The organism is Kitasatospora sp. NPDC053308, from assembly GCF_055585785.1.
The window spans coordinates 1-43,527 of record NZ_JBVJJY010000036.1; the positions used below are offsets into that span (position 1 = coordinate 1).

Annotated in this window: 38 protein-coding genes; 24 read left to right on the top strand and 14 right to left on the bottom strand. The window is 74.2% G+C overall.

Going from position 1 to position 43,527, the window contains the following annotated elements:
- The 4 genes from ACZ6Y7_RS36735 to ACZ6Y7_RS36750 all read left to right on the top strand — a co-directional run.
- On the top strand, nucleotides 1-93 hold a 93-nt coding region (locus tag ACZ6Y7_RS36735), incomplete at its 5' end, for an acyl-CoA dehydrogenase family protein (protein ID WP_132919430.1).
- A 258-nt stretch (nucleotides 94-351) separates the two neighbouring features.
- Nucleotides 352-1,218: an oxidoreductase gene (locus ACZ6Y7_RS36740; RefSeq protein WP_465762318.1), complete on the top strand. Its 867-nt coding sequence runs from the start codon at nucleotides 352-354 to the stop codon at nucleotides 1,216-1,218.
- Between the two features lie 148 nt (nucleotides 1,219-1,366).
- Nucleotides 1,367-1,855, top strand: coding sequence for a GNAT family N-acetyltransferase (locus ACZ6Y7_RS36745; protein ID WP_465762319.1), 489 nt, complete (start codon nucleotides 1,367-1,369; stop codon nucleotides 1,853-1,855).
- Between the two features lie 239 nt (nucleotides 1,856-2,094).
- A complete protein-coding gene (locus tag ACZ6Y7_RS36750) occupies nucleotides 2,095-2,748 on the top strand; it encodes a class I SAM-dependent DNA methyltransferase (protein ID WP_465762320.1) in 654 nt (217 codons plus the stop codon).
- Nucleotides 2,749-2,838: 90 nt separating this feature from the next.
- Here ACZ6Y7_RS36750 and ACZ6Y7_RS36755 read toward each other — a convergent pair whose 3' ends face one another.
- Nucleotides 2,839-3,216: a MerR family transcriptional regulator gene (locus ACZ6Y7_RS36755; protein ID WP_465762321.1), complete on the bottom strand. Its 378-nt coding sequence runs from the start codon at nucleotides 3,214-3,216 to the stop codon at nucleotides 2,839-2,841.
- Nucleotides 3,217-3,364: 148 nt separating this feature from the next.
- Between ACZ6Y7_RS36755 and ACZ6Y7_RS36760 the strand changes: the two genes are divergently transcribed.
- Nucleotides 3,365-3,859 carry a peptidylprolyl isomerase gene (locus ACZ6Y7_RS36760; RefSeq protein ID WP_465762322.1) on the top strand — a complete coding sequence of 165 codons (495 nt, stop codon included), beginning with the start codon at nucleotides 3,365-3,367 and terminating at the stop codon, nucleotides 3,857-3,859.
- 232 nt (nucleotides 3,860-4,091) lie between these two features.
- On the top strand, nucleotides 4,092-4,901 hold the full coding sequence (locus tag ACZ6Y7_RS36765) for an arylamine N-acetyltransferase family protein (RefSeq protein ID WP_465762323.1): 810 nt from the start codon (nucleotides 4,092-4,094) through the stop codon (nucleotides 4,899-4,901).
- Nucleotides 4,902-5,282: 381 nt separating this feature from the next.
- Here the strand turns inward: ACZ6Y7_RS36765 and ACZ6Y7_RS36770 are convergent, their stop codons facing one another.
- Nucleotides 5,283-6,596, bottom strand: a complete 1,314-nt coding sequence (locus tag ACZ6Y7_RS36770; protein WP_465762324.1) for an LCP family protein — start codon at nucleotides 6,594-6,596, stop codon at nucleotides 5,283-5,285.
- A 414-nt stretch (nucleotides 6,597-7,010) separates the two neighbouring features.
- Between ACZ6Y7_RS36770 and ssuE the strand changes: the two genes are divergently transcribed.
- The 5 genes from ssuE to ACZ6Y7_RS36795 all read left to right on the top strand — a co-directional run bounded on the left by ssuE (nucleotide 7,011) and on the right by ACZ6Y7_RS36795 (nucleotide 14,639).
- Nucleotides 7,011-7,568 carry an NADPH-dependent FMN reductase gene (gene ssuE / locus ACZ6Y7_RS36775; protein ID WP_465762325.1) on the top strand — a complete coding sequence of 186 codons (558 nt, stop codon included), beginning with the start codon at nucleotides 7,011-7,013 and terminating at the stop codon, nucleotides 7,566-7,568.
- A gap of 388 nt (nucleotides 7,569-7,956) precedes the next feature.
- On the top strand, nucleotides 7,957-8,745 hold the full coding sequence (locus ACZ6Y7_RS36780) for an ABC transporter ATP-binding protein (RefSeq protein WP_402226255.1): 789 nt from the start codon (nucleotides 7,957-7,959) through the stop codon (nucleotides 8,743-8,745).
- A gap of 18 nt (nucleotides 8,746-8,763) precedes the next feature.
- On the top strand, nucleotides 8,764-11,331 hold the full coding sequence (locus tag ACZ6Y7_RS36785; protein WP_465762326.1) for an ABC transporter permease: 2,568 nt from the start codon (nucleotides 8,764-8,766) through the stop codon (nucleotides 11,329-11,331).
- 110 nt (nucleotides 11,332-11,441) lie between these two features.
- Nucleotides 11,442-13,439 carry a hypothetical protein gene (locus ACZ6Y7_RS36790; RefSeq protein WP_465762327.1) on the top strand — a complete coding sequence of 666 codons (1,998 nt, stop codon included), beginning with the start codon at nucleotides 11,442-11,444 and terminating at the stop codon, nucleotides 13,437-13,439.
- Between the two features lie 159 nt (nucleotides 13,440-13,598).
- Nucleotides 13,599-14,639 (top strand): glycosyltransferase family 2 protein, encoded by a 1,041-nt coding sequence (locus tag ACZ6Y7_RS36795; RefSeq protein WP_465762328.1) that lies wholly within the window; start codon nucleotides 13,599-13,601, stop codon nucleotides 14,637-14,639.
- A 39-nt stretch (nucleotides 14,640-14,678) separates the two neighbouring features.
- Here ACZ6Y7_RS36795 and ACZ6Y7_RS36800 read toward each other — a convergent pair whose 3' ends face one another.
- The 3 genes from ACZ6Y7_RS36800 to ACZ6Y7_RS36810 all read right to left on the bottom strand — a co-directional run bounded on the left by ACZ6Y7_RS36800 (nucleotide 14,679) and on the right by ACZ6Y7_RS36810 (nucleotide 18,614).
- Complete coding sequence (locus ACZ6Y7_RS36800) at nucleotides 14,679-16,262, bottom strand: LCP family protein (protein ID WP_465762329.1); 1,584 nt, start codon at nucleotides 16,260-16,262, stop codon at nucleotides 14,679-14,681.
- Nucleotides 16,263-16,468: 206 nt separating this feature from the next.
- A complete protein-coding gene (locus ACZ6Y7_RS36805; protein WP_465762330.1) occupies nucleotides 16,469-17,785 on the bottom strand; it encodes an LCP family protein in 1,317 nt (438 codons plus the stop codon).
- Between the two features lie 37 nt (nucleotides 17,786-17,822).
- Complete coding sequence (locus ACZ6Y7_RS36810; RefSeq protein WP_465762331.1) at nucleotides 17,823-18,614, bottom strand: TIGR03089 family protein; 792 nt, start codon at nucleotides 18,612-18,614, stop codon at nucleotides 17,823-17,825.
- Between the two features lie 115 nt (nucleotides 18,615-18,729).
- Between ACZ6Y7_RS36810 and ACZ6Y7_RS36815 the strand changes: the two genes are divergently transcribed.
- Nucleotides 18,730-19,881 (top strand): peptidoglycan recognition protein family protein, encoded by a 1,152-nt coding sequence (locus ACZ6Y7_RS36815; protein WP_465762332.1) that lies wholly within the window; start codon nucleotides 18,730-18,732, stop codon nucleotides 19,879-19,881.
- 9 nt (nucleotides 19,882-19,890) lie between these two features.
- On the opposite strand, the gene ACZ6Y7_RS36820 is transcribed toward ACZ6Y7_RS36815, so the two are convergent.
- Nucleotides 19,891-20,415, bottom strand: a complete 525-nt coding sequence (locus ACZ6Y7_RS36820) for an SgcJ/EcaC family oxidoreductase (protein WP_465762333.1) — start codon at nucleotides 20,413-20,415, stop codon at nucleotides 19,891-19,893.
- Nucleotides 20,416-20,455: 40 nt separating this feature from the next.
- Here ACZ6Y7_RS36820 and ACZ6Y7_RS36825 point away from each other — a divergent pair, with 40 nt between their 5' ends.
- Complete coding sequence (locus ACZ6Y7_RS36825; protein WP_465762334.1) at nucleotides 20,456-21,394, top strand: DNA-3-methyladenine glycosylase family protein; 939 nt, start codon at nucleotides 20,456-20,458, stop codon at nucleotides 21,392-21,394.
- 45 nt (nucleotides 21,395-21,439) lie between these two features.
- Here ACZ6Y7_RS36825 and ACZ6Y7_RS36830 read toward each other — a convergent pair whose 3' ends face one another.
- Genes ACZ6Y7_RS36830 through ACZ6Y7_RS36840 form a run of 3 tightly spaced genes read right to left on the bottom strand, consistent with a single transcriptional unit; the run spans nucleotide 21,440 to nucleotide 24,367 of the window.
- A complete protein-coding gene (locus ACZ6Y7_RS36830) occupies nucleotides 21,440-22,732 on the bottom strand; it encodes a coenzyme F420-0:L-glutamate ligase (protein WP_465762335.1) in 1,293 nt (430 codons plus the stop codon).
- Nucleotides 22,729-23,688, bottom strand: a complete 960-nt coding sequence (cofD, locus tag ACZ6Y7_RS36835; RefSeq protein WP_465762336.1) for a 2-phospho-L-lactate transferase — start codon at nucleotides 23,686-23,688, stop codon at nucleotides 22,729-22,731. Before cofD ends, ACZ6Y7_RS36830 begins: the two co-directional genes overlap by 4 nt.
- 31 nt (nucleotides 23,689-23,719) lie before the next feature.
- Nucleotides 23,720-24,367, bottom strand: a complete 648-nt coding sequence (locus tag ACZ6Y7_RS36840; RefSeq protein WP_465762337.1) for a cysteine dioxygenase — start codon at nucleotides 24,365-24,367, stop codon at nucleotides 23,720-23,722.
- A gap of 623 nt (nucleotides 24,368-24,990) precedes the next feature.
- Between ACZ6Y7_RS36840 and ACZ6Y7_RS36845 the strand changes: the two genes are divergently transcribed.
- The 3 genes from ACZ6Y7_RS36845 to ACZ6Y7_RS36855 all read left to right on the top strand — a co-directional run bounded on the left by ACZ6Y7_RS36845 (nucleotide 24,991) and on the right by ACZ6Y7_RS36855 (nucleotide 31,147).
- The gene (locus ACZ6Y7_RS36845; protein WP_030062195.1) at nucleotides 24,991-25,263 is read left to right on the top strand and encodes a WhiB family transcriptional regulator; all 273 of its coding nucleotides are present in this window, start codon (nucleotides 24,991-24,993) and stop codon (nucleotides 25,261-25,263) included.
- Between the two features lie 271 nt (nucleotides 25,264-25,534).
- On the top strand, nucleotides 25,535-29,407 hold the full coding sequence (locus ACZ6Y7_RS36850) for a glycosyltransferase family 2 protein (RefSeq protein WP_465762338.1): 3,873 nt from the start codon (nucleotides 25,535-25,537) through the stop codon (nucleotides 29,405-29,407).
- A 6-nt stretch (nucleotides 29,408-29,413) separates the two neighbouring features.
- Nucleotides 29,414-31,147 carry a DUF5719 family protein gene (locus ACZ6Y7_RS36855; protein ID WP_465762339.1) on the top strand — a complete coding sequence of 578 codons (1,734 nt, stop codon included), beginning with the start codon at nucleotides 29,414-29,416 and terminating at the stop codon, nucleotides 31,145-31,147.
- A 60-nt stretch (nucleotides 31,148-31,207) separates the two neighbouring features.
- Here the strand turns inward: ACZ6Y7_RS36855 and ACZ6Y7_RS36860 are convergent, their stop codons facing one another.
- Nucleotides 31,208-31,660 carry a metallopeptidase family protein gene (locus ACZ6Y7_RS36860; RefSeq protein ID WP_465762340.1) on the bottom strand — a complete coding sequence of 151 codons (453 nt, stop codon included), beginning with the start codon at nucleotides 31,658-31,660 and terminating at the stop codon, nucleotides 31,208-31,210.
- 164 nt (nucleotides 31,661-31,824) lie between these two features.
- On the opposite strand from ACZ6Y7_RS36860, the gene ACZ6Y7_RS36865 reads away from it, so the two are divergent.
- The 6 genes from ACZ6Y7_RS36865 (at nucleotide 31,825) to ahcY (ending at nucleotide 38,250) form a co-directional block, all read left to right on the top strand.
- On the top strand, nucleotides 31,825-32,190 hold the full coding sequence (locus tag ACZ6Y7_RS36865; protein WP_030245497.1) for a DUF3499 domain-containing protein: 366 nt from the start codon (nucleotides 31,825-31,827) through the stop codon (nucleotides 32,188-32,190).
- A gap of 196 nt (nucleotides 32,191-32,386) precedes the next feature.
- Nucleotides 32,387-33,772 carry a phosphomannomutase/phosphoglucomutase gene (locus tag ACZ6Y7_RS36870; RefSeq protein WP_465762341.1) on the top strand — a complete coding sequence of 462 codons (1,386 nt, stop codon included), beginning with the start codon at nucleotides 32,387-32,389 and terminating at the stop codon, nucleotides 33,770-33,772.
- 109 nt (nucleotides 33,773-33,881) lie between these two features.
- On the top strand, nucleotides 33,882-34,064 hold the full coding sequence (locus ACZ6Y7_RS36875; RefSeq protein WP_402226209.1) for a Trm112 family protein: 183 nt from the start codon (nucleotides 33,882-33,884) through the stop codon (nucleotides 34,062-34,064).
- A 72-nt stretch (nucleotides 34,065-34,136) separates the two neighbouring features.
- Complete coding sequence (locus tag ACZ6Y7_RS36880) at nucleotides 34,137-35,381, top strand: SIS domain-containing protein (protein ID WP_465762342.1); 1,245 nt, start codon at nucleotides 34,137-34,139, stop codon at nucleotides 35,379-35,381.
- An 83-nt stretch (nucleotides 35,382-35,464) separates the two neighbouring features.
- On the top strand, nucleotides 35,465-36,442 hold the full coding sequence (locus ACZ6Y7_RS36885; protein WP_465762343.1) for a cation diffusion facilitator family transporter: 978 nt from the start codon (nucleotides 35,465-35,467) through the stop codon (nucleotides 36,440-36,442).
- Between the two features lie 359 nt (nucleotides 36,443-36,801).
- Nucleotides 36,802-38,250 carry an adenosylhomocysteinase gene (gene ahcY, locus ACZ6Y7_RS36890; protein WP_465762344.1) on the top strand — a complete coding sequence of 483 codons (1,449 nt, stop codon included), beginning with the start codon at nucleotides 36,802-36,804 and terminating at the stop codon, nucleotides 38,248-38,250.
- Between the two features lie 70 nt (nucleotides 38,251-38,320).
- Here ahcY and ACZ6Y7_RS36895 read toward each other — a convergent pair whose 3' ends face one another.
- Both ACZ6Y7_RS36895 and ACZ6Y7_RS36900 read right to left on the bottom strand, forming a co-directional pair.
- Nucleotides 38,321-39,391, bottom strand: a complete 1,071-nt coding sequence (locus ACZ6Y7_RS36895) for a hypothetical protein (protein ID WP_465762345.1) — start codon at nucleotides 39,389-39,391, stop codon at nucleotides 38,321-38,323.
- Nucleotides 39,388-39,927, bottom strand: a complete 540-nt coding sequence (locus tag ACZ6Y7_RS36900; RefSeq protein WP_465762346.1) for a SigE family RNA polymerase sigma factor — start codon at nucleotides 39,925-39,927, stop codon at nucleotides 39,388-39,390. Before ACZ6Y7_RS36900 ends, ACZ6Y7_RS36895 begins: the two co-directional genes overlap by 4 nt.
- A 119-nt stretch (nucleotides 39,928-40,046) precedes the next feature.
- On the opposite strand from ACZ6Y7_RS36900, the gene ACZ6Y7_RS36905 reads away from it, so the two are divergent.
- Entirely contained in the window at nucleotides 40,047-40,682 is a 636-nt protein-coding gene (locus tag ACZ6Y7_RS36905) for a hypothetical protein (protein ID WP_465762347.1), read from the top strand.
- Nucleotides 40,683-40,725: 43 nt separating this feature from the next.
- Here the strand turns inward: ACZ6Y7_RS36905 and ACZ6Y7_RS36910 are convergent, their stop codons facing one another.
- The gene (locus tag ACZ6Y7_RS36910) at nucleotides 40,726-41,772 is read right to left on the bottom strand and encodes an RDD family protein (protein WP_465762348.1); all 1,047 of its coding nucleotides are present in this window, start codon (nucleotides 41,770-41,772) and stop codon (nucleotides 40,726-40,728) included.
- Between the two features lie 304 nt (nucleotides 41,773-42,076).
- On the opposite strand from ACZ6Y7_RS36910, the gene ACZ6Y7_RS36915 reads away from it, so the two are divergent.
- The gene (locus tag ACZ6Y7_RS36915) at nucleotides 42,077-43,081 is read left to right on the top strand and encodes a stage II sporulation protein M (RefSeq protein WP_465762349.1); all 1,005 of its coding nucleotides are present in this window, start codon (nucleotides 42,077-42,079) and stop codon (nucleotides 43,079-43,081) included.
- 166 nt (nucleotides 43,082-43,247) lie between these two features.
- Here the strand turns inward: ACZ6Y7_RS36915 and ACZ6Y7_RS36920 are convergent.
- On the bottom strand, nucleotides 43,248-43,527 hold a 280-nt coding region (locus tag ACZ6Y7_RS36920), incomplete at its 5' end, for a hypothetical protein (RefSeq protein ID WP_465762350.1).

A 43,527-nucleotide genomic window follows, 5' to 3' on the forward strand; every position in this document is an offset into this window, starting at 1 on the left:
GTGGAGCGGATGATGCGGGACGCGAAGATCACGCAGATCTACGAGGGCACCAACCAGGTCCAGCGCATCGTGATGGCCCGCAACCTCCCGTAGCCTCCCTCCAACTCCCGTAGCCTCGCCCAACTCCCGTCATCGGCCCGGCCGCAGTACGCGGGCCGGTGCCCACCGCCCCGGTGCCCACCGCCCCGGTGTCCACGGCACCGGCGCCCCCACGGCCCCCGACCGCCCGTCCGCGGTCGGGGGCCGCCTGTCGTCCGGCGTCGAACCATCCTGGACGGATCCGTGCCTCCGATGTCATAAATGATCGTCAACTCACCGGCAGAGCACGACGATCGCGGGAGATCACGGATCATGGGCGACACCTCCGAGCAGCACCCCGCCGGCAAGGTCTGGCTGGTCACCGGCGCCAACTCCGGCTTCGGCCAGGCGATCGCCGAGGCCGCACTGGCGGCGGGCGACACCGTCGTGGCGGCCGCCCGGCGCCCCGAGACGCTGGCCGAGTCGGCCGCCGCGCACCCGGACCGGCTGGTCCCGGTCCGGCTGGACGTGACCGACCAGGAGCGGATCCCCGTCGTGGTCGAGGAGGTCGTGCAGCGGTACGGGCGCGTCGACGTCCTGGTCAACAACGCCGGGCGCGGCCTGATCGGCGCCGTCGAGGAGTACACCGACCGCGAGCTGCGGGACCTGATGGAGCTGCACTTCTTCGGCCCGGCCGCGCTCACCCGCGCGGTGCTGCCGCACATGCGGGCCCAGGGCTCGGGCGCGGTGGTCCAGATGAGCAGCATGGGCGGCCGCTTCTCCTTCCCCGGTGTCGGCGCCTACTCGGCCACCAAGTTCGCGCTGGAGGGGCTGTCCGAGGCGCTGGCCCAGGAGGTCGCCGGGTTCGGGATCAAGGTGCTGGTCGTCGAGCCCGGCTCGTTCCGGACCGGCTTCGCGGGCGGCGGCGCGCTCGCCCACACCACCCCGATCGCCGCGTACGAACCGGTGGTCGGCCCGGTCCGCACCGGACTGCCGGACTCCGACGGCAAGCAGCCCGGTGACCCGGAGAAGGCCGCCGCGGCGATCCTCGCCGCCCTGGCCGCCGAGCGGACCCCGCTGCGGCTCGCGCTCGGCAGCGACGCGGTGGACGGCGTGCTCGGCCACCTGGAGGGCGCGCGGCAGGAGGCCGAGGCCTGGGCCGAGGTCGGCCGCGGCACCGACTACCCGGCCGGCGCCTGACCGGCGGCGCCTGACCGGTGGCGCGTGACGACCGGCGCGTGACGGCCGGCGCGTGAGGGGCGTGTGACGGGGCGACTGCCCCGGGAGCCGGCCGGGGGGGCCGGAAAACCGCGCGACGGCGGGCAGCCCGTTCCCTAGGCTGCCCGCCATGACCTCCGCACCCACCGCGCTCAGCCTGGCCGCCGTCACCCCCGCCAACATCGACGCCGCCCTGGCCCTGCGGGTGCGCCCCGACCAGGAGGGCCTGGTCGCGCCGGTGGTGAAGTCGCTGGCCGAGGCGTACGCGTACGGGGAGACCGCCTGGCCCCGGCTGATCCTGGACGGCGAGCGGCCGGTGGGCTTCGTGATGGCCTTCTTCGACATCCGCTTCAACCCGGAGCGGCCCGACGACCGCCCCCGCTCCGGGCTCTGGCGCCTGCTCGTCGACGCCGAGGCGCAGCGCGGCGGCTACGGCCGCTTCGCCGTGGAGCAGGTCTGCGCCGAGATCCGCCGCCGCGGCGGCACCCGCGCCACCGTCTCGTACGTGCCCGGCCCGGACGGCCCGGCGGGGTTCTACGCCCGACTCGGCTTCCGCCCGACCGGCGAGCTCAGCGGCGACCAGGCCGTGGCGGAGCTGGACCTCCAGCCCGCGTCCTAGGCTCCGGGGGTCCGTGGTCCGTGGTCCGCGGTCCGAAGCCGTCCGCGGGGAGGTCGTCGGCCCGCACCTCGCGGCCGTGCGCCCGGGGTTCGTCCGGTACGGCCCCGTCCGGCGCGTGGTCGAAGCGGTCCGGCCGCGGATGCGCCGGACAGGGCCCGATGGTGCTCATCGTCCGTTCCCCCTCGGCTCGTCGGCGAAGGCGATGCCACGTCCGGTGCCGCCGGGTAGGGTGCCGGGCCATGACCGAGCCGGACTTCCTCGCCACGACCAGGGCGTTCTACGACGCCATCGCCACCGATTACGCCGACCGCTTCCGCGGCGCGCTGGACACCATGCCGACGGAGCGGGCCGTGCTGGGGCTGTTCGCGGAACTGGTCCGGGCGGAGCGCCCCGGGGCGAGGGTGGCGGAACTCGGCTGCGGCCCGGGCTGGGTGGCGGGCCACCTGCACGGGCTCGGCCTGGACGCGTGCGGGATCGACCTCTCGCCGCGGATGGTCGAGCTGGCCCGGGCGGAGCGTCCCGAGGTGCCGTTCAGCGTCGGCTCGCTGCTGGACCTGCCGTTCCGGGACGGCGAGTTGACCGGCGCGGTGGCCTGGTACTCGATCATCCACACCCCGGCCGAGCGCCTCCCGGAGGTGTTCGCCGAGTTCGCCCGGGTGCTCGCCCCCGGCGGCCGGCTGCTGCTCGCCTTCCAGGTCGGGGACGAGCCGCTGCGCCTGGAGGAGCCGTTCGGGCGCCCGGTGTCGCTGGACTTCCGGCGCCTGCGGCCGGAGCGCGTCGAGGAGTTGGCCCGGGCGGCGGGCCTGCCGGTCACCTCCCGTACGGTCCGTGAGCCGGAGGGGGAGGAGAAGGCCCCGCAGGCGTACCTGCTGGCCCGCAAGCCGGAGGCCTGAGCGGGCTGGCGGAGGCCTGAGCGGGCGGGCGGCCTGAGCGGGCGGAGGCCTGACGGGCAGGCCCGGCCCCGGTCCGGTCGCGCTGCCCCGTCAGGCCGCCCCGGGCGACGGCGCCCCGGAGGCGGTCTGGATCACCTCGTCCAGCACCTCGCGCGAGCGCAGCAGGTCGTTGATCATCCGGTCGATCCGCTCGCGCTCGGCGGTGAGCTCCTCCACCAGCAGCGGGGTGGCGGTCTCGTTCGGGCCGCCGTCGGAGTCCCGCATGCAGGGGAGGATCTTGTAGATGGTCCGGCTGTGCAGTCCGGCCGCGAACAGTTCCTGGATGTGCACCACCCGGTCGACCGCCGTCTCCGGGTACTCGCGGTGGCCGCCTCCGGTGCGGCGGGCGACCAGCAGGCCCTGCTGCTCGTAGTAGCGCAGTGAGCGCTCGCTCACACCCGTCCGCCGGGCCAGTTCACCGATCCGCACGCCGTCCACCCCCGTCGTCCGTCCGATCGTCGAAGGTCCTCGTCCCGCGGGGGGCTCGAACCTGACATCGATGTTAGCTTCGGCCGTCCCGGTCCGGCCCTCCCGGGTGCACCACGCGGGAGCCGAACGTTCATGCCATGATCCCTGTATGAGTTCCAACGTTTTCTTCGACATCACCATCAACGACGAGCCGGCCGGCCGCATCGTCTTCAAGCTGTTCGACGAGGTCGTTCCGAAGACCGCCCAGAACTTCCGCGAGCTGGCCACCGGCCAGCACGGCTTCGGCTACGAGGGCTCCGGCTTCCACCGCGTGATCCCCGCCTTCATGCTGCAGGGTGGTGACTTCACCAACCACAACGGCACCGGCGGCAAGAGCATCTACGGCGAGAAGTTCGCGGACGAGAACTTCCAGCTCAAGCACGACCGCCCGGGCCTGCTGTCGATGGCCAACGCCGGCCGCAACACCAACGGCTCGCAGTTCTTCATCACCACCATCGTCACCGACTGGCTGGACGGCAAGCACGTCGTCTTCGGCGAGGTCGTCGAGGGCATGGACGTCGTGAAGAAGATCGAGTCGCTCGGCTCGCAGAGCGGCCGCACCTCGGCCGCCATCAAGATCGCCAAGTCCGGCGTGGTCGAGTAGTCACCGCCGTCCCCGGGGCACCGCCGTCCCCGGTGTGCCTGCCGCCCCGGAGCGGGAAGTCGGATCCGCCGACTTCCCGCTCCGGGGCGGCGGCCTTTCCGCGCCGGAACGCCCGGGGAGAGGCCCGGGGCCGGGCCGGAGAAGGCCCGGCGAAGGCCCGGAGAAGCCCGGAGCGGGGTCCTAGGCCCAAGGACCGATGGCCCGCCCGCCCCGGCCGGGCTGGAATGGCGGGATGGATCACGACACGGCGTACGAGGGCCTGACACCCGCCGCGCGGGCGGCGTACCTGGCGCGCATCGGCGTACCGGAGCCCGGGGAGCCGTCGGCGCAGGCCCTGGCGCGGCTGCAGCGGGCCCACCTACGGTCCGTCCCCTTCGAGAACCTCGGCATCCACCTCGGCGAGCCCGTCGTCCTGGACCCGGCGGCCCTGGTGGCCAAGGTGGTGGACCGGCGCCGCGGCGGGTTCTGCTACGAACTGAACGGCGCCTTCGCCGAGCTGCTGCGCTCCCTGGGCTACCGGGTGGGCCTGCTGGCCGGCCGGGTCTTCGACGGGCAGCGCCCCGGCCCGCCGTTCGACCACCTGGCGCTGCGGGTCGACCTGGACGAGCCCTGGCTGGTCGACGTCGGCTTCGGCCGGTTCAGCCTGCTCCCGCTGCGCCTCGACGAGCGCGGCCCGCAAACCGACCCGCAGGGCACCTTCACCGTCGTCCCGTACGGCGCACACGGCCAGCTGGACGTGCTGATGAACGGCGAGCCGCAGTACCGTCTCGACCCGCTTCCGTACCCGCTCGCCGACTTCGGGCCGACGTGCTGGTGGCAGAGCACCTCGCCGGACTCGCACTTCACCCGCTCGACCACCTGCTCGCTGCCGGCCGAGGACGGTGGCCGGATCACCCTGAGCGGCACCCGGCTCATCCGCACCGCCCCCGACGGCACCCGCACCGAGCGGCGGCTCACCGACGCCGAGGCGCTCACCGCGTACCGCGATCACTTCGGCATCACGCTCGACCGGCTGCCCGGAGGCGGCGGCGGGGCAGGGTAGCCGGACGCGCGACCGTCCGGGCCGGAACCGGGCAATCCCTCAGCCCGGTTCCGCCACCGCCCTGCACTCCCCTCGGGCCTGGGCCGATCCGCGGCCGGACTCGACTCCCCGGCACGGCGGTTCACCGATGAGCGAGCAGAGCGCCGACAACGGGCGAGGTGACGTACGAGCAGGTGACGGTGGTCTCGCCGGCCGCCTGTGAACCGGTCTCCGGCGGTCCGGTGCCCGGAGGCCCGGTCCCGCGGGCGGCCGGCACTTCACCCCGTGGAGCGCGAGCGCCTCCCGGACCAGGCGGCCCGGGAGGCGGTGGCGAGGGTGGCGGGCCGGCGCGGCGACCCGCGGCGCACCCCTGGTGGTGGCTCGACTGCCGTAAGCCGCCGACTACTTGACGTCCGGCACCGGCGTGTCGTTCTTGAAGGCGTCGAAGACCTGCTTGGACTTGGTGGCGTCCCACAGCACCGCCGACTCGCCGGTCTTGGTCCGGAAGTCCGCGTTGCCGATCGGTACGGTCATCGACTTGCCGCTGCCGCCGTTGACGTCCTTCATGGCGAGGAACATCGAGCCGAGGTCGGTCAGCCCGCAGTCCTCGTCGACGATCAGGGTGCCGAGCGCGGAGTCGACCAGCGGGTAGAAGGTGAACGGGTTGAGCAGGTTGCCCGGGGAGGAGGCCTGGTGCGCGAGGGCGCCGAGGAACTTCTGCTGGTTGCGCATCCGGCCGAGGTCCTGGTCGGCCATCTGGTGGCGCTGGCGGACGAAGGCCAGGGCCTGCTTGCCGTTGAGGGTCTGGTCGCCGGCCTGGAGGTCGAGGCCGGAGTCCTTGTCCTTGATGGGCTGGTCGATCTTCATCTCGACGCCGCCGATGGAGTCGACGATGCCCACGAAGCCGGCGAAGCCGATCTCGGCGTAGTGGTCGATCCGGATGCCGGTGTTCGTCTCGACGGTCTGGACGAGCAGGCGGCCGCCGCCCGCGCCGAAGGCCGAGTTGATCTTCGCGGTGGTGCCCTTGACCGGCTTGCCGTTGCTGCCCGCGTGCTCCGGGATCGGCACCCAGGAGTCGCGCGGGATGCTCATCAGGGTGTTCCCGTTGTCCCCGATGTGCAGGATCATCATCGAGTCGCTGCGCTTGCCCTCGTCGTGGCCGGTGTGCAGGTCGTCCTGCTCGCCCTCGGTGAGGCCCTGGCGGCTGTCGGAACCGACGATCAGCCAGTTGGTGCCCTTGCCCGCGGCGGGGCGGCCGGGGTAGTCGGCGAGCACGTTCTCGTGGTTGAGCTTGGAGTCCGCCCAGAACCAGGTGGAGACGGCGGTCACCATGACGGCGATCAGCAGGCCGAAGACCGACCACTTGACGATCCGGCGCCGCGGCCAGCGGCGGGCCTGAGGGGCGCCCGGCCGGGCGCCGCCCGGTCCGCCCGGTCCGCCCTGTCCGCCGGGCCCGCCCGGATGCCCGGGACCGGCCGGACCACCGGGGTGGCCGCCGGGCACGCCGGCGCCCTGCGGCACATCGGCCCCCTGCGGCGGCACGCCGCCGAGCCGGGACGGCGCCGGCGGCTGGGCCGGCTGCCGCGGCGCGGGCGCCCCCGGCCCGCGCGGGTTCAGCGAGGCCGGCAGCGGCGGCTCGGCCGCCGCGCCGCCGCCCCCGTTGCCGCCGTACGGGTTCCCGCCGCCCCCCGGGCGGCCCTCCTGCCACGTGTTCATGCCGTCGAGGATGCCCGACCCGGCTCCGCCTGACTCCCCCCGGGGGGCCCACCAGGCCTCTTGTAGCAGTTTTGATGCACGTACCGGATCGTTCCGCCGCAACGTCCGGACACCCGGCGTTCCAGCGGCCGAAACGATTCTTGACCGGCCCGAACGGCCCGTGTTTGCATTCCGGGCATGGACCAGCGTTGGGCACTCACGCGTCGGCGGCACGTCGACCTGCGGCGTGGTGTGGCCTGTTCGCTCTGTCGCGGCTGACGCGCGCCCGTCGGAACCCCGCACGTCCCGCGTCCACGGACGCAGTGCCGCCGCGTCCACGGACGCAGTGCACCGGGCGCCGGACCCCACCCGGTGCCCCCGCCGCAGCGCCTCCCAGCGCGCCGCGCCGACCCGCTTCCAGCCAGAGGTGAACCCATGGCCGTCGTCCTGTCCGTTTCCGGCTCCCCGTCCGCCACCTCCCGCACCACCCGCCTGCTGCGCCACGTCGACGCGCTCCTGGCGGAGCGCGGCCACCAGGTCGTCCCCTTCGAGGCCCGCAGCCTGCCGGCGCACCCGCTGCTCTCCGGCGACTTCGACCACCCCGAGATCGTCGCCGTCGCCGAGCTGTTCGCCCGGGCCGACGGCGTCGTCATCGGCACCCCCGTCTACAAAGCGGCCTACTCGGGCCTGTTGAAGGCCCTGCTGGACGTGCTCCCGCAGTACGCGCTCGCGGGCAAGACCGTCCTGCCGCTGGCCACCGGGGGCTCGCCCGCGCACGTCCTCGCGGTGGACTACGCACTGCGTCCGGTGCTCAGCTCGATGGGCGCCGGGCACATCACCCAGGGCTGGTTCGTGCTCGACCGCCACATCACCGTCCGGGAGGACGGCGCGACCCTGCTCGACCACGGGACGGAGGACCTGCTCGCCCCGGTCGTCGACGGCTTCGCCACCGCGCTGGAGCGGCTGGCCGCCCCGGCGCTGTCCGGCTGCTGAACAGCCGCTGTCCGGTCGCCGGCCGGCAGCTGACCGGCGGCTCGACCCCATGCCGACCGGGCGGTACGACCGCGGCCGCGGCCCGTACGGGGCGTCCCCGAGACGGGCCGCGGCACCCCCTAGGGGGAGACGCGCCGCGCCCCGTAGAACCTTGGTTGAGCCGCTTCATTCCGTCGGATGACGAGCCGTCCGCCGTGCGCTCCTACCGTGGTTCCCACACCCCCACCCGCCAGGGAGCGACCCGATCAGGTCGGGCCCGGTGGCCGGGTCCACCGGGAGGGCGGGGACAACTCCCGGTCGAGGACCACCGCGTGCACCGTGTCACGCGGCGGGCGGACCCGTGAGGCCGGGGGCCAACGGGCGAGCGCATCTTCCCTAGGAGACTCCAGTGACGACGGCAGCAGCAGCCGTGTACGACCCCCAGCTTCCCGGCGGAGCCTCCGCCGTCGCCGCATCGGCCCGTCAGGTCACCAAGGCGTACGGTTCGGGCGAGACCAAGGTCACCGCGCTCGACGCGGTCGACGTCGACATCCAGCGCGGCCGGTTCACCGCGATCATGGGCCCCTCGGGCTCCGGCAAGTCCACCCTGATGCACTGCCTGGCCGGGTTGGACACGGTCAGCGGCGGGCGGATCTGGATCGGTGACACCGAGATCACCGGCCTCAAGGACAAGCAGCTGACCAGACTGCGCCGGGACAAGATCGGCTTCATCTTCCAGGCGTTCAACCTGCTGCCCACCCTGAACGCGCTGGAGAACATCACGCTGCCGATGGACATCGCGGGCCGCAAGCCCGACCAGGCCTGGCTGGACCAGGTGGTGGAGACCGTCGGCCTGGCCGGCCGGCTCAAGCACCGCCCGACCCAGCTCTCCGGCGGCCAGCAGCAGCGCGTCGCGGTGGCCCGGGCGCTGGCCGCCCGCCCCGAGATCATCTTCGGCGACGAGCCCACCGGGAACCTGGACTCCCGCGCCGGTGCCGAGGTGCTGACCTTCCTGCGCCGCTCGGTGGACGAGCTGGGCCAGACCATGGTGATGGTCACCCACGACCCGGTCGCCGCCGGCTACGCGGACCGCGTGCTGTTCCTCGCCGACGGCGTGATCGTCGACGAGATGCACGCGCCCACCGCCGACTCCGTCCTCGAACGCATGCGCCGTTTCGACGGCAAGCGCACCAGCTGAGCGGCGGACGACACGACCATGCTGCTCAAGACCTCCCTGCGGAGCTTCTTCGCCCACAAGGGCCGGATGGCGCTCTCGCTCATCGCCGTCGTGCTGTCGGTGGCCTTCGTCTCCGGCACCCTGGTGTTCTCGAACACCGCCACCAGCACCTTCGACAAACTCTTCGCCGCGACCGCCTCCGACGTCTCGGTCCAGCCGCCCAAGCCCGCCGAGGACGAGGAGCAGCAGGCCGCCGTCAAACCGCCGACCGTCCCGGTCGCCCTCGCCGACGAGGTCGCCGCGCTGCCCGGGGTGAAGAAGGCCGTCGGCCAGGTCATGGTCGGCAACGCGATCCTGGTCGACCCGGCCACCAACAAGCTGGTCGGCCCGACCAGCGGCGCGCCGACCCTGCTCGGCAACTGGACCGACACCCCGCGCAACCCGGTCACCATCACCGCCGGTCACGCGCCCCGCAGCGCCGGTGAGCTGGTGCTCGACGCGGACACCGCGAAGAAGGCCAAGCTCGGCCTCGGCGACAAGGTCCGGGTCGAGAACTCCGCCGGCAAGCACGACTTCACGATCGCGGGCATCGCGACCTTCACCGCCACCAACCCGGGTGCGGCCCTCGGCTTCCTGGACACCCCGACCGCCCAGCAACTGCTGCTCGGCGAAACGGCGTTCACCTCGATCGAGGCGTACGGCGACGGCAGCCGCAGCGACGACCAGCTGAAGGCCGCGGCGGTGGCCGAGGTCGGCGCCGGCTACCAGGTCAAGACCGCGGCCGAGCAGAAGGACGAGAACACCAAGCAGGTCGGCAGCGGGTTGAACTTCATGAAGTACGCGATGCTCGGCTTCGCCTTCGTCTCGGCGATCGTCGGCGGCTTCCTGATCATCAACACCTTCTCGATGCTGGTCGCCCAGCGCACCCGGGAGATCGGACTGCTGCGCGCCATCGGCGGCAGCCGCCGGCAGGTCAACCGCTCGGTGCTGGTCGAGGCGCTGATCCTGGGCGTGCTCGGCTCGACCCTCGGGGTGGCGGCCGGACTGGGTGTCGCGGTCGGCCTGATCAAGCTGATGAACGCGATCGGCATGGACCTGAAGGCGGCCGACCTGCAGATCGGACCGGACGTCTTCGTCGCCGGCTACGCGCTCGGCATCGTGGTCACCCTGGTGGCGGCCTGGTTCCCGGCCCGCCGGGCGAGCCGGATCTCGCCGATGGCCGCCCTGCGCGACCACGGCACCCCGGCCGAGGCCCGCGCCAACCTGCTCCGTACCGTCCTCGGCCTGCTGCTGTCGGCGGGCGGCGGCGCCCTGCTGGTGCTCGGCGCGCGGTCGGAGAAGGCCGCCACCGGCGGCGAGTACCTGGGCCTGGGCGTGGTGCTCACCCTGGTCGGCTTCGTGGTGCTCGGTCCGCTGCTGGCCTCGGCCATCGTCCGGGTGCTGGGCGCGGTGCTGCCGGCGGTGTTCGGTCCGTCCGGCAAGCTCGCCCAGCGCAACGCGATGCGCAACCCGCGCCGCACCGGTGCCACCGCCGCCGCGCTGATGATCGGCCTGGCGCTGGTGATCGCCTCCTCGGTCTTCAGCTCCTCGGCGGTCACCTCGGCCAGTGCGCAGATCGACCGGTCGGTGGGCGTGGACTACATCGTCCAGGGCGGCCGGACCGAGATCACCCCCGAGATGCTGGACATCGTGCGCCGGACCCCGGGCGTCGACCACGTCACCACCCAGAAGTTCTTCATGCCGAAGGTCCGGCTGCCGGACGGGCAGCAGGCGAAGACCGAGCTGACCGCCGTGCCGCCCGCCTTCTTCGGCACCGACTTCCGGCCGACCGTCAAGGCCGGGGCGGCGGACTCGATCGAGCGCGGCTCGCTCGGGATCGGCGAAGCCTTCGCCAAGGAGCACGGCCTCAAGGTCGGCGACCGGGTGAGCGTCGACTACGGCAGGGGCCGCACTCAGGAGCTGCCGGTCGGCGTGGTCTTCGCCAAGGGCGAGCTGTTCGGCAACGGCTCCTTCGTGGCGATGGACACCATGGCCACGGCCGTTCCGGCGGCCGAGCAGCCGCCGGTGTGGACCTTCTTCGCCAAGGCGGCCCCCGGCGCCGACGTGGCCAAGACGCTGACCGCCCTGCAGGACGGGCTCAAGGAGTACCCGCAGCTGGTCGTCAAGGACCAGGCCGGCTACAAGGAGCTGGTGCAGTCCCAGATCAACACCCTGCTCTACCTGATCTACGGGCTGGTCGCCCTCTCGATCACGGTCGCCGTGCTCGGCGTGGTCAACACCCTGGCGCTGTCGGTGGTCGAGCGGACCCGGGAGATCGGCCTGCTGCGGGCGATCGGCCTCTCCCGCCGCCAGCTGCGCCGGATGATCCGGCTGGAGTCCGTGGTGATCGCGCTGTTCGGCGCCGTCCTCGGCACCGGGCTGGGCCTCGCGTGGGGCGTCACCGTCCAGGGCGTCCTGCGGGACCAGGGCCTCGGCACGCTCTCCGTGCCGACCGTCACGATCGCGATCACCCTGGTCTCCTCGGTGGTGATCGGTCTGGTCGCCGCGCTCGTCCCGGCCTTCCGGGCCGGCCGGATGAACGTCCTCGCCGCCATCGCGACGGACTGATCCGGCGCCGGGGGGCGCCGGATCGGGGACCACGGGGCCGGGGGCCGGGTGCGCACCGCACCCGGCCCCTTGCGCACGTCCGGGATCCGGCAGGCTGAGATGATCGTCCGATGTTCCCCTCGGACGCCCCGCCGCTGCCCAGCGCCGCGCCCCTCACCGCCGGGGCGGCCGCCCGCTGGCGCGCCGCCCGTACGGCCTGGCGGCTGGACAGCCGCTGGCTCGCCCTGGTGCCGGTCGCGTTCGCGGTCCTGGCCACCGCGGTGGAGCCGAGCGCCGCCCGCTGCAACGCCCAGGGCATCTGCCGGGACACCTGGGGTTCGGCGCTGGCCGGCTGGTCGGTGCTGGCCGAGGTCGTCCTGCTGGTGACCAAGGTCCGGGTCCGAGCGCTGGTCCCGCCCGTCGTCCTGGCCCTGCTCTGGTACCTCCCGGACGGCCTGGTCACCCCGCTCGCCCGCTGGTCGGCGGTGCTGCTCCACGTGCTGCTCACCGCCGTCCTGCTCGGCGCCGAGGCCGGCCGCCGCCGGGCCCGCCAGCAGCTGGACGAGCTGATGGCCCCGCCCGTCCCCTTCCCGTGGACGGCCGCCGGCGCGCCCTCGCCCGTCCCGCACGACGGCCCGCCGGTGCTGCGCCGCGCCCTCGGCGTCCTGCTGCTCGTCGTCGCGGCGGCCTTCCCGCTGTACGGGCTCTGGGCGCAGGCCCGGACGGAGGCCGTCGCCGAGCGGGCCGTCCGGGTGACCGGCACGGCGGGGACGACCGACCACGACGGGGTCCTGACCGTCCGCTTCCAGCCGCCCGGCGGCGGACCCGAGCGCACCGCCGCCCTGGACGTCCGGTGGCAGCGGCAGCCGCAGCCGGGCGAGCCCGTCCCGCTGCTGGTGGACGGCGACTCCGTGCGCGCCCTGGGCGACGCGTACGACCTCTCCGGCCAGTGGGCCGCCGGCGGGCTGATCGCCCTGCCCGGCCTGGTGCTGCTCGGCTCGGCCGCCGTCGCCACCGCCCGCCGCGCCCGGCCGTCCTTCGAGGGCTCCGCCCCCGCGCTCGCCGTCCGGGTCCGCGCCGACGCCCGCGGCGACCTGCTGGTCCAGCCGCTGGACGGCCCGGCGGAGGGGCCGGGGCTCTGGCGCCTGGTCGAGCGCGACCGCTACCGGTGGGCCCGGTCCGGCGTCCCGGGCCGGGAGGGTCCGGCCTGGGTGCACGAGTACGCGGAGACCGGCAGCGAGGACGACGACTACCCCGACCCGCTCCTCGACCAGGACGAGGACGAGCAGGACGAGGACTGCGAGGAGTTCCTCGACCGGGCGACCCCCGCCGAGGCCGCCGCCTGGCTGGCCCACGCCGGCCGCAGCGTGCCCGCCGTGCTGTACCGAGGCCCCGACGGCCCCGACCGCCAACTCCTCGTCCGCCCGGGCCTGTTGGACACCGATCCGTACTGGGTGGCGGCCGTGGTCGCGCCCGCCGCCCGGGCCCCGCGGCTCAGCCGGCGCAACGAGCGCTACCGCGAGCGCGAACTCGCCGTCGCCGCGCTGACCGCCGAGACCGTCGCCGCCGCCCCCGAGGCCGGGCCGGACGCCGAGCCGGTGGCCGCCCGCCGCTGGGAGATGCCGCTGCCGCTGCGGGCGGCGGCCGGGCCGGTCACGGCGCTGCTGGTCGCCGCCGCCGTCGTGCTGCTGGACGACGACGGCTGGTGGGAGAACCTGGTGCGCCCGCTCTGGATCGGCTCGCTGGCGATCCTCGCCTGCGCCCAGACGCTGTCCTGGCAGGTGGTGGCCGACCGCGACGGCCTGCGGGTGGCCACCGCGCTGCGCACCCGCAGCTTCCGGTGGCCGGAGATCAGCGCGGCGGCGGTGCACCGGGGCCTGCTCACCATCCGGCTGCGCGGCGGCCGGGAGTTCTCCTTCGCCAGCCGCCCGGCGCTCTGGCTGGCGGGCCACTTCGGCGACCGCTACGACCCGGTGGCACTGGCCAGGGCGGTGGCCACCGCCGCGCACCGGCCCGACCTGCGCCCGGCCGGCGTCCTGCCGGACCGGCTGGGCGGCCCGCAGCACCTGCTGAACCGGCTCGCCCTGGTCGGCTACGCGGTGTTCACGGTGGCCCACTACGCGATCTGAACCGGGCCCCGGGCCGGTTCGTCACCCCTGGTGGAGGCCCGTGCCGACGGCGGGGCGACGTGTTCTCGATCACAGTGCCCGGCCCGCGCCGCGAGGTGCGCGCGGCCGCCCGGACCGGGACGAGACGGGGACGCGTCCGCACCGGTACGGTGGGCCCCGATGAACACCAAGGCTGCTGAGGAGCTTCCGGCTGTTTCCGTGATCATGCCGGTGCTCAACGAGGAACGTCACCTGCGCACGGCCGTCCGGCGCATCCTGGACCAGGACTACCCGGGGCCGATGGAGGTGGTGATCGCCCTCGGTCCCTCCGCCGACCGGACGGACGAGATCGCCGCCGAGCTGGTGGCCGAGGACCCGCGGGTGCGGACGGTGCCGAACCCCACCGGCCGGACGCCCGCCGGGCTGAACGCCGCGATCCGGGGCTCCCGCCACCCGATAGTGGTGCGCGTGGACGGCCACGGCCTGCTCACCCCCGGCTACATCGCGACCGCCGTCCGGCTGCTGGGCGAGATGGAGGCGGCCAACGTCGGCGGCATCATGCACGCCGAGGGCGAGACGGAGTGGGAGAACGCGGTCGCCGCCGCGATGACCTCCAAGCTCGGCGTCGGCAACGCGGCCTTCCACACCGGCGGCCTGGCCGGCCCGGCGGACACCGTGTACCTCGGCGTGTTCCGCCGCGAGGTGCTGGAGAAGCTCGGCGGGTACAACGAGGAGTTCATCCGCGCCCAGGACTGGGAGCTGAACTACCGGATCCGCCAGGACGGCGGCCTGGTCTGGTTCACCCCGCAACTCAAGGTGACGTACCGGCCCCGGCCCTCGGTGCGGGCGCTGGCCAAGCAGTACAAGGACTACGGCCGCTGGCGCCGGGTCGTCACCCGCTACCACCGCGGCTCGGTCAACCTGCGCTACCTCGCCCCGCCGGCCGCACTGCTCGCGGTCACCCTGGGGCTGGTGCTCGGCGCCGCCGTCCACCCGGCCTTCCTCGCGGTGCCCGGCGCCTACCTGGCGGGCATCGTCGGCGGGGCCGTGACCGAGGGCCGCGGGCTGTCCCTCAAGGCCAGGGCGATGCTGCCGGTGGCCTTCGGGACGATGCACCTCAGCTGGGGCTTCGGCTTCCTCACCTCGCCGCGTTCGCTGGCCCGCCGGGTGATCGCCAGCGTCGGCCCGGCCTCCGAGGACGTGCTCTCCAAGACCGGCTGACGCCCCGTCGCGCTCGCGCCCCGGTCGGCGCGGGCGCGGCTACTTGGCGCAGGCGTCGGTGTCGTCCGCCTGCACCTTCTGCAGGTCCTCGGGCGCCTCGGTCGGCACCGCCGACGGGGCGCCGGACGCGGTCAGGGCGTCCTTGCCGAGCACCAGCAGGAGCCCGGCCTTGGGATCCGCCTTCGCGGCCGGCCGGACGGCGTCGCCCGGCAGCCCGAGCGCGGTGGCCAGCGCGCCGGCCGCGGCCTCCTGGCCCGGCTGGTAGGACACCGTGGTGTCCGCGGCGACCGGCGCGTCGCTGCCGACCTCGGCCTGGGCGAAGCCCTTCGCCCGGAGCTTCTCGGCGGTCGGCCCGGACTGTCCGCGCTTGCCGCTGCCGTTGCGCACCGTCACCTGGACGTCCTTGGTGTCCACCGCCGGGGCGGTGGCGGCCGGCGTGCCCGGCGCGGCGGAAGCGGTGTCCGCGGGAGCGGGCGGGGTGGCGGTCCCGGTCAGCGAGCGGTCGCCCGCGACCATGGCGAACAGCTGCCCGGCGTCCGGCTGCTTGAGGACCACCCGGCCCTTCTCCTTGGTGTCGTCCAGGACGGGTGCGGTGGTGAAGGTGATGTTCTTGGTGTCGACCTTGCTGATGTCCAGCGCGAGGTCCTTGAGCTTGTCCACGCTGCCGATGCCGGAGTCCACCGTGAGCGCCTTGGTGGCGGCGTCCGCGAGCTTGTAGAGCTTGGTCGGGCTGGTCAGGGTGTCGTCGCTCTTGATCTTGCGGATCATCGAGCTGATGAACTGCTGCTGCAGCGGGATCCGGGAGAGGTCGCCGCCGAAGCCGACCGCGTGCCGGGTGCGGACGAAGGCCAGCGCCTCCTCGCCCTGGACCACGTGCCGCCCCTTGCTCATCTTCAGGTGCGAGAACGGGTCGTTGATGTCCTTGGCCGCGCAGACCTCGACCCCGCCGACGGCGGCGGAGAGGGTCTTCACCGCCTCGAAGTTGACCTGCACGAAGTGGTCGACCCGGATCCCGGTGTTCTTCTCGACGGCCTTCCAGGTGCAGCCCGCGTCCCGCCCCTCCTGGCCGAGGCTCTCGTTGAACTGCTCCCGCGGCGAGCCCGGGATCCTCTTCCCCTGGGCGGTCTGGCAGTCCGGGATCGGCACCATCAAGTCGCGGGGGAAGCTGATCACCGTCGCGTTGGTACGGTCCTTGGCGATGTGGAACAGCAGCGTGGTGTCGGCGTGCCCGGTGCTGCCCTCGTCGCCGTACTGGCGCCCGAGGCCCTCCCGGCTGTCGGTGCCGATCACCAGGATGTTCAGCGCGTCCCCGGCGGCCTTGGGACGCTCCGCCTCGTCGCCCAGCTGGACCTTGACCGAGGTGATGTTGTCGTTGAAGTGCTTGTACAGGTAGTACGCCCCGCCGCAGCCCGCGACCAGCACCAGGGCGCCGGTGCCGGCCGTCCACTTGAGCACCCGTCGGCGCCGGTTCCGCTTGGCGGCGGCGGCCGCCCGCCGCCGGGTGTCCCGACGGCCCTCCCCGGCCGGTGCCACGGGGGCGTCGGCGGCCCGGCGGCGCTGCCGGGGGACCCCGGGGGCCGGGTCGACCCGGGCCCGCCCGGTTTCCGGTTGCTCCTCGTGCACGGGGGTTCCCTACCTTCGACCGGTCACGGCTCCGGCCCGCCTGTTCCTGACGGGCCGATCCGGACACACTAGACGAGCCGAACGGGGGAATCGTTCCTGGTGTGATCTGCATCATGTGTGAACGAAGCACGGGTGAATTCCGTCCGCTCCCCCCGTCCGACCGGCACACCCGCGCCGACCTGCGGCGCGACCCGACCCGGCTGCGTTCAGTGCTGCGCGCAGGCGTCCACGTCGGCGGTGCGTCCCTCGAACGTGGGCGAGGCGCCCGCCGAGGGTGACGCCGCGGCGAAGGCCGCCTCGGCCGAGCCCGTCCCCGGGCTCGCACCCGGGCTCGCACCCGGGCTCGCACCCGGCCCCGCGCTCGACCCTGCGCCCGACCCCGCGCCGGACCCCGCCGACGGCGCCGGCCCGGGCGGCCGGACGGCCACCGGCCGGTCGTCCCGCAGCGCCGTGAACAGCTGGGTGGTCTGCGGCTGCACGAACTCGTCCCGGTCCGAGTCGTAGCGGTACGGGCGGCGCGGCGCGGTCAGGAAGACGACGTTCGCGGACGGGATGCCGCGCAGGTCCTGGGTGAGGTCGTACAGCGCGCCGAGCGAGGAGAGTCCGCCGTCCGCCTGGATCGAGGAGGTGGCCGCGTCCAGCACCGGCCACAGCCGGACCGGGTTCAGCAGCACCCCCTGCGACTCCACCTTGCGGATCAGCGCCGCCAGGAACTGCTGCTGACGGCCCATCCGCTGGGTGTCGCTGCCGTCCCCGAGGCTCTCCCGGGCCCGGACGTAGCCGAGCGCCTGCTCGCCGTGCAGCGTGTGCCGGCCGGCGGGCAGGTCGAGCTTGGCGTCCTTGTCGTGGATCGGCTGCGGCACGCACACCTCGACCCCGCCGATCGCGTCCACCATCGTCTTGAAGCCGCTGAAGTCGAGGATCAGGTAGTGGTCGATCCGGATCCCGCTGAGCTGCTCGACGGTGCGGATGGAGCAGGCCGGGCCGCCCGTCTCGAAGGCCCAGTTGAACTGCATCAGGCCCGGCTTGCCGGCGGTGCCGTCCGGCCGTTCGCACGCGGGCACGGAGACCATGACGTCGCGCGGCACGGACACCGCCGTCGCGTGCCGCCGGTCGGCCGACAGGTGCAGCAGGATCGTGGTGTCCGAGCGCTGGCTGCCCGGCTGGCCGCCGTAGGCGCCGTTCGCGCCGGAGCGGTCGTCGCTGCCGATCAGCAGGATGTTCTCGGCGCCGCGCGCGCCGGCCGAGCGGCTCGGACGCTCGGCCTCCAGCTTGGCGAGCAGCCGGTCGGTGGTCGCGTCGGTCCGGATGTTGCCGTCCAGCTTGCGGTAGGCGATCCAGAGCAGCACCCCGCCGGCGACCAGCAGGAACGCGACGACGCCGGCGGTGACCATCAGCCACCGCCGGCGCCTGCGCGGGCGTTCGGGGCCGTCCGGTGGAGCGTCCTCGGGGGGAGTGTCCGCCGGGGGACCGTTCGTCGGGTGATCGGCGGTCGGGGGGTGCTCGGTCTCGTCCTCGGCCATGGCAGGGATCCCTACCCGCCCGGCCCCGGCCCGGGGGTCACCCGAGGCGCAGTGTCACCCGTTCGGATTCGGTCCGCTTCTCCCACTGCTCGGCGTCCAGGGCCTGCGAGTTGCGGCACAGGACCACCGAGGCGCCGGCCGCCAGCGGCGCCAGCAGGCCGGCCTCCAGGCCCGCCCAGTCGTCGTACGAGAGGGTGGACAGGACCCGGTCGCCGGGCTGGAGGCCGAGCCGGGCGGCCCCCTCCCGGGCCAGCGCGACGGTCTGCTCGCCCGTCAGCTTCAGCGGCAGCCCGTCCACCGCGGTCTCCAGCGCCTGCCCGTCCGGGACGACGGGGGAGTACGGCGCGAAGCGGTCGCCCTGGCCGGGCACCTCGGCGGCGTAGTCCAGGAAGCCGTCCGGGCGTTGCGGGAAGCGGCCGCCGAGCGGGCGCAGGGCGAGCGCGACCCGCTCGCCCTCGCAGGCCTGGGCGGCCGCCAGGCCGTCCGGGCCGCTGACCACGAGGTCGGCGGTGGCCGGGTCGCCGCCCGGTACCGCCGTCACCCCGACCGACCAGCAGGCGAGCAGCCAGACGGCGCTCTGCCAGTGGGCGGGCAGCAGCAGCGCCGCCCGGTCGCCGGGGCCGGCGTTGAGTTCGTCCTGCAGGAGGTTGGCGGTCTTGGCCACCCAGTTGTCGAAGGTGCGGGCGGACAGCTCCACCCGTTCGCCGGTGGCGTCGTCGTAGAAGGTGACCAGCGGGGCCGCGGGATCGACCGAAGGGGTGCCGCCGCGCAGGTATGCGTGCAGCAGCTCGACGGGGGTGCGGGCATCGGCAGCGAAAGGCGCAGTCATGGTGCGCCCCAGCCTAAGGCCTTCGGGCGGGAGGCCGGGAGGGGTGCCGGGCGGCGCACGCGAGCGGCGCAAGCCGATGTGACGTCAGGGGGGATTTGCGTCCAATATCCGTTTTATGCGTATCTCACTTCTGGTCGGTGCCGCCGCGAGCTGCGTCGCCGCCCTGCTCCTCCCATCGACCCTCGCCCCGGCCGCCGTCGCGGAGCCGGTGCCGACCGAACAGACCTCCGCGGGCGGGGGCACCGTGACGAGCCTGTCGCTGGCCTCCGCCGAACACAGCGTCACCCAGCGCGCCACCAAGCCCTTCTCGCTCGTCGGGGTGAGCTGGGACGACCCCCGGCAGTCCCTCGCCGGCACCTCGATCCGGGTCCGCACCCGCAGCCTGGCCACCGGCGCCTGGGGCGACTGGCGCCGACTGGACGTCGAGGGCGAGGACGCGCCCGACGAGCGGGACGGCCGCTCCGGCATCCGCGGCTCCACGGCGCCGCTGTGGACCGGTCCCAGCAACGGCGTGGCCATCGAGGTCACCCCCGGGCCGAACGGGCTGCCCGCCGGGTTGCGCGCGGAACTGGTCGACCCGGGCAAGGGCGCCTCCGCGCCGGCCTCCGTCCCGCGCACCCTGCCGGGCGACACGGCGACCCACCGGGACGCGGCCGACCACCAGGCGCCGCGCCCGGGCATCGTGACCCGGGCGGGCTGGGGCGCCGACGAGTCGCTGCGCGAGCCGGGCTTCGTCTACACCGGGACGGTCAAGGCGGTCTTCGTCCACCACACCGCCACCGCCACGGACTACGCGTGCAGTGACGCGCCGCAGATGATCCGGGCGATCTACCAGTACCACGTGCAGAGCAACGGCTGGCGGGACATCGGCTACAACTTCCTGGTCGACCGCTGCGGCACCATCTACGAGGGCCGGGCCGGCGGCGTCGCCCAGCCCGTCCTCGGCGCGCACACCCTCGGCTTCAACACCGACTCGACGGGCGTCGCCGCGCTCGGCACCTTCACCTCCGAAGGCCCGTCGCAGCAGCTGGTGGACGGCGTGAGCAAGATCGCGGCCTGGAAGCTCGGCCTGACCGGCCAGGACGCCTCCGGCCACACCGACCTGACGTCCGGCTCCTCGCAGAGCCGCTACCCCAAGGGGACGGTCGTGTCCTTCGACACGATCTCCGGCCACCGGGACGCCTTCGCCACCGAGTGCCCGGGCGACGGGCTCTACACCCGGCTCGGCGAGATCCGCTCCTGGGCCGCCCACCTCCAGGGCCGCTGAGCCCCGTCCTCACCCCGGCGGCCGGGCCGGACGCTCCTGCGCCGGCCCCGCGTCGCCCCACTTGCGCACCAGGGCGCGCAGCTCCTCCGTCAGCTCCGTCCCCAGGTCCGGCCGGAGGTCGTACCGCGCCGGAGTGCTCTGCAGCAGTGCGATCCGCCACCCGGCCCCGGCGTTCACCGCGATCACCGTCTGCACCGCGTTGAGCCCGGGGTCGATCCCCTCCTCGCCGTCCGGCACCATCCCCGCGACGGCCTCCAGCTGGGCCACCCCGGGCCCCAGCGCCCGCACCCGCCGCACCGAGGCCACGTACCGGGGCGTCGGGTGGTCGGCGAAGATCCGCCCCAGCTCGGCGGCGATCACCGACCGGCCGCGGTGCCCGCTCCCGTCGTAGCCGATCACCTCGCCGTCCGTCGCGAACGGTCCGGCGAAGGCCGCGCCGTCCCGCCGGTTCCACCCGTCCAGCATCCGGCGGTACAGCGCCCGCACCGCGATCTCGTCCCCGGAGGGCAGTTCCGGCAGCCGCGTATCGTTCATATCCCCATGGTGGGCGACGGCGGCGCGGGAGGCGACGGCAGTGACGGGCGGGTCGGACGGTACGGGCGGCGGCTCGGTGCGGCGCTGGCGGCCGGGCTTCCCGCTGGACGCTGCCCGCACCCTGCTGCCGTTGCGCCGGGGCCCCGCCGACCCGTCGTACCGGACCACGGGTGACGGCGCCGTCTGGCGGGCCTCCCGCACCCCGGCGGGCGTCGGCACCCTGCGGGTGCTGTCCCGTCCGGCGCTCGGCGAGGTCGAGGCGTGGGCCTGGGGCCCGGCGGCGGACTGGCTGCTCGACCGCCTCCCGGTATTGCTGGGCGCGCAGGACGAGCCGGAGGCGCTGGTGCTGCCGCCCGGACCGCTGCGGGACGTCCAGCGCCGTACCGCCGGGGTGCGGCTGACCCGCACGGGCCTGGTGCTGGAGTCCTTGGTCCCGGCGATCCTGGAGCAGAAGGTCACCACCGACGAGGCCTACCGCGCCTGGCGCACCCTGCTGCGGGACTTCGGCACCCCGGCCCCCGGCCCGGCCGAGGGGATGCGGGTGGCGCCGTCGGCGCGGGAGTGGGCGATGGTCCCGAGCTGGGAGTGGCACCGGGCGGGGGTGGACCCGAAGCGGTCCGCGACGGTGATGCGGGCCGTCCGGCTGGCGCCGCGGCTGGAGGAGGCGTCCGCGATGGGCCACGAGGAGGCCTTCGCCCGGCTCACCGCCGTCCCCGGCATCGGCGTCTGGACGGCGGCCGAGACCCTGCAGCGCAGCAACGGCGACCCGGACGCGGTCTCGGTCGGCGACTTCCACCTGCCCAACCTGGTCGGCTGGGCGCTGGCGGGCCGTCCGCGCAGCGACGACGACCAGATGCTGGCCCTGCTGGAGCCCTACCGCCCGCACCGCCACCGGGTCTGCCGCCTGCTGCTGGCCGCCGGCGCCCGCGCCCCCCGCTACGGCCCCCGCCTCACCCCCAACGACCACCGCCACCGCTGACCGGAGGACGGCGGAGGGCGTCGGCGGTGGCGTCGGCGGTGACGGCTACCGCACCTCGATGAAGGCGGCCGCGCCGCGCTCCGGGCGTTCGCGCGGGGCCTCGGCGGGGCGGCCGACGGCGACGGCGCCCATCGGGTCCCAGTCGGCGGGCAGGTCCAGCGCGGCGCGGACGGTGTCACGGCAGAACATGGTGGACGAGACCCAGGCGGAGCCGTAGCCCTCGCCGGTGAGGGCGACCAGCAGGTTCTGCACGGCGGCGCCGACCGCGACGGTGAACATCTCCCGTTCGGCGCCGGCCCGCCGGGCGTCGGGGTACTCGTGCGAGCCGTCCATCACCAGGCAGGGCACCACCAGGTACGGCGCGTCGCGTAGGACGTCGCCGCGGGCGGTGCGGCGGGCGATCCTGGCGTCGTCCCAGCCGTCGAGCTCGCGCAGGTCGCGCTGCCAGGCGGCGAGCATCGCGTCGAGCAGCCGGGTGCGGGTCTCGGGAGACTCCAGCAGGACGAACCGCCACGGGGTGGTGTGGTGCGGGGCGGGCGCGGTGACGGCGGCCGCGACGGCGCGGCGGACGGCGGCCGGGTCGACCGGTTCGGCGGTGAAGGAGCGGACGGTGCGCCGCAGGGTGACGGCCTGGCGCAGGGCCTCGGAGGTGCCGAGGCGGAACATGTCGTCCGCGGAGGGCCGGACCAGCGGCCGGGCTCCGGCGCCGTCCTCGTCGGTGACCAGGTGGCCGAGCCCGCGCACGACGGCCACCGGCACGCCGCTGGCCTTGCCCTTGACCAGGTCGGCGGCGGCGGCGAGCTCGTCGGCGGTCGCGGTGACGGTCATCTCCAGCCGGTTGCCGTGGCTGTCGGTGCGGCCGCGGTGGTCCTCCAGCACGGGGAGCCCGGCGGCGCCGATCGCCACGTCGGTGAGCCCGTTGCGCCAGGGCCGTCCGAAGGTGTCGGTGACGACGACGGCCAGTCGGCGGCCGGTGAGCCGCCGGATCCGGGCCCGCAGCGCGCGGGCCGAGGCGTCCGGGTCCTCGGGCAGCAGCAGCACGGTGCCGTCGGGGGTGTTGGAGGCGTCGACCCCGGCGGCGGCCATGACGAAGCCGTTGCGGTTCTCGACGATCCGGACCGGCCCGCGTCGGGCGACCAGCCGGACGGTCTCGGCGTCGATCGCGGCCTCGCGGTCGGCGGCGTGCAGCAGCCGGCCCTCGGCCTTGCTGACGATCTTCGAGGTGACCAGCAGGATGTCGCCGTCCTCGTACGTCCCCGCCTTGGCGATGAGCGCGCCGAGGTCGGCCCCCGCGTCGATCTCGGGGATGCCGTCGACGCCCAGGATCTCCAGCGTCACGCGCGGACCTGCTCGGCCAGTGCCAGTGCCGCCCGCGCCATCTCGGCGGTGGCCTCGACGTCGGTCATCAGCAGCGGGACGGCCCGGCAGGCGATCCCGGCGCCCTCGACGGCGGCGACCGACGCCTCGTCGGCGGTGTCGACCAGCCAGCCGTCGAGGAGCGCGGAGCCGTAGTTCAGCGCGACCGCCTCCGCGGTGGCCTCGACGCCGACCGCGGCCAGGACCTTGTCGGCCATGCCGCGCACCGGCGCCCCGCCGATGATCGGGGAGAGCCCGACGACCGGCGCCGGGGCGCCCGCGACGGCCTCCCGGATGCCGGGGACGGCGAGGATGGTGCCGATCGAGACGACGGGGTTCGACGGCGGGAAGAGGATGACGTCGGCCTCGGCGATCGCCTCCAGCACGCCGGGCGCGGGCTTGGCGGTGTCCGCGCCGACCGGGATGATCGCCTCGGCGTCCACGGCGGCGTGCAGCTTGACCCAGTACTCCTGGAAGTGGACCGCCCGGGTGCCCTGCTCGTCGGTGATCCGCACGTGGGTCTCGACCCGGTCGTCGCTCATCGGCAGCAGCCGCACGCCGGGCTTCCAGCGCACGCACAGCGCCTCGGTGACCTGGCTGAGGCTGTACCCGGCGGTGAGCATCTGGCTGCGGACGAGGTGGGTGGCGAAGTCCCGGTCGCCGAGCCCGAACCACTCGGGGCCGACGCCGTACTCCTTCATCTCGGCCTTGATCGACCAGGTCTCGTCGGCCCGGCCCCAGCCCTGTTCCTCGTGGATGCCGCCGCCGAGGGTGTACATCACGGTGTCGAGGTCGGGGCAGACCTTGAGCCCGTAGAGGTGGATGTCGTCGCCGGTGTTGCCGATGACGGTGATCTCGTCCTGCGGGCCGACCGCCGCGAGGAGCCCGCGCAGGAAGCGCGCCCCGCCGATTCCGCCTGCCAGTGCCACGATGCGCATGGGGTTCATCCTGCCACGGCCCGACTGCCCGTCAGCCCAGCGATCGGTGCGCCCCGGCCCGGGCCTGCGGCTCCGGGTGCTGCTCGGGGACGGCGGCGGCGCCGTACTGGTTCATGGCGGTGAGGCCGGGGGTGTAGAGGTGGATGGAGACGGCGGGTTCGAGCGCCCCGTTGACCACCTCGTGCAGGTACCCGGGGGAGAACACCCGCTGCCCGCCGGGCTTGAGGGTGCGGGCCGCCTCGCCGGTGCCGGTGAGGGAGCGCTCGTTGAGCTCGCCCCGGACGACGGTCATCACGCCGGAGGAGTCGCCGTGGTCGTGGAAGCCGCTGCTCTGGCCGGGCAGCCAGCTGAGCAGCCAGACCTCGTAGCCGGGGCCGGTCTCCAGCCTGGCGTACCAGCGGGTCAGCGCGTCGTAGCGGACCAGGGGTTCCCAGCGGGCGCGGTCGGCGGCGATCTCGCGGACCAGCCGGGCGTACTCGGCGACGGTGGTGGGGTGGCCCGGCAGGTCGGTGCGGGCGAGGTGCGGGAAGGCGAGCGGGTCGCCGGCGATGGAGACGTCGCTGAGCCCGTCCGCCCAGCGGCGGCGGTCCGCCGGGCGGGCGGTACGGGCGGGGGCGAGGCCCAGACGGGCGAGCTTGTTGCGGTCGCGGTTCCGCTTGCGGATGCGGATCATGCGCACGGGAGTCGTCCTCGGAGGAGTCGGCTGGTTCGTCGGGATCAGCCGGATCCGGGATGTCCTGGGGCGGGAATCGCGGGCGGCCTCTGTGCTTCCTGGGGGCGGCGCGCGGTGGGACGCGGGCGCCTAGATACAGCAGGAACAGAGGCGACAACAAGAGTTCACGGCACGGCGGAGCGTGGAACCGCTCCGGGGGCTGGCGAACTCTGACATAGGGAAAAGGACACCGCATCCGTGCGGCCGGTGTCAAACCGATCGATGCGGCATTCGAGTGGATTAGGTCCGGATCTTTCCCTGATGGGGTGATTCATCACTCTCTAGGTTTCGATGGGAAGATCGCCGGGAAGGGAGGCCGATGACCGGCCTGTGGCGGTGACCGAGCGTCACCTGGCGAATGGTTGCGGACGGTTCGGCGCTGTTCAGGGCCTTGAGGCAAAAGGTCCATTGTGTCCGGATATGTACACTATTCGTAACGGCTTGGTGCCGGGGAGTGAATCCTGGCCCCAATACCAGAGCTCGGCTTGACTGGGCCAGAGTGACGCAACTGTAATTTCACTCGTGTCGTCAGCCGCACGAGGCAACGGCAACCACGGGGACGCCAAGTAGGGGCAGAGGAGGCGCGCCACATGAGCGAGCTCTTTGAGCTGTTGATCGGGGACGGCATCGCGGAGGACGAGGAGGAACTCGGCTGGCAGGAGCGCGCGTTGTGCGCCCAGACCGACCCGGAGTCCTTCTTCCCCGAGAAGGGCGGCTCGACTCGCGAGGCCAAGAAGGTCTGCCTCGCCTGCGAGGTCCGCTCCGAGTGCCTGGAGTACGCCCTCGCCAATGACGAGCGCTTCGGCATCTGGGGCGGCCTCTCCGAGCGCGAGCGCCGCCGGCTCAAGAAGAGCGCGGTCTGAGCGGGCGGCCCCCGACTCCCGCTGACCTTCCGACAACCTCGGACAACCGCACAGCTGTACGGGCGCCTCACCGCGGTGGTGGGGCGCTTTCGTGTTCCCGGCCCCTCCCGGGCCGGCGGCCGGGGGCGCCGGCCGCCGGCCACGCCCCCCTCCTTCACCGTCTCCGCACCGGCACCCCGGACGAACCGGCCACCCGGAGCCGTTAGTGTGGTGCGCCATCCGGTTGCCGTTCACCGGCTGTGTCCACCGAGAACTGGGGCCCGCGCACTCGATGACCGTCTACAGCCACCGGAGCGGCTTCACCGCTTCCCGGCCGCCCGCCTACCCGCGCCACCTGGTCACCGCGGTGATCGTCTCGCACGACGGCGCCCGCTGGCTCCCGCAGGCGCTGGCCGGCCTGCTCGGCCAGGACCGCCAGGTCCAGCGCGTCCTCGCGGTCGACACCGGCTCCACCGACAACTCGCCGCAGCTGCTCGCGGACACCCTCGCCGACTGGCTGCCGGACAGCGGCCCGCTCGTCCTCGGCCGCCGGGCCGGCTTCGGCACCGCCGTCGCCGAGGCCGTCTTCAACAGCCCGCCGCTGCGCCCGGAGGACCTGCCGTACCGGCTCGACCCCTCCGGCTACGACCCGGTCACCGGCGGCTGGGACGACTTCGGCGACCCGCTCGCCCAAGAGGACGACCTCGGCCGCGGCGGCCCGCGCGAGACCGAGCCGGTCGAGTGGCTCTGGCTGCTGCACGACGACTGCGAGCCGCAGACCGACGCGCTGCGCCGCCTGCTCCAGGTCGCCGACTCCACCCCCAGCGCCGCGGTGGTCGGCCCCAAGCTGCGCAGCTGGTACGACCGCCGCCAGCTCCTCGAGGTGGGCGTGACGATCGCCCGTTCCGGGCGGCGCTGGACCGGCCTCGACCGTCGCGAGCAGGACCAGGGCCAGCACGACCAGGTCCGCCCGGTGCTCGCCGTCTCCAGTGCCGGCATGCTGGTGCGCCGGGACGTCTTCGAGGAACTCGGCGGCTTCGACAAGGCCCTCCCGCTGATGCGGGACGACACCGACTTCTGCTGGCGGGTCAACGCCGCCGGCCACCGCGTCGTCATCGCCCCCGACGCGGTGCTGCGGCACGCCGAGGCGGCCAGCCGCGAGCGGCGCGCCATCGACTGCGGCGCCTCCCACCCGCACCGGGTGGACAAGGCCGGCGCCGTCTTCACCCTGCTCGCCAACTGCCGGGGCGCGCTGTTCCCGTACGTCCTGCTGCGGCTGGTGCTCGGCACCCTGGTGCGGGCCGTCACCAACCTGCTCGGCAAGGACCCGCGCCAGGCCTTCGACGAGCTCGCCGGCCTCGGCCACGAACTCGTCCGGTTCCCACGGCTGCTGGCCGCCCGCAAACGCCGATCCCGGACCAGGGCGGCGGACGCCCTGGACGACCGCACGCTCTTCCCGGCGCCCGGCGCCACCACCCGGCTGGCCGTCGAGGGCGTCATCGGCTCGCTCGGGATAGGGGGCGGCGACGACTCCGTCGGCCGGCACGGCTCGGCCGAGGCGGGCGGCGACGAGGACGCCGAGGACCTGGTCGTCGAGCAGTTCGCGCTGATCAAGAAGCTCGCCCGGCGCCCGGCGCCGGTGCTGTTCGCCGCGCTGCTGGTGTTCGCCCTGGTCGCCTGCCGCGACCTGTTCGGCAGCGGCGAGCTGTTCGGCGGCGCGCTGCTGCCCGCCTCCGGCGGCGCGGGCGGCCTCTGGTCGATGTACGCGGACGCCTGGCACCCGGTCGGCACCGGCTCCACCGCCGCCGCACCGCCGTACCTCGGCGTGCTCGCCACGCTCTCCTGGCTGCTGTTCGGCCACGCCGACCTCGCGCTCACCCTGCTCGTCGTGCTCACCGTCCCGCTCGCCGCGGTCAGCGCCTACCTGGTGTCCCGCCCGCTGCTGGACTCCAAGCTGGTCCGCGCCTGGGCCAGCGCCACCTACGCGCTGCTGCCCGCCGCGACCGGGGCGCTCGCCCAGGGCCGGATCGGCACCGCCGTCCTCGCCGTGCTGCTGCCGCCGCTGGCCCGCGCCGCCGCGATCGCGGCCGGCCTCGGCATCCGGGACGAGAGCGCCGCCAAGGGCGCCCGCCCGGGCTGGCGGCCGGTCTGGATGGCCGTCCTGCTGCTCACCCTGGCCACCGCCTTCGTCCCGCTGACCTGGGCGCTCGCGGTGCCGCTCTGCCTGGCGACGCTGGTCGTCGCGGTGCTGCGCGGCGGTGCCTTCGGCTCCGGCGGCGCGGCCCTGCGGCTGCTCGGCCTGCGCGTTCTGGTGATCCTCGCGGTCCCGGTCGGCGTGCTGGCCCCGTGGTCGCTCACGGTGCTGTCGCACCCGCAGTGGCTGCTGCTGGAGGCCGGGCTGCCCGGCCTGCACGGCACCGGTGCGAGCGCGGCCGGCCTGCTGCTGGTCAACCCGGGCGGCGCCGGTGTGCCGCCGGTCTGGCTGTCCGCGGGTGTGGTGCTGGCCGCGCTCGCCGCGCTGCTGCGCGCCGACCGCCGCCGCGCGGTGCTCGCCGCCTGGGGTGCGGCCGGGGCGGGCCTGGTCTTCTCGGTCGTGGTGGCGGGCACCTCCGTCACGCCGGCCTCCGGCGGCCAGGCGGTGCCCGCCTGGGCCGGCCCGGCCACCCTGCTCGCCGGGATCGCCCTGCTGGCCGCGGCCGCGATCGGCGCCGACGGCGCCAACGCCCGCGTGGCCGGGATCGCCTTCGGCTGGCGCCAGCCGGTGGCCGCCCTGGTGGTGGCCGCGGCCGTGCTGGCCCCGCTGGGCACCGGCCTGTGGTGGGCGCTGACCGGCGCCGGAAAGCCGCTGCACCGCGCCGAGGCGGGCCAGGTGCCCGCCTTCATCGCCGAGGAGGCCGGCACCACCGACCGGGCCCGCACCCTGGTCGTCACCGGGGAGAAGACCGGCGGCGCCGTCCGCTACACCGTGCTGCGCGGCGCCGGGCTGACGCTCGGCCAGGCCGAGTCCACCGTGGACCCGGCGACCGGCACCCAGGGCGACCTGAACAGGACGGTCGGCAGCCTGCTGGCCGGCTCCGGCGCCGACCAGGCCACCGCGCTGGCCGGCTACGGCATCGCCTACGTGCTGGTCCAGCAGCCGGTGATCGACGTCTTCAAGGACGTCCTGGACACCACACCCGGGCTGGTCAAGGCCAACCAGGACAGCGGCAGCGCACTCTGGCAGGTCAGCGGCGCCCCCGCGGTCCGCGCGGTGATCACCAGCCCGGGCGCCAAGCCGGTGGTCGTCCCCTCCGGTGCCCGCGACCTCGCGACCACCGTCCCGGCCGGCCCGGCCGACCGGGTGCTGCGGCTCGCCGAGACCGCCGCCCCCGAGTGGAAGGCCACCCTGGACGGCGCCGCGCTGGAGCCCACCACGGTGGACGGCTGGGCGCAGGGCTTCAAGCTCCCGGCCGGCGGCGGCAAGCTCGCCGTCACCCGGGAGAGCGGACTGGCCCACACCGGCTGGATCTGGGCCCAGGTGCTGCTCGGCCTGACCATCCTGGTGCTGGCCCTGCCCGGCCGCCGCAGCCACAAGGACGACGACCTGCCCGAGGAGGTGGTCGCCGCCGCCGCGCTGGCCGCCGCCGCCCAGGCACAGGCCCCCGCCCCCGGCAGCCGCCGGGCCCGCCGGATGGCCGAGCGCGGCGAGGGCGGCGAGCCCGGCGCCGACGAGTCCGGGGTGTACGACGGCCGGCCGGGAGCCGTCCCGGCGCAGTCGGCCGGCGAGCCGGTGACGGAGGCGGTCCAGGCGGCCGCCGCCGTCCAGGAGGCCGAGCCGTACACCGACCCGTACCAGACCTACCAGCAGGCCGATCCGTACAGCTACGACCAGTACGCGGCGCAGCAGCCGGTGGCCGCGCCCTACGGCGGCCAGGGCGACTGGGGGGCCCAGCAGCAGGCCCACCCCCAGCAGGGCTACGAGCAACAGCCGCACCCCCAGCAGGGCTACGAGCAGCACGGCTACGAGCCCTACCAGCCGGAGCAGCAGCCGTACGGCTACGAGCCGTACCAGCCGGAGCACCAGCAGCCCTGGCTGCCGGGGCAGCAGCAGGCCGACCCGTACTACGACCCGAACGACCCCAACGGCACCGGCCGGTACCCGCACCAGCCCGGATCGGGGAGCTGACCCGCGATGAAGAAGCCCGCATTCAGGAAGAAGTCCGGCGCCGACGAGGCTCCCGAGCCCGTCGAGGCCGGGCACCCCACGGGGTCGGCCGCGCCCGCCGCGGCCGACCGGCCCGGCCGGTTCGCCGGACAGGCCGGGGGGACGAAGACCACGCAGTCCCTGCTCGCCGCGGCCGTGGTGCTCGCGGCGGTGTTCGGGATCGCCCAGGTGCGCCCGCCGGCCTCCCCGTCCGGGGAGGCCGGCGCGGCGGCGCCGACCACCGCGCAGGTCGAGCGGACGGCGGCGGTCTGCCCGCAGCCGCTGCAGGGACTGACCGGCTCGACCACGCTCAGCGCCTACACCCCGCCCGGGTCGGGCTCCGCCACCGGCGGCGCCGGCTGGCTCGCCGACGCGGCCGCGCCCGCGGTGCCCGCCGCCCAGCCCTCCGGTGCCCCCTCGACCGCGGCGACCCCGCCGGCCACCCCGGCGGCCACCCCCGCCCCGACCGGCTCGGGCACGCCGGGCGCCGCTGCCCAGGACAAGAACGCGGCTCCCGCCGACGCCCGGCTGACCCTGGCCAAGCCCGGCACCCCGGCCACCGGCCCGGCGGCCAACGCCGACACCGCGCCCGGCACCGGCGCCGTCGCCACCGGCGCCCTCGCCCCGGGCTTCACCGTCACCCAGACCACCGTCGTCACCGAGCAGCGCGGCCTCGGCCTGTCCGGCCTCACCTGCACCCCGGCCGGCACCGGCTTCTGGTTCGCCGGCGCCAGCACGGCCGGCGACCGGGTCGACTACCTCAGCCTGGTCAACACCGAGCCGTCCGCCGCCGTAATCGACATCAAGCTGTACGGCGACAAGGGCCTGATCGACAACGACGCCGCCAACGGCCTCACCGTCGCCCCCGGCAGTTCCCAGTCCGTCCTGCTGTCCACCCTCACCAAGGGCGCCGTCACCGACCTCGCCGTGCACGTGGTGGTCCGCTCCGGCCGGATCGGCGCCGCCCTGCACGCCGCCGACGGCAACAAGGGCGCCGACTGGATCCCGGCGTCCGCCGCCCCGGCCCCCACCCAGGTGATGCCGGGCCTGCCCGCGGACACCGCGTCCGCCCGCCTGGTGGTCTGGGCGCCGCCGGAGGACGACGCCGACCTGAAGATCCAGCTCTCCGGCAAGAACGGCTGGTTCACCCCGGCCGGCAACGAGTCGATCCACGTCAAGGCGGGCATGGTGGCCGCCGTCGACCTCGGCAAGGTCACCCGCGAGGAGGTCGCCGGGCTTCGGCTGTCGCCCAGCGACGACAAGCACCCGACCCCGATCGTGGCCGGGCTGCGGGTCGACCGGGCGGCGGCCAACGGCAAGACCGACGCGGCCTGGCTCACCGGCACCGACCCGGTCGGCGCCCGCGCCACCGTCGCCGACAACCGGGCCGGCGCTTCGACGCTCTACCTGACCTCGGCCGGCGACGCCGCCACCGTCCGGGTCACCGCCTCGGCCGGCAGCGGCGGCGGCACCCCCGCCACCAAGGAGGTGCAGATCCCGGCCGGCGGCACCGTCGCCCTCCCGGCGCCCGAGCCCGCCGGACTGAACGGCGTCTTCGCGCTCACCGTCGAGACGGTCTCCGGCGGCCCGGTGGTCGCGGCCCGGATGCTCTCCCTGCCGGCCAAGGACGTGCCGATGTTCACCGTCCAGGCGCTGCGCGACGACCGCAGCACCGTCAAGGTCCCGCAAGCCGCCCAGGACCCGGGCGTCGTGCTGCGCTGACCGACCGGACGAAAAGGGGCGGCACCCGTCCGGTGCCGCCCCTGCCCGTCGACGCCCGGGTCATTCCTCGTCGTAGCGCGGGTCGATGGCGTCCGGCGAGAGCCCCAGCAGCTCGGCGACCTGCTCGATCAGGATCTCGTGCACCAGCGCCGCGCGGTCCTCCCGGGTCTTCGCCCGGATCTCCACCGGCCGCCGGTACACCACGATCTGACTCTTGTGCCCCTGCTTGCCCGGCGACACCCGCCCCAGCGGCACGCCGTCCTCGGCGTCGGCGCCGTCCGGCTCGTGCAGCGGCACCTCCTGGACGGCGAACTCCACCTCGATCAGTTGCGGCCAACGCCGCTCCAGCCGTTCCACCGACTCGCGCACGTAGTCGTCGAACAGTTCGGAACGGGTGAGCGAGATCGGCACCTGCGGCGGCGCCAGCGGGCCGCGCAGCCCCCTGCCGTGCCGGTCGCGGTGCCGGGGGCGGCGCGCGGGGCCTGTCGATGACTGCGGTGCGGAGCTGTCCATATCACTGCCGAGAGTAGTCCTTGGACGGTCGGAAGTGGACCAGTCCGACGGGGAATCGCCCGGGGCGGTCGAGACACGCCCCCGGCGCTCGCAGGACGACACGGCACACCCTCCGGACAGGCGGTCTTCGCTCCCCGGCGGGGAGTGCGGTACCGTCCACCCTCGTGAGCTCTGTACGTCGTTGTTCGCGGACCGCGTGCGGCCGGCCGGCCGTCGCTACGCTGACGTACGTCTACGCGGACTCCACCGCCGTCCTGGGCCCCCTCGCCACCTACGCCGAGCCGCACTGCTACGACCTGTGCGCCGAGCACGCCGAGCGCCTCACCGCCCCGCGCGGCTGGGAGGTCGTCCGGCTCGCCGCCGAGGCCGGCCCGCTGCGCCGCAGCAGCGACGACCTGGAGGCCCTCGCCAACGCCGTGCGCGAGGCCGCCCGCCCGCAGACCCCCCGTCAGGGCCGCGCGCCCGAGGGGGAGTCCACCGAGGCCGGCCGCCGCGGCCACCTGCGGGTGCTGCGCTCACCCGACAACTAGGGCGTATCCGACCGTTCGCGCGCCCGGCGGGAATCGTCCAGGCACGCCCTGGCCGCCTGCCCCGGGCGCCGCTCCCGGCGCGGGACGTTCGTCCGGCCCGGGTACGCTGCCCGTCTACCGTCACCGCGGCCCGTCGACCGAACGGGTGGTGACCCCGACGTATCGTGATCAGTACAGAGACCAGGGTGGAGCCGCAGTGCGCGACCTCAAGCAGCTCGTGAAGGCGTACGACGTCCGAGGCGTCGTCCCGGACCAGTGGGACGAGAGCCTGTCCCGGGCCTTCGGTGCCGCGTTCGTGCAGGTCACCGGCGCGACCGCGATCGTGGTCGGCCACGACATGCGCCCCTCCTCCCCGTCGCTCAGCCGGGCCTTCGCCGAGGGCGCCGCGGCCTACGGCGCGGACGTGGTGCAGATCGGGCTCTGCTCGACCGACCAGCTCTACTACGCCAGCGGCAAGCTCGACCTGCCCGGCGCGATGTTCACCGCCAGCCACAACCCGGCCCAGTACAACGGCATCAAGCTGTGCCGGGCCGGCGCCGCCCCGGTCGGCCAGGACACCGGCCTGGCCGAGATCCGCGAGCTGGTCGAGTCCTGGACCGGCGAGGACGACACCGTCACCGTCCCGGCCAAGGACGTGAAGCCCGGCGCGCTCTCCACCGAGGAGACCCTGCGCGGCTACGCCGACCACCTGCTGGGCCTGGTCGACCTCACCGCGATCCGCCCGCTCAAGGTCGCGGTGGACGCCGGCAACGGCATGGGCGGCCACACCGTGCCGACCGTCTTCGACGGCCTGCCGATCGAGCTCGTCCCGATGTACTTCGAGCTGGACGGCACCTTCCCCAACCACGAGGCCAACCCGCTCGACCCGAAGAACCTCGTCGACCTGCAGGCCAAGGTCCGCGAGGTCGGCGCCGACGTCGGCCTGGCCTTCGACGGCGACGCCGACCGCTGCTTCGTCGTCGACGAGCGCGGCGAGCCGGTCTCCCCCTCCGCGATCACCGCGCTGGTCGCCGCCCGCGAGATCGCCCGCGCCCGGGCCGCCGGCGAGGCCGAGCCGACGGTCATCCACAACCTGATCACCTCCTGGACCGTCCCCGAGGTGGTCCGCGAGCTGGGCGCCAAGCCGGTGCGCACCCGGGTCGGCCACTCCTTCATCAAGCAGGAGATGGCCGTCACCGACGCCGTCTTCGGCGGCGAGCACTCCGCGCACTACTACTTCCGCGACTTCTGGCGCGCCGACACCGGCATGCTGGCCGCGCTGCACGTGCTGGCCGCCCTCGGCGGACAGCCGGGCACGCTGTCCGCGCTCACCGCCGAGTACGACCGCTACGCCGCCTCCGGCGAGATCAACAGCACCGTCGCCGACCAGGCCGCCAGCACCGCCGCCGTCCGCGCCGCGTACGCCGGCCTGGAGGGCGCCACCGTGGACGAGCTGGACGGCCTGACCGTGGCCGGCCCGGACTGGTGGTTCAACCTGCGCGCCTCCAACACCGAGCCGCTGCTGCGCCTGAACGTCGAGGCGAAGGACCCGGCGAAGATGGCCGAGCTGCGCGACGGCGTGCTCGCCATCGTCCGCGGCTGACCCGCCCGCCCGGGCGGACGCGCCTGACCCCGGCGCGCGGTGCCCCGGCCGGTAGGGTTGCCTATCGGCCGGGGCACCTCCGTGCCACCCCCGAACTTTGGAGAGCCCCATGAAGCTCGAATCCTTCCTGCTGGAGATCCTGGTCTGCCCGCAGTGCCGGGCCGCGCTCGCCGAGGGCGGCACCGAGGAGCGGCCCGAGCTGGTCTGCACCGGCCCGGACTGCGGCCTCGCGTACCCGGTCCGCGACGGCATTCCGGTCCTCCTGGTGGACGAGGCCCGCCGCCCGGCCTGATCCTGGGGGCGTGTCCCCGGGGCACAGCCCCACCCGCACAGCCGTCCAGGACCGCAGCCGGAGGCCCGCCGCATGCTCGACGACACCCTGCTCGACGACCCGGCCGCCCTCCAGCGCGCCGACCAGGACCGCGCCCTGCTGGCCCTGGCCGGCGCCGGTGCCCGGGTCCGCACCGCGCTGCGGCAGGCCGAGGCGGCCGGCCTCGACCGCCTGCGCCCCGACGGCCGTCCGCGCGCAGTCCTGGTCGCCGGGCACGGCAGCGCGCTGACCGCGGCCGAGATGCTGGCCGCGCTGGCCGGCACCGCCAGCCTGGTCCTGCCGCTGCCGCCGACCGAGGCGGCCGCCCCGCGCGCCGACCGGGCCGGCGCCCCGCCCGTCTTCACCGCCGGGCTCGGCTGGCAGCTGCCCGGCTGGGCCGGCCCGCTCGACCTGCTGGTGATCAGCTCCGCGGACGGCGGCGAACAGGGCCTGGTCGCCCTCGCCGAGCAGGCCTACGCGCGCGGCTGCGCGATCGTCGTGACCGCCCCGGTGGGCAGTCCGCTGGCCGAGGCGGCCCTGCAGGTGCGCGCGCTGCCGCTGCCGTACGTGACGTCGGTGCTGCCGGAGGACGGCCCGCCCGCCGCGGCCGCCGAGCCCGACCTGCCAGCCGAGGACCCGGCCGCGCTCTGGTCCCACCTCACGCCGCTGCTGGCGCTCGCCCAGAAGATCGGCCTGACCCAGCTGCCGTACGACGCGCTGCCCGGGGTCGCCGACCTGCTGGATGCCACGGCCGTGCGCTGCCGCCCCGACGCCGCCGCGTACACCAACCCGGCGAAGGGCCTGGCCGCGCGGCTGGCCGGGACGGTCCCGCTGCTCTGGGCCGAGGGCCCGGTCGCCGGGGCCGCCGCCACCCGCTTCGCCGCCCAGCTGGCCGACCGGGCCGGGCGGCCCGCGCTGGCCGGATCGCTGCCGCAGGTGCTGACCGCCCACCGCGGCATGTTCACCGGGCAGTTGGGCGCCGGCGCCGATCCGGACGACTTCTTCCGCGACCGCGTCGAGGAGCCGGACCCGCTGCACCTGCAGGTCCTGCTGCTGCGGCACGTCCCCGGCCCGGCCGGATCGGCGGAAGAGCAGGACGGCCCGGTCGAGGTGCCGGAGGAGGACGCGGCCCCGCGCAGCTTCGGCGTGAGCAGGGCGCACCGGCTGGCCGCGGCGCACGACGTCCGGCTGACCGAGTACGCGACCGCCCGCTCGGACGCCCTGCAGGCGCTGGCCGACCTGGTCGCGCTGACCGACTTCGCGGTCGTCTACCTGGGCCTCGCCGCCGCGCAGTCCTGAGACGGTCGGCCGGGCCGGACCGCCCGGCCGGTACGGTAGGCGCTCGACGACGCCGATCCGACACCCCGTGAGGTTTCCCGAGCATGAGCACCGAAGGCGGCACCAAGGCACTGGTGGCGGCGCTGTCCGCGAATCTGGCGATCGCGGCGGCCAAGTTCACCGCCTTCGGTTTCACCGGCTCCTCCTCGATGCTGGCCGAGGGCGTGCACTCGGTGGCCGACTCGGGCAACCAGGTGCTGCTGCTGGTCGGCGGCAAGCGGGCGCGGCGGGCGGCGGACGAGGAGCACCCCTTCGGGTACGGCCGCGAGCGCTACGTGTACGGCTTCCTGGTGGCCATCGTGCTGTTCAGCGTCGGCGGCCTGTTCGCGATCTACGAGGGCTGGCACAAGGTCAACCACCCCGAACCGCTGGACTCCTGGGCCTGGGCGGTCGGCGTGCTGGTCTTCGCCATCGCGATGGAGGGCTGGTCGTTCCTCACCGCGATGCGCGAGTCGGCGAAGGTCAAGGGCACTCAGAGCTGGGCGCAGTTCATCCGCACCGCCAAGGCGCCGGAGCTCCCGGTCGTGCTGCTGGAGGACACCGGTGCGCTGATCGGCCTGGTGCTCGCGCTGTTCGGCGTCTCGCTCACGGTGATCACGGGGGACGGCGTCTGGGACGGCATCGGCACCCTGTGCATCGGCGCCCTGCTGGTGGTGATCGCCGTGGTGCTCGCGCTGGAGACCAAGTCGCTGCTGCTCGGCGAGTCCGCCGACAAGGAGTCGGTGCGGCGGATCCGCGAGGCGCTGGTGGACGGCCGCGCGGTCACCGGGGTGATCCACATGCGGACCCTGCACCTCGGCCCGGAGGAACTGCTGGTCGCCGCCAAGATCGCCGTCAACGCGGAGGACAGCGCCGCCCGGGTGGCGGAGGCGATCGACGCCGCGGAGGAGCGGGTCCGGTCGGCCGTGCCGATCGCGCGCGCGATCTACCTGGAGCCCGACGTCTACAGCGCGGAGAAGGCTGCGGCCGGCGAGGACCCGGCCGCCACGCCCGGCGGGCCGGGACCGCAGGCCGCGCACTGAGCCCGGCGCCCGGTGGCCGCACCGGGGTCCGCGCGCCGCGGCCTCGGGCCCGGCTTGAGCGCCGGTCGGGTCCGGGGTCGAAATCGGTCATCGACGGACAGCCGGTGGGGCCAGCGGTGTAGATTCGTCACCAGAGCCAGAACGTCGCTGCTGATGGCGGTCGATCGGCGGTCCGTGCCCGTAGGGTGTGCGCCGGTCGAGGGAGAGAGGTCCTCCGACGGTTTGTGCTGCGCAGCAGGGAGCCGGTCCGCCACCGAGGGGATCCGGCGGCCCGGGCGTAGCCGTGCACCCGTACGGCCCGCCACGCGCGACACACTCCCGGACTTCCGGCCCCACCCCCATCAGCGAGGAGCAGACGCATGTCGACCGAGATCACCGGTGACTTCAAGGTCGCCGACCTTTCCCTGGCGCCGTTCGGCCGCAAGGAGATCCAGCTGGCCGAGCACGAGATGCCCGGCCTGATGTCCATCCGTGCGGAGTACGCCGAGTCGCAGCCGCTGGCCGGCGCCCGCATCACCGGCTCGCTGCACATGACGGTCCAGACCGCCGTGCTGATCGAGACCCTGACGGCGCTCGGTGCCGAGGTCCGCTGGTGCTCCTGCAACATCTTCTCGACCCAGGACCACGCGGCCGCCGCCATCGCCGTCGGCCCGGAGGGCACCCCGGAGAACCCGCAGGGCGTGCCGGTCTTCGCCTGGAAGGGCGAGACCCTGGAGGAGTACTGGTGGTGCACCGAGCAGGCCCTGACCTGGCCTGACGGCAAGACCCCGAACATGATCCTGGACGACGGCGGCGACGCCACCCTGCTGATCCACAAGGGCGTCGAGTTCGAGAAGGCCGGTGCCGCTCCGGACCCGTCCACCGCGGACAACGACGAGTTCCGGATCATCCTGGAGCTGCTCAACCGCACCCTCAAGGACACCCCGACCAAGTGGACCGAGGTCGCCGCCACCATCAAGGGCGTGACCGAGGAGACCACCACCGGTGTCCACCGCCTGTACGAGATGCACCGGGACGGCCAGCTGCTCTTCCCGGCGATCAACGTCAACGACTCGGTCACCAAGTCGAAGTTCGACAACAAGTACGGCTGCCGCCACTCGCTCATCGACGGCATCAACCGCGCCACCGACGTCCTGATCGGCGGCAAGGTCGCCGTCGTGTGCGGCTACGGCGACGTCGGCAAGGGCTGCGCCGAGTCGCTGCGCGGCCAGGGCGCCCGCGTCATCGTCACCGAGATCGACCCGATCTGCGCGCTCCAGGCGGCGATGGACGGCTACCAGGTCACCACCCTGGACGACGTGGTCGAGATCGCCGACATCTTCATCACCACCACGGGCAACAAGGACATCATCATGGCCTCCCACATGGCCCGGATGAAGCACCAGGCCATCGTGGGCAACATCGGCCACTTCGACAACGAGATCGACATGGCCGGCCTGGCCAAGCTCGACGGCATCGTGAAGACCGAGATCAAGCCGCAGGTCCACGAGTGGCGCAAGGCCGACGGCCGCACCATCATCGTGCTCTCCGAGGGCCGCCTGCTGAACCTGGGCAACGCGACCGGCCACCCGTCCTTCGTGATGTCCAACTCCTTCGCGAACCAGACGATCGCCCAGATCGAGCTGTTCACGAAGACCGAGCAGTACCCGATCGGCGTCTACGTGCTGCCGAAGCACCTGGACGAGAAGGTCGCCCGCCTGCACCTCGACGCGCTGGGCGTGAAGCTGACCACCCTGACCCAGGAGCAGGCCGACTACATCGGCGTTCCGGTCGAGGGCCCGTACAAGTCGGAGCAGTACCGCTACTGATGCTCCGGTAGCCGTACGCCGGTGGCCGGCACCCCTGCGCGGGGTGCCGGCCACCGGCGTCTGCGGGGGTTCAGCGGACGATCACCTCGGTGGTCCAGGTGCTCTGGTCCGGGCCGAGGCCCTTGGTGTGGGCGAGCATCCAGGGCAGGCCGCCGAGCTGTTCCAGGGTGGCGGGCAGGCCGGCCCCGGCGCCGATGGAGATCTCCACGCCGTTCTGCACGGTGACCAGCGGCGGGTTCGGGTCCGTGTAGGGGGATCCGTCCGTGCCGGTGAAGGTGGCGTGCGGCCCGTTCGGACGCATGTCGACCGAGACGTTCTTGCCGTCGACCTGGAACAGCAGCCACAGGCTCCACGCGCCCACACCGTCGGTGTCCGGCACCGAGAGCAGGACGTCGGTGGCCTTGAACGCTTCGGGCAGGCCGGTGAACTGCACCGGCAGCGGGACCCGCCAGTTCCCGAACCGCACGTCCTGGGCGGCCCGGTGCAGGACCTCCTGGGTGACGTCCCCGGCCTTGCCGCCGTAGCCCGTGATCTCCGCCCAGCGCCCGGAGGCGGTCAGCCAGCGCAGTGTGGGCTGCGTGTCCCGGGGCGAGTCCTTGGCCGCCCAGTAGGCCGGTCGTCCGCCGATCGGCTCGGCCTCCACCCGGTGGAGCTTCGTGTTGCCGGGCCCGGTCATCGGCGGTTCCTCGCCCGCCTTGTACTGCGAGAGCAGGATCCGCGGGGCGTCGTCCCCGTCGCCGCGGGCCTGGGCGTAGATGCCGTGGTAGCCGGTCTCGTAGCCGATGCTCCGCTCGCCGTGGGCCCAGTCGGGCAGCCAGCCGAAACGGACCTCGGTGGTCAGCGGGTCGAAGCCGGCCGGGGTCGGGGCAGCGGAGGCGGACGGCGAGGGCGAGGTGGTCGCGGTGGGGCCGGCCGGTGGGGCGGGGGTGGCGGAGCCGCCTCCGGGCGCCAACAGTGCGGTGGTCGTGATCACCGCGGCGGTCACGACGGCCACGGCGCCGGCCAGGGCGCGCCTGCGCCGGCGCAGCCGGATGGTGCCCTCGGTGATGGACCGGCCGGCGTCGATGCCCGTCGGCGGCGCGGGCCCGTCGGCGATGGCCGTCAGCCTGGTGGCCAGGTCGTCGTGATCCTTGCTGGTCATGGCGTCCTCTCGGCGACGGTGGGACGGAGGGCGAGGTGGCCGCGCAGGGCGTCCAGGGCGCGGGAGCTCTGGCTCTTGACGTTGCCGGCGGAACAGCCCAGGGCCTCGGCGGCCTGCTCGATCGACAGGTCGCAGTAGTAGCGGAGCACCACCGTGGCCCGCTGGCGGGGCGGCAGGGCGGCGAGGGCCCGGCGCAGGTCGAGCGCGGTGTCCAGGTCGACGTGGCGGGTGGTCGCGTCCGGGTCGCCGCCGTCCGCCGTCGTGTCCGGGCCGGCCCCGGTGCGGACGGTGCGCCGCCACCACGGGGAGCGCTGCTCGGCCAGGAAGGTGTTCACCAGGACCCGGCGGGCGTAGCCGTCCCGGTTCTCCACCCGACCGGCTTTCGCCCAGTTCATGTACAGCTTGGTGATCGTCTCCTGGACCAGGTCGTCGGCCCGGTGCCAGTCCCCGCACAGCAGATAGGCGACCTTCCGCAGCCAGCCGCTCCTGGAGGCCACGTACCCCGTGAACTCCTCGTCGCGCGTCTGCTTCGCCATCTGCACCCCCTCTCGTCATGGCGGCGGCACCGGTCCGGTGCCGTCCACCCACCTAATGCGCGCACCACCGGGGAACGTTGCATGCGGGTGCTGCGGGAGCCGCACGTAGGCTTTCGGGCATGCCCAACGGCCGATACTCCCTCCACGACCCGCACGACCACGTCCTGCTCGGCGAGGAACGCTTCAGCTGCGCGCCCGGGGCGGCCGGGTGGCGGTACGTCTCCAAGACCTACGCGCCGGACGGCCGGGTGATCGGCGGCGTCGACCTGACGCTGGACTCGCGCGCCCGGCCGCTGCGGATGGAACTGCGGGCCGGCGGCTGGCAGGTGCGCGGCGGAGCGGTGGACGGGGTGGCCTGGGTCCGGTCCGCCGCGGCGGACCCGGCCGGCGAGCATGCGGTGGAGGGGCACGACCGGGCGCACGCCTTCACCGGCCGCTCCCCGGGCTTCCTGGTCGCCACCGCCCGGCTGTTGAGACTGCGCGAGGGGGCGAGCGCGCGGGTGCGGCTGGTCGCGTTCACCGAACCGGTGCTGGCGCCGCGCACCCTCGACCAGGGGTGGCTGCTGGAGGGCGTCGACACGCACGGGACGGACTCCGGGCCGCTGCTCGTCGAGCGGTACCAGGTCGCGGACCTGGAGACGGGGGAGCAGCAGGTCGTGCACCTGGCGGGGGACGTGGTGCTGTCGGCGGCCGGGGTCGAGCTGGAGGAGCTGGAGTCGCCGCCGAACGCCTGGCGGGTGGGGGCGGAGGAGTAGCCGGGGCGGGTGCTCCCGTCGGGTCGTCGGGAGGTCCGGAACGTCAGGACGGCGGGGTGAAACCGGTGCCGGCGGCGGACTTCTCGAAGGAGGGGGCCGTCGGGGCGGTCGGCGTCGGCGTCGGCGCCGGCGTCGTCAGCGAGGGCGGGGTGGTCGGTGCGGTTGGGGCGGGGGCGGCCGGGACGCCCAGGACCCGCGGCGGCCGTCCGTCGGCCGTGCCGGGCACCGACCCGGAGACCGGGTGGACGGCGGGCACCTGCGCGGGGACCGGCTGCCCGGGATTCGGCTGCCAGGGTGTCGGCTGCCCGGGTATCGGGCCGGCCGCCCACAGCTGTTCCTGGGCGCGTACCCACGCGCGGCGCTGGCGCTCGGTGAGCACCGCGCCCAGGTACGCCGCCGGATGGAGGCCTGCGGGCACCGGCTGTCCGATCCGCTCGGACAGGTCCCCGGCCAGCCGGGAGGTCATCCGGATCATCACTGCCGGGTCCAACTGGCCGGCCCGGCCGAGCACTTGGCGTACCGCGAGCCAGAGTGGCTCCGGAACGGCGGAGAGGTCCATCGCGACCAGCTCATGGCCCATCGCCTGCAGCAGCTGCGGGTGTACCGGCGGCAGCGGAGTGGCGGAACCGCCCGGGGTGCGCTCGCGGACCACCACCGTCCCGGCGAAGAGGTCGCCGAGCCGCCGGCCCTCCGTGTTCACCGCCGAGGTGATCACCGCGGGGCAGCCGGACAGGGCGATCAGCTCGAAGAAGCCGACGAGCCCGCGCACCAGCGAGTGCCGGAACCGCACCGGCCCGCCGTCGGCGCGCACCACCCGCAGGCCGAGCGCGGCCTTGCCGAGCGAGCGTCCGTGGCTGAGCGTCTCGACCATCACCGGGACGGCGACCAGGAAGAACACCATCAGGCCGATCACCGCCGCCGCCAGGGCGGCGCCGTCGAGGTCGACCAGCACGAGGCTCAGCACGACCGTGACCACCAGCAGGGCGGCGAACTCCACGAGCAGGTCGAGCACGACCGCCAGCGCCCGACTCGGAAGCTTCGCCGTCTGCAGGCCGAGGACGACCGCCTCACCCGTCACCAGGTCTCTCAAGACACCTGTCCGTTCACGCTCTTGGAGCCCCGTACGGCTCGCCCATGCAGATGCCGGGACCGCCGAGGGCGGCAGCGCCGGGAAGGGGATCGTCCGGGATCGGCCCCCACGACCCGCTCTCCGCAGTCTGATCCGCAGCCGCAAACATACGGGGCCCGGCGGGCGCACGGGAAGTGAGATCCCCGGAGGCGGCGGTCCGGGCCGCTGCTGGCATGCTGGGCCGCGCGTGTCCGTCCGTACGTACCCGCCCGCTCGCCCACCCGCGCACGCACGTCCGCGCCCCCGCCGATCATGGAGCCGCCGAATGGACCTGGACGTCTTCGTCGCCACCCACCAGGGGGAGTGGGCGCGCCTGGACGCCCTCGCCCGCAGGCGCCGGCTCACCGGCGAGGAGGCCGACGAACTCGTCACGCTCTACCAGCGCGCCACCGGACACCTCGCCAAGGTCCAGGCCGCGGCACCGGACCCGGCGCTGCTCGGCCGGCTGACCGGCCTGGTCTCGCGCGCCCGCAGCGCGGTGACCGGCGCCCGCACCAACGGATGGCAGGACGTCGCCCGCTACTACATGGTGAGCTTCCCGGCCGCGCTCTACCGCGCACGCCGCTGGTGGCTGCCGGTCGCGGTCCTCTCGCTCCTCGCCACCGCACTGATCGCGTGGTGGGTGGCCGGCCACCCGGAGGTCCGCAACAGCCTGGTCGCCCCCGACCGCCTGCGGGAGCTGACCCGCCCCGGTGGTCAGTACGAGGCGTACTACTCGGACCGCCCCGCCAGCTCCTTCGCGGCGCAGGTCTGGACGAACAACGCCTGGATCGCCGTGCAGTGCCTGCTGTACGGCGTCGCGCTGGGCGTCCCGGTGCTCTACGTGATGTGGGGCAACGTGGTGAACCTCGGGCTCGGTGTCGGGCTGATGGCCTCCGCCGGACGCCTCGACACCTTCCTCGGCCTGCTCATTCCGCACGGGCTGCTGGAGCTGACCGCGGTCTTCGTGGCCGGCGGCCTCGGACTGCGCCTCGGCTGGACCGTCATCGACCCCGGTCCGCGCACGCGAGCGGTGGCTTTGGCGGAACAGGGCCGCGCGATCATCGGAATGTCGATGGGGCTCGCCACGGTCCTGGCGGTCTCCGGCGTCCTCGAAGCCTTCGTGACGCCGTCCGGTCTGCCGACCTGGGCCCGTATCTCCATCGGCGTGCTGGCGGAGGTGGCCTTCCTCCTGTACGCCCTGGTGCTGGGCCGAAGGGCTGCGGAAGACGGAGAGTTCGGCGACCTGGACGCGTCCGACCGGGCGGATCTGCAGCCCGTCGCAGCCTGAGGCGATGTTATCAACACTCCTCTGACCTGCTAGTCTCCTCTCATCCCGGCCAAACCATTGACGTGGTGAGGGTGGGCTAGTAGGTTTGAACGGTTGGGACTGACTGGACAACGGTCGGGCCCGGGCGTTAGTGTCTACGACACCGCCGAATCGAGGCGAGCGCGTTTCACGAAATGCGCGCCCTCCGACGAAGCAAATCCCTCGGACTGAGCAGACCGAAAGCTTTGATAAGCTTCGGAGCGAAGTTTGCAGGAAATCCCGCCAGCGGGAATCGGATGAAGAAAGCGCCGGAAACGGAGCGGAAAACATCTGATAAGCTGGAAACACGAAAGAACGAAGCCCGGAGGGCCTGCTGGAAGGCGGCTCGAAGGAAGCGTCCGTTCCTTGAGAACTCAACAGCGTGCCAAAAGTCAACGCCAGATATGTTGACATCCCCGGCCTCGGTC

Bases quoted from the DNA above. Each gene is read 5' to 3' on its own strand.
- ACZ6Y7_RS36740 (WP_465762318.1), top strand. From the start codon at position 352: ATGGGCGACACCTCCGAGCAGCACCCCGCCGGCAAGGTCTGGCTGGTC.
- ACZ6Y7_RS36745 (WP_465762319.1), top strand. From the start codon at position 1,367: ATGACCTCCGCACCCACCGCGCTCAGCCTGGCCGCCGTCACCCCCGCC.
- ACZ6Y7_RS36750 (WP_465762320.1), top strand. From the start codon at position 2,095: ATGACCGAGCCGGACTTCCTCGCCACGACCAGGGCGTTCTACGACGCC.
- ACZ6Y7_RS36760 (WP_465762322.1), top strand. From the start codon at position 3,365: ATGAGTTCCAACGTTTTCTTCGACATCACCATCAACGACGAGCCGGCC.
- ACZ6Y7_RS36765 (WP_465762323.1), top strand. From the start codon at position 4,092: ATGGATCACGACACGGCGTACGAGGGCCTGACACCCGCCGCGCGGGCG.
- ACZ6Y7_RS36770 (WP_465762324.1), bottom strand. From the start codon at position 6,596: ATGAACACGTGGCAGGAGGGCCGCCCGGGGGGCGGCGGGAACCCGTAC.
- ssuE (WP_465762325.1), top strand. From the start codon at position 7,011: ATGGCCGTCGTCCTGTCCGTTTCCGGCTCCCCGTCCGCCACCTCCCGC.
- ACZ6Y7_RS36785 (WP_465762326.1), top strand. From the start codon at position 8,764: ATGCTGCTCAAGACCTCCCTGCGGAGCTTCTTCGCCCACAAGGGCCGG.
- ACZ6Y7_RS36790 (WP_465762327.1), top strand. From the start codon at position 11,442: ATGTTCCCCTCGGACGCCCCGCCGCTGCCCAGCGCCGCGCCCCTCACC.
- ACZ6Y7_RS36795 (WP_465762328.1), top strand. From the start codon at position 13,599: ATGAACACCAAGGCTGCTGAGGAGCTTCCGGCTGTTTCCGTGATCATG.
- ACZ6Y7_RS36805 (WP_465762330.1), bottom strand. From the start codon at position 17,785: ATGGCCGAGGACGAGACCGAGCACCCCCCGACCGCCGATCACCCGACG.
- ACZ6Y7_RS36810 (WP_465762331.1), bottom strand. From the start codon at position 18,614: ATGACTGCGCCTTTCGCTGCCGATGCCCGCACCCCCGTCGAGCTGCTG.
- ACZ6Y7_RS36815 (WP_465762332.1), top strand. From the start codon at position 18,730: ATGCGTATCTCACTTCTGGTCGGTGCCGCCGCGAGCTGCGTCGCCGCC.
- ACZ6Y7_RS36820 (WP_465762333.1), bottom strand. From the start codon at position 20,415: ATGAACGATACGCGGCTGCCGGAACTGCCCTCCGGGGACGAGATCGCG.
- cofD (WP_465762336.1), bottom strand. From the start codon at position 23,688: ATGCGCATCGTGGCACTGGCAGGCGGAATCGGCGGGGCGCGCTTCCTG.
- ACZ6Y7_RS36845 (WP_030062195.1), top strand. From the start codon at position 24,991: ATGAGCGAGCTCTTTGAGCTGTTGATCGGGGACGGCATCGCGGAGGAC.
- ACZ6Y7_RS36850 (WP_465762338.1), top strand. From the start codon at position 25,535: ATGACCGTCTACAGCCACCGGAGCGGCTTCACCGCTTCCCGGCCGCCC.
- ACZ6Y7_RS36855 (WP_465762339.1), top strand. From the start codon at position 29,414: ATGAAGAAGCCCGCATTCAGGAAGAAGTCCGGCGCCGACGAGGCTCCC.
- ACZ6Y7_RS36860 (WP_465762340.1), bottom strand. From the start codon at position 31,660: ATGGACAGCTCCGCACCGCAGTCATCGACAGGCCCCGCGCGCCGCCCC.
- ACZ6Y7_RS36875 (WP_402226209.1), top strand. From the start codon at position 33,882: ATGAAGCTCGAATCCTTCCTGCTGGAGATCCTGGTCTGCCCGCAGTGC.
- ACZ6Y7_RS36880 (WP_465762342.1), top strand. From the start codon at position 34,137: ATGCTCGACGACACCCTGCTCGACGACCCGGCCGCCCTCCAGCGCGCC.
- ACZ6Y7_RS36885 (WP_465762343.1), top strand. From the start codon at position 35,465: ATGAGCACCGAAGGCGGCACCAAGGCACTGGTGGCGGCGCTGTCCGCG.
- ahcY (WP_465762344.1), top strand. From the start codon at position 36,802: ATGTCGACCGAGATCACCGGTGACTTCAAGGTCGCCGACCTTTCCCTG.
- ACZ6Y7_RS36895 (WP_465762345.1), bottom strand. From the start codon at position 39,391: ATGACCAGCAAGGATCACGACGACCTGGCCACCAGGCTGACGGCCATC.
- ACZ6Y7_RS36900 (WP_465762346.1), bottom strand. From the start codon at position 39,927: ATGGCGAAGCAGACGCGCGACGAGGAGTTCACGGGGTACGTGGCCTCC.
- ACZ6Y7_RS36905 (WP_465762347.1), top strand. From the start codon at position 40,047: ATGCCCAACGGCCGATACTCCCTCCACGACCCGCACGACCACGTCCTG.
- ACZ6Y7_RS36915 (WP_465762349.1), top strand. From the start codon at position 42,077: ATGGACCTGGACGTCTTCGTCGCCACCCACCAGGGGGAGTGGGCGCGC.